Annotated in this window: 56 protein-coding genes, 2 tRNA genes and 6 pseudogenes; 14 read left to right on the top strand and 50 right to left on the bottom strand. The window is 46.2% G+C overall.

Annotated elements, in window-relative coordinates; translation table 11 throughout:
* Nucleotides 1-387: 387 nt before the first annotated feature.
* The 4 genes from htpG to L696_RS0119290 form a co-directional block, all read right to left on the bottom strand.
* Nucleotides 388-2,268 (bottom strand): molecular chaperone HtpG, encoded by a 1,881-nt coding sequence (htpG, locus tag L696_RS0119305; protein ID WP_025685094.1) that lies wholly within the window; start codon nucleotides 2,266-2,268, stop codon nucleotides 388-390.
* A gap of 176 nt (nucleotides 2,269-2,444) precedes the next feature.
* Nucleotides 2,445-3,068, bottom strand: coding sequence for an SMI1/KNR4 family protein (locus L696_RS0119300; RefSeq protein ID WP_025685093.1), 624 nt, complete (start codon nucleotides 3,066-3,068; stop codon nucleotides 2,445-2,447).
* A gap of 37 nt (nucleotides 3,069-3,105) precedes the next feature.
* Nucleotides 3,106-3,324, bottom strand: coding sequence for a hypothetical protein (locus tag L696_RS0119295; RefSeq protein WP_025685092.1), 219 nt, complete (start codon nucleotides 3,322-3,324; stop codon nucleotides 3,106-3,108).
* Between the two features lie 52 nt (nucleotides 3,325-3,376).
* A complete protein-coding gene (locus L696_RS0119290) occupies nucleotides 3,377-3,850 on the bottom strand; it encodes a DUF7716 domain-containing protein (RefSeq protein ID WP_025685091.1) in 474 nt (157 codons plus the stop codon).
* A gap of 134 nt (nucleotides 3,851-3,984) precedes the next feature.
* Here L696_RS0119290 and L696_RS0119285 point away from each other — a divergent pair, with 134 nt between their 5' ends.
* A complete protein-coding gene (locus L696_RS0119285) occupies nucleotides 3,985-5,115 on the top strand; it encodes a phosphodiester glycosidase family protein (protein ID WP_025685090.1) in 1,131 nt (376 codons plus the stop codon).
* Nucleotides 5,116-5,491: 376 nt separating this feature from the next.
* Here the strand turns inward: L696_RS0119285 and L696_RS31535 are convergent, their stop codons facing one another.
* Nucleotides 5,492-5,596: a hypothetical protein gene (locus L696_RS31535; RefSeq protein ID WP_014280781.1), complete on the bottom strand. Its 105-nt coding sequence runs from the start codon at nucleotides 5,594-5,596 to the stop codon at nucleotides 5,492-5,494.
* Between the two features lie 101 nt (nucleotides 5,597-5,697).
* Complete coding sequence (locus L696_RS32085; RefSeq protein WP_245233402.1) at nucleotides 5,698-5,925, bottom strand: hypothetical protein; 228 nt, start codon at nucleotides 5,923-5,925, stop codon at nucleotides 5,698-5,700.
* A gap of 394 nt (nucleotides 5,926-6,319) precedes the next feature.
* Between L696_RS32085 and L696_RS0119265 the strand changes: the two genes are divergently transcribed.
* Entirely contained in the window at nucleotides 6,320-6,658 is a 339-nt protein-coding gene (locus L696_RS0119265) for a helix-turn-helix domain-containing protein (protein WP_025685088.1), read from the top strand.
* Between the two features lie 347 nt (nucleotides 6,659-7,005).
* On the opposite strand, the gene L696_RS0119260 is transcribed toward L696_RS0119265, so the two are convergent.
* The 5 genes and pseudogenes from L696_RS0119260 to L696_RS0119240 form a co-directional block, all read right to left on the bottom strand.
* The gene (locus L696_RS0119260) at nucleotides 7,006-8,145 is read right to left on the bottom strand and encodes a 5-methyltetrahydropteroyltriglutamate--homocysteine S-methyltransferase (protein WP_025685087.1); all 1,140 of its coding nucleotides are present in this window, start codon (nucleotides 8,143-8,145) and stop codon (nucleotides 7,006-7,008) included.
* A gap of 123 nt (nucleotides 8,146-8,268) precedes the next feature.
* A complete protein-coding gene (locus tag L696_RS0119255; protein ID WP_025685086.1) occupies nucleotides 8,269-9,171 on the bottom strand; it encodes a LysR family transcriptional regulator in 903 nt (300 codons plus the stop codon).
* A 106-nt stretch (nucleotides 9,172-9,277) separates the two neighbouring features.
* Nucleotides 9,278-9,506: pseudogene (locus L696_RS29745) on the bottom strand (GntT/GntP/DsdX family permease); the annotation flags it as partial.
* 31 nt (nucleotides 9,507-9,537) lie between these two features.
* Nucleotides 9,538-9,873 carry a carboxymuconolactone decarboxylase family protein gene (locus tag L696_RS0119245; RefSeq protein WP_025685085.1) on the bottom strand — a complete coding sequence of 112 codons (336 nt, stop codon included), beginning with the start codon at nucleotides 9,871-9,873 and terminating at the stop codon, nucleotides 9,538-9,540.
* A gap of 66 nt (nucleotides 9,874-9,939) precedes the next feature.
* Nucleotides 9,940-10,326, bottom strand: a complete 387-nt coding sequence (locus tag L696_RS0119240; RefSeq protein WP_025685084.1) for a tautomerase family protein — start codon at nucleotides 10,324-10,326, stop codon at nucleotides 9,940-9,942.
* 111 nt (nucleotides 10,327-10,437) lie between these two features.
* On the opposite strand from L696_RS0119240, the gene L696_RS0119235 reads away from it, so the two are divergent.
* Nucleotides 10,438-11,313, top strand: a complete 876-nt coding sequence (locus L696_RS0119235; protein ID WP_025685083.1) for a LysR family transcriptional regulator — start codon at nucleotides 10,438-10,440, stop codon at nucleotides 11,311-11,313.
* A gap of 162 nt (nucleotides 11,314-11,475) precedes the next feature.
* Here the strand turns inward: L696_RS0119235 and L696_RS0119230 are convergent, their stop codons facing one another.
* The 4 genes from L696_RS0119230 to L696_RS0119215 all read right to left on the bottom strand — a co-directional run bounded on the left by L696_RS0119230 (nucleotide 11,476) and on the right by L696_RS0119215 (nucleotide 16,155).
* The gene (locus L696_RS0119230) at nucleotides 11,476-13,404 is read right to left on the bottom strand and encodes a PTS fructose transporter subunit IIABC (protein WP_025685082.1); all 1,929 of its coding nucleotides are present in this window, start codon (nucleotides 13,402-13,404) and stop codon (nucleotides 11,476-11,478) included.
* Between the two features lie 68 nt (nucleotides 13,405-13,472).
* Nucleotides 13,473-14,384: a 1-phosphofructokinase gene (gene pfkB / locus L696_RS0119225; RefSeq protein ID WP_025685081.1), complete on the bottom strand. Its 912-nt coding sequence runs from the start codon at nucleotides 14,382-14,384 to the stop codon at nucleotides 13,473-13,475.
* Nucleotides 14,385-14,386: 2 nt separating this feature from the next.
* Nucleotides 14,387-15,133: a DeoR/GlpR family DNA-binding transcription regulator gene (locus L696_RS0119220; RefSeq protein ID WP_025685080.1), complete on the bottom strand. Its 747-nt coding sequence runs from the start codon at nucleotides 15,131-15,133 to the stop codon at nucleotides 14,387-14,389.
* A gap of 350 nt (nucleotides 15,134-15,483) precedes the next feature.
* Entirely contained in the window at nucleotides 15,484-16,155 is a 672-nt protein-coding gene (locus L696_RS0119215; RefSeq protein ID WP_025685079.1) for an O-methyltransferase, read from the bottom strand.
* 127 nt (nucleotides 16,156-16,282) lie between these two features.
* Here L696_RS0119215 and L696_RS0119210 point away from each other — a divergent pair, with 127 nt between their 5' ends.
* Entirely contained in the window at nucleotides 16,283-17,170 is an 888-nt protein-coding gene (locus L696_RS0119210; protein ID WP_025685078.1) for a LysR family transcriptional regulator, read from the top strand.
* A gap of 90 nt (nucleotides 17,171-17,260) precedes the next feature.
* On the opposite strand, the pseudogene L696_RS0119205 reads toward L696_RS0119210, so the two are convergent.
* A pseudogene (locus L696_RS0119205) lies at nucleotides 17,261-17,562 on the bottom strand (ankyrin repeat domain-containing protein); the annotation flags it as partial.
* Nucleotides 17,563-17,628: 66 nt separating this feature from the next.
* Here L696_RS0119205 and L696_RS0119200 point away from each other — a divergent pair.
* Nucleotides 17,629-18,070 (top strand): annotated as a pseudogene (locus L696_RS0119200) (Crp/Fnr family transcriptional regulator); the annotation flags it as partial.
* Between the two features lie 29 nt (nucleotides 18,071-18,099).
* A pseudogene (locus L696_RS0119195) lies at nucleotides 18,100-18,913 on the top strand (DNA alkylation repair protein).
* A gap of 72 nt (nucleotides 18,914-18,985) precedes the next feature.
* On the opposite strand, the gene L696_RS0119190 reads toward L696_RS0119195, so the two are convergent.
* Nucleotides 18,986-19,864, bottom strand: coding sequence for a radical SAM/SPASM domain-containing protein (locus tag L696_RS0119190; RefSeq protein ID WP_049827451.1), 879 nt, complete (start codon nucleotides 19,862-19,864; stop codon nucleotides 18,986-18,988).
* Between the two features lie 306 nt (nucleotides 19,865-20,170).
* Between L696_RS0119190 and L696_RS0119185 the strand changes: the two genes are divergently transcribed.
* The 3 genes from L696_RS0119185 to L696_RS0119175 are packed head-to-tail and all read left to right on the top strand — an operon-like array spanning nucleotide 20,171 to nucleotide 22,595.
* Nucleotides 20,171-20,926, top strand: coding sequence for a helix-turn-helix domain-containing protein (locus tag L696_RS0119185; RefSeq protein ID WP_025685074.1), 756 nt, complete (start codon nucleotides 20,171-20,173; stop codon nucleotides 20,924-20,926).
* A gap of 17 nt (nucleotides 20,927-20,943) precedes the next feature.
* Nucleotides 20,944-21,594 carry a GNAT family N-acetyltransferase gene (locus L696_RS0119180; protein ID WP_049827450.1) on the top strand — a complete coding sequence of 217 codons (651 nt, stop codon included), beginning with the start codon at nucleotides 20,944-20,946 and terminating at the stop codon, nucleotides 21,592-21,594.
* Entirely contained in the window at nucleotides 21,591-22,595 is a 1,005-nt protein-coding gene (locus tag L696_RS0119175; protein ID WP_025685073.1) for an alpha/beta hydrolase family protein, read from the top strand. Before L696_RS0119180 ends, L696_RS0119175 begins: the two co-directional genes overlap by 4 nt.
* 506 nt (nucleotides 22,596-23,101) lie before the next feature.
* Here L696_RS0119175 and L696_RS30625 read toward each other — a convergent pair.
* Complete coding sequence (locus tag L696_RS30625; RefSeq protein WP_155985440.1) at nucleotides 23,102-23,263, bottom strand: hypothetical protein; 162 nt, start codon at nucleotides 23,261-23,263, stop codon at nucleotides 23,102-23,104.
* Nucleotides 23,264-23,833: 570 nt separating this feature from the next.
* Nucleotides 23,834-24,718 (bottom strand): SDR family NAD(P)-dependent oxidoreductase, encoded by an 885-nt coding sequence (locus L696_RS0119155; RefSeq protein ID WP_025685072.1) that lies wholly within the window; start codon nucleotides 24,716-24,718, stop codon nucleotides 23,834-23,836.
* A gap of 195 nt (nucleotides 24,719-24,913) precedes the next feature.
* Here L696_RS0119155 and L696_RS0119150 point away from each other — a divergent pair, with 195 nt between their 5' ends.
* Entirely contained in the window at nucleotides 24,914-25,375 is a 462-nt protein-coding gene (locus L696_RS0119150) for a MarR family winged helix-turn-helix transcriptional regulator (protein WP_025685071.1), read from the top strand.
* Nucleotides 25,376-25,443: 68 nt separating this feature from the next.
* A pseudogene (locus tag L696_RS30620) lies at nucleotides 25,444-25,602 on the top strand (Rpn family recombination-promoting nuclease/putative transposase); the annotation flags it as partial.
* Nucleotides 25,603-25,822: 220 nt separating this feature from the next.
* On the opposite strand, the gene L696_RS0119140 reads toward L696_RS30620, so the two are convergent.
* From L696_RS0119140 to nrdR, 3 genes are all read right to left on the bottom strand, one after another.
* A tRNA-Lys gene (locus L696_RS0119140) sits at nucleotides 25,823-25,895 on the bottom strand.
* A gap of 9 nt (nucleotides 25,896-25,904) precedes the next feature.
* A tRNA-Ala gene (locus L696_RS0119135) sits at nucleotides 25,905-25,980 on the bottom strand.
* Between the two features lie 128 nt (nucleotides 25,981-26,108).
* Complete coding sequence (gene nrdR, locus L696_RS0119130) at nucleotides 26,109-26,576, bottom strand: transcriptional regulator NrdR (RefSeq protein WP_025685070.1); 468 nt, start codon at nucleotides 26,574-26,576, stop codon at nucleotides 26,109-26,111.
* 105 nt (nucleotides 26,577-26,681) lie between these two features.
* Here nrdR and L696_RS0119125 point away from each other — a divergent pair, with 105 nt between their 5' ends.
* A complete protein-coding gene (locus tag L696_RS0119125) occupies nucleotides 26,682-26,906 on the top strand; it encodes an alpha/beta-type small acid-soluble spore protein (RefSeq protein WP_025685069.1) in 225 nt (74 codons plus the stop codon).
* 135 nt (nucleotides 26,907-27,041) lie between these two features.
* On the opposite strand, the gene L696_RS0119120 is transcribed toward L696_RS0119125, so the two are convergent.
* From L696_RS0119120 to citZ, 15 genes are all read right to left on the bottom strand, one after another.
* Nucleotides 27,042-27,605, bottom strand: a complete 564-nt coding sequence (locus L696_RS0119120) for a lytic transglycosylase domain-containing protein (RefSeq protein ID WP_025685068.1) — start codon at nucleotides 27,603-27,605, stop codon at nucleotides 27,042-27,044.
* Nucleotides 27,602-28,198: a dephospho-CoA kinase gene (coaE, locus tag L696_RS0119115; protein ID WP_025685067.1), complete on the bottom strand. Its 597-nt coding sequence runs from the start codon at nucleotides 28,196-28,198 to the stop codon at nucleotides 27,602-27,604. Before coaE ends, L696_RS0119120 begins: the two co-directional genes overlap by 4 nt.
* A gap of 11 nt (nucleotides 28,199-28,209) precedes the next feature.
* Nucleotides 28,210-28,902: a sporulation membrane protein YtaF gene (gene ytaF / locus L696_RS0119110; protein WP_025685066.1), complete on the bottom strand. Its 693-nt coding sequence runs from the start codon at nucleotides 28,900-28,902 to the stop codon at nucleotides 28,210-28,212.
* A gap of 112 nt (nucleotides 28,903-29,014) precedes the next feature.
* Nucleotides 29,015-29,845: a DNA-formamidopyrimidine glycosylase gene (mutM, locus tag L696_RS0119105; protein WP_025685065.1), complete on the bottom strand. Its 831-nt coding sequence runs from the start codon at nucleotides 29,843-29,845 to the stop codon at nucleotides 29,015-29,017.
* A 70-nt stretch (nucleotides 29,846-29,915) separates the two neighbouring features.
* Nucleotides 29,916-32,570 carry a DNA polymerase I gene (gene polA, locus L696_RS0119100; RefSeq protein WP_025685064.1) on the bottom strand — a complete coding sequence of 885 codons (2,655 nt, stop codon included), beginning with the start codon at nucleotides 32,568-32,570 and terminating at the stop codon, nucleotides 29,916-29,918.
* Nucleotides 32,571-32,746: 176 nt separating this feature from the next.
* A complete protein-coding gene (gene phoU / locus L696_RS0119095) occupies nucleotides 32,747-33,406 on the bottom strand; it encodes a phosphate signaling complex protein PhoU (protein WP_025685063.1) in 660 nt (219 codons plus the stop codon).
* Nucleotides 33,407-33,445: 39 nt separating this feature from the next.
* Nucleotides 33,446-34,204, bottom strand: a complete 759-nt coding sequence (gene pstB, locus L696_RS0119090; protein ID WP_025685062.1) for a phosphate ABC transporter ATP-binding protein PstB — start codon at nucleotides 34,202-34,204, stop codon at nucleotides 33,446-33,448.
* A 127-nt stretch (nucleotides 34,205-34,331) separates the two neighbouring features.
* Entirely contained in the window at nucleotides 34,332-35,456 is a 1,125-nt protein-coding gene (locus L696_RS0119085) for a methyl-accepting chemotaxis protein (RefSeq protein ID WP_025685061.1), read from the bottom strand.
* A gap of 147 nt (nucleotides 35,457-35,603) precedes the next feature.
* Entirely contained in the window at nucleotides 35,604-36,335 is a 732-nt protein-coding gene (locus L696_RS0119080; protein ID WP_010349065.1) for a response regulator transcription factor, read from the bottom strand.
* Between the two features lie 128 nt (nucleotides 36,336-36,463).
* The gene (gene pnpS / locus L696_RS0119075) at nucleotides 36,464-38,266 is read right to left on the bottom strand and encodes a two-component system histidine kinase PnpS (RefSeq protein ID WP_025685060.1); all 1,803 of its coding nucleotides are present in this window, start codon (nucleotides 38,264-38,266) and stop codon (nucleotides 36,464-36,466) included.
* Between the two features lie 144 nt (nucleotides 38,267-38,410).
* The gene (locus L696_RS0119070; protein WP_025685059.1) at nucleotides 38,411-39,280 is read right to left on the bottom strand and encodes an SDR family oxidoreductase; all 870 of its coding nucleotides are present in this window, start codon (nucleotides 39,278-39,280) and stop codon (nucleotides 38,411-38,413) included.
* A gap of 216 nt (nucleotides 39,281-39,496) precedes the next feature.
* Complete coding sequence (locus L696_RS0119065; protein WP_025685058.1) at nucleotides 39,497-39,913, bottom strand: hypothetical protein; 417 nt, start codon at nucleotides 39,911-39,913, stop codon at nucleotides 39,497-39,499.
* 374 nt (nucleotides 39,914-40,287) lie between these two features.
* Nucleotides 40,288-41,229: a malate dehydrogenase gene (gene mdh, locus L696_RS0119060; RefSeq protein ID WP_025685057.1), complete on the bottom strand. Its 942-nt coding sequence runs from the start codon at nucleotides 41,227-41,229 to the stop codon at nucleotides 40,288-40,290.
* Nucleotides 41,230-41,244: 15 nt separating this feature from the next.
* Entirely contained in the window at nucleotides 41,245-42,540 is a 1,296-nt protein-coding gene (gene icd / locus L696_RS0119055; RefSeq protein WP_025685056.1) for an NADP-dependent isocitrate dehydrogenase, read from the bottom strand.
* A gap of 151 nt (nucleotides 42,541-42,691) precedes the next feature.
* Nucleotides 42,692-43,804 carry a citrate synthase gene (citZ, locus tag L696_RS0119050; protein ID WP_025685055.1) on the bottom strand — a complete coding sequence of 371 codons (1,113 nt, stop codon included), beginning with the start codon at nucleotides 43,802-43,804 and terminating at the stop codon, nucleotides 42,692-42,694.
* Nucleotides 43,805-44,149: 345 nt separating this feature from the next.
* Between citZ and ytvI the strand changes: the two genes are divergently transcribed.
* Nucleotides 44,150-45,268: a sporulation integral membrane protein YtvI gene (gene ytvI / locus L696_RS0119045; protein ID WP_025685054.1), complete on the top strand. Its 1,119-nt coding sequence runs from the start codon at nucleotides 44,150-44,152 to the stop codon at nucleotides 45,266-45,268.
* Nucleotides 45,269-45,300: 32 nt separating this feature from the next.
* Here the strand turns inward: ytvI and L696_RS0119040 are convergent, their stop codons facing one another.
* From L696_RS0119040 to L696_RS0119010, 7 genes are all read right to left on the bottom strand, one after another.
* Complete coding sequence (locus tag L696_RS0119040; RefSeq protein WP_025685053.1) at nucleotides 45,301-45,699, bottom strand: FxsA family protein; 399 nt, start codon at nucleotides 45,697-45,699, stop codon at nucleotides 45,301-45,303.
* Complete coding sequence (locus L696_RS0119035; RefSeq protein ID WP_025685052.1) at nucleotides 45,696-46,214, bottom strand: acyl-CoA thioesterase; 519 nt, start codon at nucleotides 46,212-46,214, stop codon at nucleotides 45,696-45,698. The genes L696_RS0119040 and L696_RS0119035 overlap by 4 nt, the downstream gene beginning before the upstream one ends.
* Nucleotides 46,215-46,352: 138 nt before the next feature.
* Nucleotides 46,353-47,579, bottom strand: a complete 1,227-nt coding sequence (gene pelA / locus L696_RS0119030) for a pectate lyase (protein ID WP_025685051.1) — start codon at nucleotides 47,577-47,579, stop codon at nucleotides 46,353-46,355.
* A 206-nt stretch (nucleotides 47,580-47,785) separates the two neighbouring features.
* The gene (gene pstB, locus L696_RS0119025) at nucleotides 47,786-48,619 is read right to left on the bottom strand and encodes a phosphate ABC transporter ATP-binding protein PstB (protein WP_025685050.1); all 834 of its coding nucleotides are present in this window, start codon (nucleotides 48,617-48,619) and stop codon (nucleotides 47,786-47,788) included.
* Between the two features lie 16 nt (nucleotides 48,620-48,635).
* Nucleotides 48,636-49,532 carry a phosphate ABC transporter permease PstA gene (gene pstA / locus L696_RS0119020; RefSeq protein WP_025685049.1) on the bottom strand — a complete coding sequence of 299 codons (897 nt, stop codon included), beginning with the start codon at nucleotides 49,530-49,532 and terminating at the stop codon, nucleotides 48,636-48,638.
* Nucleotides 49,532-50,464, bottom strand: coding sequence for a phosphate ABC transporter permease subunit PstC (pstC, locus tag L696_RS0119015; protein ID WP_025685048.1), 933 nt, complete (start codon nucleotides 50,462-50,464; stop codon nucleotides 49,532-49,534). The genes pstA and pstC overlap by 1 nt, the downstream gene beginning before the upstream one ends.
* A 111-nt stretch (nucleotides 50,465-50,575) precedes the next feature.
* On the bottom strand, nucleotides 50,576-51,499 hold the full coding sequence (locus tag L696_RS0119010; RefSeq protein ID WP_025685047.1) for a phosphate ABC transporter substrate-binding protein: 924 nt from the start codon (nucleotides 51,497-51,499) through the stop codon (nucleotides 50,576-50,578).
* Between the two features lie 206 nt (nucleotides 51,500-51,705).
* Between L696_RS0119010 and L696_RS0119005 the strand changes: the two genes are divergently transcribed.
* On the top strand, nucleotides 51,706-52,605 hold the full coding sequence (locus tag L696_RS0119005; protein ID WP_025685046.1) for a LysR family transcriptional regulator: 900 nt from the start codon (nucleotides 51,706-51,708) through the stop codon (nucleotides 52,603-52,605).
* A 101-nt stretch (nucleotides 52,606-52,706) separates the two neighbouring features.
* Here the strand turns inward: L696_RS0119005 and pyk are convergent, their stop codons facing one another.
* From pyk to L696_RS32080, 6 genes and pseudogenes are all read right to left on the bottom strand, one after another.
* Nucleotides 52,707-54,137 carry a pyruvate kinase gene (gene pyk / locus L696_RS0119000; protein ID WP_025685045.1) on the bottom strand — a complete coding sequence of 477 codons (1,431 nt, stop codon included), beginning with the start codon at nucleotides 54,135-54,137 and terminating at the stop codon, nucleotides 52,707-52,709.
* Between the two features lie 123 nt (nucleotides 54,138-54,260).
* Nucleotides 54,261-55,244, bottom strand: coding sequence for an acetyl-CoA carboxylase carboxyltransferase subunit alpha (locus tag L696_RS0118995; RefSeq protein ID WP_025685044.1), 984 nt, complete (start codon nucleotides 55,242-55,244; stop codon nucleotides 54,261-54,263).
* Nucleotides 55,245-56,138, bottom strand: a complete 894-nt coding sequence (gene accD / locus L696_RS0118990; RefSeq protein WP_025685043.1) for an acetyl-CoA carboxylase, carboxyltransferase subunit beta — start codon at nucleotides 56,136-56,138, stop codon at nucleotides 55,245-55,247.
* A 182-nt stretch (nucleotides 56,139-56,320) separates the two neighbouring features.
* Nucleotides 56,321-56,509 carry a hypothetical protein gene (locus tag L696_RS0118985; RefSeq protein WP_013309585.1) on the bottom strand — a complete coding sequence of 63 codons (189 nt, stop codon included), beginning with the start codon at nucleotides 56,507-56,509 and terminating at the stop codon, nucleotides 56,321-56,323.
* A gap of 153 nt (nucleotides 56,510-56,662) precedes the next feature.
* Nucleotides 56,663-57,160, bottom strand: a complete 498-nt coding sequence (locus L696_RS0118980; RefSeq protein ID WP_025685042.1) for a phosphatidylglycerophosphatase A family protein — start codon at nucleotides 57,158-57,160, stop codon at nucleotides 56,663-56,665.
* A gap of 128 nt (nucleotides 57,161-57,288) precedes the next feature.
* Nucleotides 57,289-57,671, bottom strand: a pseudogene (locus tag L696_RS32080) (DNA polymerase III subunit alpha); the annotation flags it as partial.

Here is a 57,671-nt window from a genome sequence, read left to right as displayed (position 1 = left end):
CAAAATGATTATAAAGACATCCCACCAAATAATCAAGAAAAACGATAATTTGCAGTGTAAAAATTCACACCGCTATGTCACAAAAATTTTACAAATCCCAAATTCAGGCATGAAAACGCCATAAAATGAAGAGAACAATAGCACCTCCGAAGGCGTTCCAAGGAAGTCAGTGTACGTTTACCGGAGGTATTTTTGCATTCCAGGTAAACAGCCTTAAAGAGTTAATATTATCTTATATCTAATAAAAAGGCCACCCGCCAATTCCTATGAAGAAGATTCAGGGGGTGGCAAAATGATTGGCTGGTACTGTAGGATTGTTTATCATAAATAAAGCCGCCCCCGATGCGGGAACGGCTCTCTATAAAACTAAAACAAAACTAAACCTTATTAAACCATGATTTTGCAAATATCGTTGGTGAATTCAACCGGGTCTTGCAGTGGCAAACCTTCGATCAACAGTGCCTGATTATACAGCAATGCCGTGTAAAGATTGACCTTCTCCTTGTCCTCGGCAAAAGCCTCTTTCAGAGAGTTGAACACCGCATGGTTGATGTTGATTTCCAGCACTTTATTCGCTTTGACATCGGCGTTGTTCGGCATAGCATTTAAGATTTTTTCCATTTCAATCGTCACTTCGCCGTCTGTGGACAGACACACCGGATGTGTCTTCAAGCGCTTGGAGGCTTTAACACTGGATACCTTGCCATCCAGTAAGCCCTTCATGTACTCGAACAGCTCTTTGTTGTCGTTTTGTTCCGCTTCTGTTTCCTTCTCGTCCTCGTCAGCCTCAATGCCCAGATCGCCACTGGATACGGATTTGAATTCTTTCTCCTTGTAGCTCATGAGCATTTTAATAGCGAACTCATCAATATCATCGGTGAAGTACAGAATTTCGTAGCCCTTGTCGGCCACCATTTCAGTCTGCGGCAGCTTCTCGATACGCTCGTTGGACTCCCCGGAAGCATAGTAAATATACTTCTGATCCTCAGGCATACGCGATACATATTCGTCCAGAGTAACCTGCTTTTTCTCCGTAGAAGAGTAGAACATGAGCAGATCCTGAAGCGTCTCTTTATGAGTTCCATAATCGTTGTAGACGCCAAATTTCAATTGTCTGCCAAATGATTTGTAGAATTGATCATACTTTTCCCGGTCATTTTTGAGCAGAGTCAGCAGTTGGCCTTTGATTTTGCTTTCGATATTTTTGGCAATCAGCTTCAATTGGCGGTCATGCTGCAACATCTCTCTGGAAATGTTCAGCGACAAGCTTTCGGAGTCCACCATACCTTTGACAAAGCTAAAATAATCCGGCAGCAGGTCAGGCGATTTTTCCATAATCAGCACGCCGTTGGCGTACAGCTCCAGCCCCTTTTCATACTCCTTGGAATAGAAATCAAACGGGATATTTTCTGGAATGAACAAAATAGCCTGGTACACCACCGCGCCGTCCGCGCTGACGTGGATATGCTGGAGTGGCTTGTCGTAGCCATAGCGCTTTTCCGCATAAAAATTTTGATAATCCTCGTCGGTCAACTCGCTTTTGTTCTTTCTCCAGATTGGAACCATGCTGTTAATACGCTGTTCATCTTCGTAATCTTCGAACTCGTTGTCACTGCCCTCTTTCAGACGTTTGCCTGTAACATCCATCTTGATCGGATAACGGATAAAGTCGGAGTATTTCTTGATCAGCGCTTTTAAACGATACTCGTCCAAATATTCGTCGTAGGACTCATCCTCGGTGTTTTCTTTGATTTTCAAAACAATCACAGAGCCGACCTCGTCTTTTTCAGCCGGTTCAATGGTATATCCGTCTGCACCTGTGGATTCCCACTTATAAGCGGTATCGCTGCCCAGTGCCTTTGTAGTCACCGTAACAACATCCGCCACCATGAATGCCGAATAGAAGCCGACCCCGAACTGTCCAATGATGTCATGTCCATCCTTGGATTCATTCTCACTTTTGAACGCCAGCGAGCCGCTTTTAGCAATGATACCCAGATTGTTTTCCAGTTCTTCCTTGGTCATACCAATCCCGGTATCGCGAAGAGTGAGCGTTCTGTTCTCCTTGTCGGCCGTTACTTTGATATAGTAATTTTCTTTGTCAAAGACCAGTTGATCATCCGTCAACGCTTTGTAATAAATTTTATCAATTGCATCACTTGCGTTGGAGATCAGCTCTCTTAGAAAAATTTCCTTTTGCGTGTAAATCGAGTTAATCATCATTTCGAGCAGACGCTTGGATTCAGCCTGAAACTGTTTTTTCTCCATTCTGATATCTCCTTTCGAATATGAACCTTATGTAAGGCTGCACATGGAGGACCGTCCAAACAGGAAAGCCTGTTAGCACTCCCCTCATTCGAGTGCCAGCCTACCTTTTTTTATAACATTCCTCATTTTTTATGTCAATACGATAGATGCATGATATAGTCCCAATCCCGAAATTATTAGTGCCTGATCTGCTTAAACATTACGTTAAACATCTCGACAGAAGAGGGAAACAGCCCTTGTACATGGGGAATCAGGTTATCCCTGATGCGTAACTCGTCCTCGTCCAGATGCTGCAAATCCTCATGAAAGAACCATACGATAGGATAGTCCCCATCCTTATGTCTGCTTCCTGCATTCAAACAAACGGGGCCCTGATCGTCCTCAGCAATTGCAAAAGGAATATAACCTGCCGATAGCAAGGGCGACCATTCGCGGAGCAAATCATGAAATCCCTTCAAGCCTTGGCCGACAGGCAGTCGTGGAAACTCAATAAAGGTGCAATCGCTCCAGTAGACTCCAGGAATGAATTCGTTATCGAATTGTAAAGACACATAATGATAGGACATGATGAAACTTCTCAGCAAGGGAGGAAGCTTGAAATGGTAGGTTTCCTCAAGATTCCGAACTTCCTGCTCTGTGATCTGCGAAGGAAGAGGCTTCCACTTGATCCAGCCTTCCTCATTGGCATTGCCGTCACGCATCTCGAAGGGTACATTTTCTACCAAATCCATAAAAAAAGCCTCATCCATATGTGCAAATAACTCCTTCATGGATGTGCGAATATCCGCCTTCTTGTCCATGTCTCCGCACCTCTTTCCTTTCTATATCAGAACTGCATCATATGCCATACACATTTTTTTTCAAGTTCAGCTTAACAGATTTTGCTTTTATCCTCATTTGCAAAATATTCGTATTACCAACGCAGTGGCTTGTGGTTACGCCAGATGATCCAACGCCCTGTCTCGCGTATTGTATTGGAGCATCTGGCGTAACTGCGGCATACCTTTTTCCTTCACGTCGCCACTCTGCGGCCGTTTCTTGATTCAGCCAGCTCATTCTGTTTCCCCCATCCAGCGTATGTATTTCCCGTTTGCTCCACAGGCCTCGTTCATCCCGTCAGGCGGCCTCGCACTTTCGTCAGCACAGACCACAGGTCTGTCACCGCCTTAACCTCTTCATAGTCCAGATAGGCATCGTGCTTGTCATAATATTTCACCGCTATAATTACCATCTGAAGCGTCACAGGCTGTCCTGTATCCTTGAGAACATCCACAATACCTTCGAAGGTCGCTAGCTCCAGCCACGTTTGAACCTGACGATCCGTCATCCACACGGGGATATGCTCGTCCTGCTCGTTGGTTACGGCTGTATCGGCCTCTGCACATTCATCCAGCCAATGCTCGTCAAAATAATAAATCGGCGTATGAACAGGGTCCTGATCCCATTGATCCACATTCACATATAACCAGTTATTATCCAGTTGCCCCACGCTGCGCACCAGCTCCTGTAATCCTTCAAACACACGATAAGACGGACGCTCTCTGCGGAGGTAATCTGCAAGTCTCCGCTCGTATCTGCTCACTTCAAGCCCACCCCGTTTCGATATCAGCCGAAGTCTTAAAATTCACATATACATACATTTACAACTTATAAAACCCGATATAAGTACAAGCACCTCGTAAAGTGTCAAGACTACATAAGGAGATTGATCTATTCATGAAAAGAATCACCGCACTTGTTATCCTGTCCCTGCTATTACTTGTAACCCCGATCTACGCTGCTGCACCAGCGCCCATGCTGGTCTATGTGGATCAAAGTAACCATTCGTTCATCCCGCTCCGCCTCCTGAACAGCTATGAAGGGATCACTATCAATAAGACGGCTACGGACAAAAAGATTGAGATTGCCCAAGGCGATACCCGTATCACCTTATTTGCAGGAAAGTCTACGGCTAAAGTGAATGACCAGACCGTTCGTATGCACAGCATTCCTTTTACCGACAACGGTTCCACCTACGTTCCCTTGCAGTTCATCAGCCAGCACCTAAACCTGCAAGTCTCATGGCAAAAGGAAACCTCATCCGTACATATCAAGCAGGGCACAACGTCCGTCAGGCTTCCGGTATTCACGGGCAAGCTACCTGGCAGCACCATACCGATCCAGACGGCTCACAAAAGCTTCAAGGTCGGATCACGCACCTTTTCCGCTAAGGTGGTCACCATCTCCATGCTTCATCCCAAGGTGAGTCTGGACGTGGCGCTGGCAGGCAATAGCATCGGCAAGGTGGAGAACCTAAGCGGTCTCGCCAAACGCAATCAAGCGGTTGTAGCCATCAACGGTACCTACTTTGACGCCTATACCAAAAGCTCCTACAAAACGCCTTACGGCTATCTGGTCAGCCACGGGAAATTGTTAAAAAAAAGCTCTGGCGACCAACGAACCGTCTTCACGTACGATGCCAACCATTTGGCCGAGCTGGTTTCAGGTCCTGCCTTTGAGCAGCGTTTAAGTCAAGGCAACGTCGAAGGCGCCCTTCAAGCCGGGCCTCGTTTAGTGACGAATGGAAAGGTTTCCCTGAATATAAAAGCCGAAGGCTTCAAGGACCCTAAAATATTAACAGGCGGCGGGACCAGAAGCGCCCTCGGGATTACACGGGATCATAAGCTAATCCTCCTGACCACAAGCGGAGCCACCATGTCACAGCTCGCTCAAATCATGAAGCAGGCAGGCGCTTATCAGGCCATGAATTTGGACGGCGGTGCTTCCAGTGGGCTGTACTACAACGGCTCCTATCTCACCACACCCGGTCGCCAGATCAGCAATGCGATTATTATAAAATATCAATAAGCGGGTTAAGGGCTGTCTTCACGGATATGTAAGCCGTGGAGATGGCCTTTTCCATTCTCCCCAGCGCTGCCTTCATTCCGTCTGCTCCCAGATTAAAAAAAGCTACATTCCCCTGATTCAGCTCGCCTTACTCGTCCTCTTCAACGGACACCAATCCGGCTCATCATCCAAGCGATGCTTAAAGTGCTTCCGTATCAAACAAGCAAAGGGTTTATTTCATATTGCTGAGGCAAATTTTCCCTGTATATAAAGTATAGCAATGCTTGCAGGGACAGACAACATGCTTGGGCTAACATCCATTCTGCATTAAAAAGCCTTCCCTCACTATGTAGTGAAAGAAGGCTGCTTAGTAGATTTAAGCGATGCTAACCTGCTGTTAGATCAGAAAAGATTTAGTAATAATCACCAGCAAAATGAACAATACCAGAATCGCGCCTGTGGATGTCCATGCTCCACCGCCACCGTAACCAACTTCACCCATGTCTGAATCCCTCCTTGCTTTAAAGCATACTCTTATCGTATGAAGAAAAACGGTTTACGACAGGGCGCATTGGCAACGTTTATTTGGCATGGTAGGACTTCTTAGAAAATAGACTGATACGTTTCAGATGGATCGGAAATCACTCGGGTTGATAACTGGTACAAAATGTCGTCGGTTCTACGTAGCAGCCTCTTCATATCCTTGTTCTTCATCTTTTGAAGGAGCGGGGTTTCTAACTGGGATGAAAGAAATTGAGTGGTGCCTATAAATACGACAACATCCAAGCCTGGATTGGTTTCGGTATGTAACAAGCGCAGCAGGTCAGTCATGGATAGGAAACCTGGAGGGCAAAGGCTATTGTTTTCCTTCATATATAGAGCTTTCAGCATAGAAGTCAAGCCCAGTCACATAGGATAATGCAGCATTGGAGTTGGTTATGCTTTTGCAGATTTTGGCTAGTTTCATGTGGTATTGGGATTGAATGTGGAAATCGGTTATTGAATGATGTAAGTGTTGTTCGTGTCTGGATGGCTGATCGCAGCTTTGGTTAAGGGTAGAAGGATCTTTTTTCATATCTATTCCTCCAGAGAATTTCAATATTAGCCTTATTATACTCAAAAATAATACTTATAGATATAATAAAAACTAAATATACGATTCTTAATCTCATGTTTACCCAAGAAAATCTTGTCTACACTTTTTAGTGTGAAGGGGTGTAGACAAATGCTGGACAAAGAAGTGTTAAAGCTAGTTGGAGCTAGAATAAGAGTTTTGCGCAAAGAAAAGGGCCTCTCACAAGAAGCTCTTGGGGAAAAAGGCGGATTTCATTTTACATACATCGGACAGATCGAACGTGGAGAAAAGAATGTTTCTTTGATAAATGTGGCTAAGATTGCAAAAGCACTAGACGTCAACTTAATTCAGTTGTTTTCTTATGTAAGTGAAGACCCTAAAATTGTGGAATCTGATGAAGATATTATAGAGATTATTACAATGCTCAAAAAGTCGAGTCCAGAAAAGGTGCGCTTGGCGAGGAATGTGATAAGGGAGATTACAAATTAAGAACATTTTTTGCTTTCAAAATTATGAAAACCAAACAAACCCACCTGTTTCTTAATACAGATGGGTTCTTCGACTATGATTGTCTCCACACTCCAATATGATGAGAGACAAAATATTACTGCATCTTATATTCAATGAAACTTTAATGAGTAGTCATTATCTGTTTTGACAAATTATCAAAATAAATAAAATTAATTTACAAATTGCAGTTGTTATTAATTAAAGTTCATGATTGCAACTAATAGGGCAGCGTCAAGAAGTTACTTATGGAGATTTGTAATATGCTGATTAGTTCTAAGGAATTAAATGAAGTTTATAAAACTTATCTACCAAACTCCCCTAAAACCTTACTTCCAAATCTCGTCCGCAATCTCTTTAATGAAGGCAAGCTTCTTCCACTGTTGCTCTTCCGTCAAAATATTGCCCTCTTCCGTAGAAGCAAAGCCGCATTGTGGGCTAAGGCAGATGTGGTTAATATCCACAAATTGAGTGGCTTCCTTAATGCGGTTAATGACCGTCTGCTTGTCTTCCAGCTCACCCGTTTTGGAGGAAACGAGGCCCAATACGACCTGCTGTTGGTCTTTCAGATGCTTGAGCGGTGTGAAATCGCCTGCACGGTCGGTATCAAATTCGAGGTAGTAGCCGTCGATGTTGTCGATGCCGAACAGGGTTTCGGCAACTGGCTCGTAGCCGCCCGAGGATGCCCAGGTGGAGTGGTAGTTACCACGGCATACGTGGGTCGTAACCACTAGGTCGGCTGGAAGATCATTTACGGTTTCCTGATTCACGCGAGCGAACAGCTTTTTGGTTTCTTCCACATCGCCGCCCTCTTGTTGGCGGGCCTCCCAATAGTTTTTATCGCAGAGCATGCCCCATGTGCAATCATCCAGTTGTAAGCTGCGGCAGCCCTCATTATAGAATGCTTGAATCACGGATTTGTAAGCTTTGGCGATATCCGTCACCAGCTCATCCAGATTGCTGTAATAGGTATCGGTTGTTTCTTTGTTTTCTCCACGCAACAGCTCGGCCAGGAACTGTGCTGGTGCTGGAATGGTTTGGCGTGCAATCGCATCCTCACCTGCTACTTGCTTCAAGTATTTGAAGTCTTCAATGAAAGGATGACGGGAGTGACCGATTTTACCAGTTAAGCGTGCGGTTTCCGCTCTTGTTTCCACACCTTGGAATTGGTAACCGTTCGAAAGCTCTACCTTTTCCACGCCATCCAGGCCCCACATAAAATCAAGATGCCACCAAGAGCGTCTGAATTCACCATCCGTCACGGCTTGAAGTCCTACGGATTTTTGCTTTTCCACCAGCTTGATAATTTCGTTATCTTCAATCTTTCTCAGTTCATCTGCAGAAATTTCGTTGTTTTGAAATTGAATTCTGGCGTCTTTAATCGCTTGCGGGCGCAGAAAGCTGCCGACCATATCATGTCTAAAAGGGGCCACTTTACGTTGGGATGCATTGTCAAGAATGCTGCTCATTAGGGTTATCTCCTTTTTCGCTTCTGTAGTGAAGTTCTTGTAACAAAGATAACACACATTTTTAGTTATAATGTAACTCCAATAAACTATAGCTAGTTATAGCCTAAAGCTATACCCAACCTTTTATTCGCCTATCGCCTCATGCAGCGCATCTACATAGACGGAAGCCAACTTGGAGAGCGAAGCATTTTTATGACAAATCCACCCCACATTAATAGATTCCTCACATTCCAAAGGTACGGAAATAATCTCGTTACCGTTCAGATCCTCACTGATCACCCCGGTAGAAATGGTATACCCGTTCAAGCCAATCAGCAGATTGAAAAGGGTCGCCCGGTCATTGACACGAATGCTTTTGGGATGCGACAACGTACTGAGAATTTCCTCAGAAAAGTGAAAGGAATTGTACTCCCCTTGCTCAAAGGACAGATATGGATAAGGATGAAGCTGGTCGATGGTCACAATGGACTGCCGGGATAGCGGGTTATTCGTGCTGATAAAAATATGCGGATTGGCGGTAAACAGGCTGTTAAATTGCAGATTTTCATCTTTTAGCAGCTTATTAATGACTTTAGCGTTAAATTCATTTAGATACAGAATTCCGATTTCGCTTCGCAAGCTTTTGACATCCTGTATGATTTCATGGGTTTTCGTCTCCCGCAAAGCCAGTTCATACTCATCCTGTCCATATTGATTCACCAGATTCACAAATGCATTTACAGCAAAAGCATAATGCTGCGTGGATACGGAAAAATGCTGCGGTGAAGGCTTGGCATCCAGATAGCGACTTTCCAGCAGTTCCGCCTGTTCGACGACCTGACGCGCATAACCGAGAAACTCCACACCCTCCTTGGACAAAGAAATACCTTTATTGGTACGATCAAAAATCGTGATATGAATTTCTTCCTCCAGATCCCGAATCGCGTTCGACAGACTGGGCTGGGAAATAAACAACCGCTTTGCCGCCTCATTCATGGAGCCGCGATTGGCAACCTCGATGACATATTTTAATTGTTGTAAGGTCAACGCGTGATATCCTCTCGATTTATGTTTTCTCTATTATATAACACTTGGATACGACATGATTCATGTTATGAGGACGTCCGAGAGAAAATAAAAAACCACTTGGTGTTATCCCCGGCATGGTGACCGCAATCGGGGCAACAATACCAGCAGCAGTCGTCATGGCTACCGTGGCAGAACCGACGGCTGCACGGATCAGACCTGCAATGACAAAGGCAAGTACAAGCGCCGATCAGCAGGATGATAGAAGCGACTGGACCAAGACAATCGTTCGTAAATTTCAATAGCTGCTTGCTGTCGAAGTTACGTGCATAACCAAAAGAGTAGAGCGAGAACAACAAGGTATGAAATTCGTGGATGACCGAACGCCTAACCCTCTTTTTCTCCCCGAAATACGTCTTTGGCGATTTGAATAGCTGAGGCGGCTCGGGGCCATCCTACATAAAAGGCAAGCTGTGTGATCACCTCGACCAGTTCTTCTTCCGATAATCCGTTATCCTTGGCCAAATTCAGATGATAGGGAAGCTGACCCCCATGCTCACCCGCTACCAATGCGGAAATGGTTATGAGACTCCGTTCTCTGAGAGATAGCTCGCTTCTTCTCCATACATCTCCAAAAAGAACATTCTCCGTATAGTTCACAAAAGCGGGCGCAAAATCCCCAACCTTTTCCCGTACACTCGATGTGATTAATTTATGCTTCATTTATTCGACACTTCCCTTCGTTCCTGATGTGCAGTTATGCAGATCTTATGCAGATGCAGTTTCCAGCTATAAAATCATCTGGGCAAGTCCTTTGCCAAAGGACCAATCCTCTAATTCCGTTTCCACCAGTGTTACAAATACATCCTCCGGCCTGATCTTGCATTCGGTGGATAAGAATTCGGCTAACCTTTGGTAGAAGCTCTTTTTTTGTTCCGTACTTCTGCCTGATCCGAGCGTAATTTGGATATAGAGCAGCTTGTCTGTTCTCGGTACCTGTAAATAATCCGGACTGTAATAAAACTCGCTCTGCTTATGAGCATGAAAAACCTGAAAACAATCCTTTGCCGGCACCTGAAAATGTTCGATCAAAGCGTCCATGATACAGCGGCTAATCCCAGGTAGCTCCTTCTCTGTGTATTGATCCTCCATGTAACCTACTCGTACAAATGGCATATTCATCTCTCCTGTCCGTCTGGATAAGATGATTTTACCCCATCCTCTTTCATCTGTATAATTGAAAATAATCATAAATATATTCATTTTTACCGATGGAGATGAGTGTTCATGGATCTGAAAGAGCTAACCACGTTTCGTACCATTATTGAAGAAGGAACCTTCTCAAAGGCTGCCGCCAAATTAAACTACGCACAGTCTACAGTAACCAGCCAAGTTCAGAGACTGGAGAAGGAGCTGGGATTTCAGCTTTTTAAAAGAGGATGGGATGCGGAATTAACCGCTGCGGGTAAATGTTATGCAGAAGAGGTAGATGGACTTATTCAGCATTGGAATTATGTATTGGATCAGGCCAAGTCTCTGAAAAAAGAGGAAATCGGCACGCTGCATATCGGGGTAATTGAAACGGTAGCGGCTACCGTGCTGCCCGAGGTTCTGCGTCAGTTTCGGGAGCATAAGCCGAATATGACGTGCCATTTTACAGTAGGAAACACGGATGCACTCTCGAATGCTCTGGTGGAGAACACGCTTGATTTTGCAATTTGCGGGGAACCATACTCGATTCCTTCCCTGCACTTTGAACCTGTGTATCACGAACAGATTGCTTTTATCGTATCCCGTAATCATTCCTTTGCGGCCAAAAGCGAGCTTCATCTCGAAGATCTGTATGAATACCCGCTGATCGTTGGAGGGAAGAACTGCCTGTACCATATTCGGCTGGAAAAAGAGCTTTCGCGCTTTCCGTCGATGCCGTTTTTTTATATTGTCAGTCAAATCTCATCCATACCATCATTTGTAAAAGCAATTCCTTCGGTCGGAGTAATTCTATCGTCGTTACCTGTGTCGGATGAACTCATCACGATTCCACTACAGTTAACAGACCCGGCTATTCCCGTTGGACTATTACACAGCAGCCAGCACCAGCAATACATGTCTTCGGCGCGAAAGCTGCTGATGCAACTGGTTAAGGAGCTTTATATGCGATAGCTCCAATGCAAAAACTACTAATAAGCTATATGCGCAAGGCGACACCTTTGCTTAAAGAAAAAGCCGCCAAACACTCAGAAATCTGGTGTTTAGCGGCTTTACTATTATGAAAACCAGAGAGAGTGTGTCTCTCTTCTTATTTCTTTATTTTTGTGATGCCAGTTATTTCGCTTCAAGCGGTTTTTTCCACAGTCCCAGAATGAGCGCGGAAATCAAGGAGCCAATCGCCACTGCAAGCAAGAAGAGCAAAGCATGATTGGCAAGGGCTGCTACAAAAATTCCGCCATGTGGAGCTGGAAGATTGATTTTCCAGAATTGCGTCAGACCACCAGCAATCGCTGAACCTACAATACAAGAGGTTAAGACGCGCAGAGGGTCAGCAGCTGCAAATGGGATTGCTCCTTCCGTAATGAAGGACAAGCCGAGTACATAGTTCGTCAAACCAGACTTGCGCTCTTGCTCAGTAAATTTATTTTTGAAGAACGTTGAAGCCAATGCGATCGCCAGCGGAGGTACCATACCGCCCGCCATAACAGCAGCCATCATAGCCCCGTTTGTGTTACCGCTGGAAGTAAAGACACCGATCGAAAATGCATAAGCTGCTTTGTTGAAAGGTCCACCCATGTCAATCGACATCATTCCGCCCAGGATCAGACCCAGAATCACTGCATTACCCGTACCCAAATTGTTCAGAACATTGACAAGCCACGTATTAATACCACCGAAAATCGGATCGAACAGATAGAACATAATTGCGCCTGTAATTAGTAGTCCAAATACCGGGTATAACAAGATTGGCTTTAAGCCATCCAGCGTTTTCGGCAGACCTGCAAAAGCTTTACGCAGGAAGATGACCACATAACCAGCCATGAAACCTGCTGCCAGACCGCCAAGGAAACCTGCATTAGAGTTTACAGCCATCAGACCACCAACCATACCTGGCATCAATGCCGGACGATCCCCAATACTCATCGCGATAAATCCGGCCAGTATCGGAATCAGGAAGTGGAACGCACCTGTTCCGCCGCCAATCGTTTGCAGCAGCTTAACGATTGGATTCTCTGCTCCCGCCATCTGTTCGAACAGGAAGGAGATGGCCAGCAAAATCCCGCCGCCTACAACGAACGGTAGCATATGAGAAATACCGTTCATTAGATCCTTGTAAATTTTGCTGCCGACGCTGGCTTTTTCTGCTTTCGTCTCCTCCGCGTTCCCATTACCTTCGCTTCGGTAAATTGGAGCATCGCCGTTTAGCGCTTTGCGGATCAGTTCTTCAGATTTACGAATACCGTCACTTACCGGTCTTTGCAATACAGGCTTACCATCAAATCTGGCCATTTCAACCTTTTTGTCAGCAGCAACGATTACACCTTTGGCACGACGAATTTCATCCGCTGTCAGTACGTTTTGTGCACCTTCCGAGCCATTCGTTTCTACTCGGATATTTACACCCATTTCTGTCGCTTTCTTAATGAGAGCGTCTTCAGCCATATACGTGTGCGCAATGCCTGTAGGGCAGGCAGTCACCGCAACCACAAACTCGTCTGAATTCGGGTTACCAACGATAACATCCGGCGTTTTCTGTGCTTCGGCAGCCTCTTTCTTTGCTTCTTTTGCTTTCTTGGCTGCTTCTTCTTCCGCCTGCTTGGTATCAAACAGCTCGGATACTTCATCCGGTGTTTGCGCATTCATCAGCTTTTCGATGAAATCGGTATCAATTAACAACCGGGAAAGTGCCGCCAGTGTGCGAAGATGCGTATTCGCTGCTCCCTCTGGAGCTGCAATCATGAAAAATACGTTCGCTGGCTCACCATCCAACGATTCGAAATCTACACCTTTACTGCTTTTCGCGAAAACGACAGTCGCTTCATTCACAGCTTTGGTCTTGGCATGTGGCATCGCAATGCCGCCGCCGATACCTGTGCTGGATTCTGCTTCGCGTTTGTAAATCATTTCTTTGAACAATGCCCGGTCATTAATGCGTCCGCTGGCTTCGAGACTGGCGATGAGTTCCTCAATCGCCCCGTCTTTTGTCGTAGCCTGCAAATCCATGATCATCGTTTCTTTAATCATCAGGTCTGTTATTCTCATTTTTCACACTCTCCTAAGTTCGGTCAGCGTGTGGACACACGCATAATAAGCTCTTGCTGTAGCAGGGATTACCATTTTGAAATCGCAACTTGCGGCCGTAATTGTTCAATTTTCTCTCTGGTAGCCAGATCATCGGAGAACGCGGTTGCGCTTCCGGATGCCACTCCTGCACGGAATGCTTCGATCGGATCGCCAAGAAGAGCCAGCGTACCCACGAATCCAGCAATCATCGAATCACCTGCGCCTACAGAATTTTTAACCGTTCCTGCTGGTACATTTGCGTGATACACTTCATCTGCCGTAATGAACAAAGCCCCTTCTCCTGCCATGGAAATCAGTACATTTTTTGCACCTGCTTCCAGCAGCTTACGGCCGTAAGTGACGATCTCCTCCTTTGAATTAATGGTTACGCCAAACAACTCAGCCAACTCATGGTGATTCGGCTTGACGAGCAGTGGCTTATGAACCAGTGCCTTCATCAGCGGGTCACCTGTGGTGTCGATGACGAATTCAGCCCCAGTCTGCTGGCATACGCTAATCAGCCGATCGTAGAAGTCTCCTCCAAGTGACGGCGGGATACTTCCCGACAAGACGACAATGTCATTTTTCTGGAGACCTGACAACTTCTGCACCAACGCATCCGCCTCATGCTCACGAATCGCAGGTCCCAAACCGTTAATTTCCGTCTCATCGCCATGCTTGAGCTTAATGTTGATCCGAGTGTCATCTTCGATGATTACAAAATCAGTTTTAATGGATTCTTCCCGCAATGTATCGTTGATAAACCTGCCTGTGAATCCACCGAGAAAGCCAATCGCTGTGCTGTCTGCTCCTAATTGGTACAGTATCCGGGATACATTAATCCCCTTGCCACCCGGCAATTTCAAATCTCGTTTCATCCGGTTCAAATCCCCAAGCTTCAAATCGTCAACTTCCACGATGTAATCAATAGAAGGGTTCAGCGTTACTGTATATATCATTGTTATCCCTCGATTATTTTAGTTTTCTGAGCAATGGATCGGCGTGAGCGTTCAGGCACCGATTCGCTAATAAGAATAGCTTCCTTTAGTTCGAACAGTTTGGCGAAGGTAATTTCTCCAATTTTACTGGAATCTGCCAACACATACGTTTTGCCGGACAGCTGGTGGGCCCGCCGCTTAATCAGCGCCTCTTCAGGATCAGGAGTGGTATACCCCATTTCCACGTCTACCCCGTTCGTTCCCAAAAAGCACTTGTCGAATCGAAAATTGTCCAAATTCTGCAGGGCAATACTCCCGATTACGGCTTTGGTATGAATTTTCATCATCCCTCCCAGTAGATAGCTTCTGATTCGCTTGCTTACCAGGGCTTCTACGTGGGATAGGCCATTTGTCACGACCGTCACGTCTTTAGCTTCAATGTAAGGAATCATCGCCATCGTTGTTGTTCCCGCATCCAGATAAATACATTCGCCATCCAAAATTTCTTTGGCGGCTATACGGGCGACTACATTTTTTTGTTGAACGTTTTTGAATGTTTTTTCTTCCATGCCAGGTTCCTGACTTTTCTGATTCAGCAAGGTCGCCCCGCCATGAATCCGCTTTAGCAACTGACGGGCTTCAAGATCGATTAAATCACGCCGAACCGTTGACTCAGAAGCGCCCAACAGATCAGCTAATTCCTGCAATTTTACAACACCACGTTCTTGTAAGCGCTGTATTATTAAATTATATCTTTCTTCCGTCAGCATCTTCATTCCCCCAACTGTTCATATCGTACCACAAACCTCAGAAAAAACAATCATTTTTCTTCAAAAGGATTCAAAAAACTTCATCCCAACTTCATTTTTTTACAAAATGGTGAATTCCTGCTCCAATCATCATGATTGCGTTTACATTGAAAGGAAAAGCCATCCATTTTTATGTAAATTCATTCTTCTTACATAGAAATTCAGCAGTAAACGTTCAAAAACGTTCTGATGCTTCCATCAGCACCATTTTACCATTAAGCGCACAAATCATCCCAACCTTCTCTACTCAGAAAAAAGCTAAACACCGGGACCGCTCCCCTCTGTGTTTAGCTAATCAAGACGCTTAATGCTCAGTCCTTCACGATTCCAATGACGAAACCGTCATATCCCTTGCTCCCCACGGTTTGGATAGCTGTAGCTGTAATTCTTGATTCTTCAGCCAGCATATCATAAAACTTTCTTACTCCCTGCACACGAGGGTCTGTGCTGTAAGCCTGAATTACTTCTCCTTCACGGATAACATTATCCCCGATAATAACGGTGCCAGGATGCGAGAAGCGAAGTGCCCAATCCAGATAAAATGGATTATTGGGTTTATCCGCATCGATAAAAATAAGATCAAAGGGGGCAACACCCTCCTCCTTCATCTGTACTAACTGCTCTAAAGCGTCTCCCTCCCGAAGTTCCACCACTCCATCCAACTGAGCCAATGATATATTCGACCGGGCAATTTTAGCATGGTCCGGATTGGCTTCCAGCGTAACTATTTCTCCATCCTTCGGCAACGCCCTTCCCAACCAGATTGTACTGTAGCCTCCCAACGTACCGATCTCCAGCACACGTCGTGCTCCTTGCATTTGAGCAAAGATATTTAATAGCTTTCCCTGATTGGGGGATACATCATGCGGAGGTAGTCCCGCCTTTTGGTTAGCAGCCAATACTTGTTCCAAGACAGCATCATGCGGAATGAGACACTCCGAGATATACTGGTCTACTTGATCCCACGTGTTCGTTTGATTCATTCGCTCCACTCTCCTTTGGATTTAACTTACAATTCGATTGTAAATGAATTATTATTATAAAAATAATATATGTTTTTGCTCTATTCATAATCTACATATATGAATCTGTCGGAAAGGGAGTATGGTCTTGAACCTGCATGCATTACGCTTATTTCACGTGGTCGCCTCTACAGGGAGTGTGACACGTGCCTCTGAACTTTTAAATATTAGCCAACCTGCGATTACCGCCCAGATTAAAAAATTTGAAAAAGAAATATCTCTCACACTGCTCATGCCGCTAGGAAGAGGGATTGCCTTAACGGATGCTGGTGAAAAGCTTGCTGTACTCGCCAAACGGCTCTTTGCCGTCGAACAGCAAATCGAACAATTTTCACAAGATTATCGTGATGGAGCCCATGGTCATATCCGGCTAGCGGCTACTTATTTACCGGCTCATTTTCTCATTCCGGCCTGGATCGCTAAATTCAAACAACAATATGAACATGTTGAAATGACGATTAACACAACCAATTCCAATGATGCTTTGCAGCAACTATTGAATATAGAAGTGGATTTGGCCATCTATGGGGGACTGCCGGAGCAATATCCCGATACGATTCAGACGGAAGAACTATTTCGTGATGAGCTATGGTTTGTCGTCGCACCGGATCACCGATACGCTAATCAGCAGGTCACTTTATTAGAGATGATGCATGAACCCTTTGTTATGCGTGAAAAGGGAAGCTCGACACGGGAGCGATTGTTTTCCTTATGTCGAACCTACAATGCTCCAGCTCCCCAGATCACCCTGAACTTCACGGGATTGCATGAGGCCATTACCGCAGTTATTGCCGGATACGGTGCGAACTTTGTGTCTTCGTTGGTCGTGCGCGAATATGTAGAACGCGGCGAGCTGTGTCGGGTATACGTCGAAGACATCCAGCTTCTCAATTCAATCGCCATCTGTACCCGCAAGAACGAACCCCTATCTACCGCTACTCTAAATCTCATACAGCTCATACGTAACCATTCCTGATGAGCATTTAGGCACCTGTGTACACTAGCGCTGTATTTAAAAATAACAAGAGCCATGACTGCGTGCACACCGCATTCATGGCTCACCACGTTATGATAAATATTCACCCTCAATAATCTTCTCCAGATAATCTTCCGGCTGTGCAAGAAACTCGGCAAAACTGCATACATCCGCATATGCCTGATGCTCCTCATCATAATAACCCACACACTTCTTCTTCGGATTCCACACCAGCATAATATCTGAGTAATTATCTATTTCCAAAGACAGACGCAGCAGCTTTTGCCGCCCCACCTCCATTTCAATGGTACTACCAATGAGAAAAATTCAACAAATCCAATATCATAATCATTTTCAGGTACATTCACACGAAGCTGGCCACCCGCCAGGAAGGTAGCATTCAATACCTATCCCAATTTAATTTGCTTCATAGTCTCTCTTTAGAAGATTTGGTTGAAATGGATCAGATGACCTCCATTACGACTCTGCCAAAAAACACATTTATTCAAACCCCGGATACCTTCTCCATGGGGCTTTATTTTGTGAAAAAGGGGAAGGTACGTCTGTACAAGCTGAATGCCGACGGGAAACAATTTACTTTGGATATCCTCAGCGAGGGAAATGTATTTGGCGAAATGGACATCATTTCACTAGGGAACGCGGGATATGTATATAGAAACTATAGAAGAATGCGATATCTGCCTGATGGACACAGACCGATTCGAGTATTTTCTATTCCGACATCCCCGATTCATGATGAACATGATCAAGGTGTTGAGCGACCGAATCTCGGGTATGAGCAGTTTGGCCCAACATCTGGCTTTGGGAAATTTACAGGATAAAATTTTATATGTTCTTCTAAAATTGTCCGATCAATTTGCCCTCCAAAGTCATGATGAAATAAAAACCAAATCCCAATTAAAGATACGATATTACAACGAAAAGGGGCTCGCAAAGGAATAGATATTCCTGATGATGTGGTTCAACTGCTACAGCAGGGACAGCTTGAGTCGGTGAATTTGACCGAATGGCTGGCTGTCGATCATAGGGTACTGCTGCAAAATGCTCTTGATGAATTTGGCTTACAACAGGAATCCGATGTCTTTCTATCTGAATTGAATCATGTGCAGGAAAAGAAAATCATGAAAATGATCCCTGCAATCGCGCGAGCATGGCTAAACCTGTTCGAGCAGCAAGCACAGGAAGAACGTTCTCGAATTTTCGATGCGATGGCATCCCATCCTTCAGACAGTATTCGCTGCTGGGCTGCCTATATCATCGGAGTTGACCCCCGGTTAAGTGTAGATCAGAAATTGGCGGGTATTCGCACTTTTGCAGCGGATTCGCACTTTGGAGTGCGTGAAATTGCCTGGATGGCCGTGAGAGAACCTATTTCCAAGCAATTGGTTGATGCGCTTGATCTGTTAAACGAATGGGTACGAGATCAGGATGCTAATATCCGTCGTTTTGCCATCGAATCGACTCGACCACAAGGCGTTTGGGCCAAGCATATTCCCAAATTAAAAGAACGCCCGGAGCTGGCTCTTCCCACTTTTGGAAGCTGTCCAATCCGACCCTGCCAAATATGTTCAGGACTCTGTGGGCAATTGGCTGAATGATGCCAGTAAAACCAGTCCCGAATGGGTGCTTCAAGTGTGTGCTACGTGGCTGGAGACTTCTGATACAAAGGAAACCAAACGAATTGTCACCCGGGCCCAAAAAAGCTTGAACAAAAAGAAATAATTGGAGACCCCAAACTCAATATGGGGATAGCGATTTGTCAGAGATTCGAAGTTTTCACCTGCCAAATCTCAGTTATGTTCCAAATCGTTTACGGTAACCGCATTTGCGGCACAGCTCTTCCACCGCTTCTCGCTTGGAGAACCCGAAGTACAAGCGATTTGCGCGTTCCCCTTCAACAATGTCGGAAAAAGATTGCTCGTGCACGTTACCTAAATTAATAACGCCTTCCCCATCAAGACAGCAAGGGACCACCGTTCCATCCACCAATACCGCCGCCTGGCTGCGAAGCGCATGGCAAAAGCCTTTTCCATCATCTTCAGGGGCACTGAGGCTCGGCCATTCAAATTCGTGATCCTGATTCAAATAAACGTTTGGTGCGATTTTGACCCCACTGCCCGGTATCACTTTTTCCTCAATCCGGTAGACCAGCCCAAACTCTTGCTCCAGTCGCTCAAGTGTCTCCCGGTTGCGCTGACGCTGCACATTAGTCAAATTATCTTGAGTCAGGTTCCAGAGACGGAACGAAATAATGACATTATGCTTTACAGCTTCCCTTACAAACGTAAAAATATTGCCCAAATACCCTTCCCGGTCTACCGAGCCTTCATGCCCATCGAAGCTGTGAAGCGAAAAATTCATCTGCCGTAGCGCGGGTTGACCCAACAGCTTATGTCCGGTTTTGGGTAGCAGAGTGCCGTTGGTGGTAATATTCACCTTCAACCCTTTTTCATGAGCACTTTCCAGCAAAAGATCAATTTTCGGATGAAGCAGTGGCTCTCCTTTTACATGCAAATAAATGAAATCCGTATGCGGCTTGACCTGGTCAAGAACGTCGCGAAAAATTTCCGGATCAATAAATTTTTTAACACGCTGCGTCTGAGGGCAAAAGCTGCAAGCGAGATTACAGATACTTGTAATTTCAATATATACCTTTTTAAAAGTCTTCAACATGATTTCCCCATTCTAACCTTCATCCTGAGCATCTTGTTTATGCTCACTAATCTTATGATTATAACGGGTTATCACCGACAGGTAAACTCTCCAGTCTACCCCTTGGTGTGGGCATCAAATGCTCGACACATACTTATTTATGTTCGTTTTCCATGCAAAACAAACTTCTGATGCGGATAGTTAAATTCATCTGTCAGATCATCCACATACGCCTATCCAAGATTTGATTTGATATTTTCTATTGACCCTAGGTCTGACCTAAGGTTTATAGTGGAGTTATTCAACTACCAGTAAGGAGTCCTGTCATTGAAAGAACACATTACGATTAGCCAGCTTGCTCAGCTCATGAATGTATCTGTACATCAACTGCGATATTTTGAAGAAAAGGGGGTCCTGTATCCATCATATACAGAAGAAAATCAATATCGAATGTACGGGCTTCATGAGATTTATCAGCTTTCGCATATTTTATTACTACGTAAATTAAATGTCCCTGTCGGTCGGATTCAAGAATGTATGACTTCCTATGCTGCCGATGAGTATAACCGGCTTTTAGAGCATTCGTTGCAGAAGGTACAGGCTGAAATAGCTAACTTAAAGATGCATGAACAGTTTATTCACAAAGTGTTAGAAGAACATGATAATCGGACCCAGCAGGACGATGAGTATCAGGTCAAACGATTAGGTCCCCGTCATTTAAAGCTGTGGTTTGCATTGGAGAATGGTCAAGAGCTCACTGCCGGAAACCTATTTGAACACCGCCCTGCCCCACCTCGATTATTTGAAAATGATCTGCATTACTTGTCTGATGCTGGACAGGTGAAGCTATGTTATGAAACGACGGATGTGGCTGACTATATTCTGGAAGAAGGCAACTATCTTTATAAGCATCTTTCCGTCATTGAAGAACCTGAGATTGATTATGAAATCAAACAAATGGAACGATACGTAGCTCATCACCAATATAACTGCCAAAGCAAGATTGTTCTAGTAGAAAAATCTTATCTTTCGATGTTCGACAACAACAAGCTGCAATACGAAATTCAGGTTAAAGTAGAATAAACCTTGGAGGGCGTTAAATGAGTGCAAAATCCTTTGACATTGTTGCATACCAGAAACAAGACCATGAAGCTGTTTGCAGTCTTTTAGTCGAAGCGTTTAAAGCAAAATTCCAATCTCTTGTTACACTGGAGGATCAAGCTATACAGCAGTTGCTAATGAAGGTTTGGGTTCAAAATCCTTATTCTATATCTATGAAACAATTTGTAGCTAAAGAGAACGAAGATGTTGTCGGTGTTCTTTCCCTTAAATGGAAGGCCCCCTCCTCTTCACTTCCTGAAACAAATCCCATTTCTTTGGCTCCGCTCATAAATCAGTTTGGTTGCTTCAATGTATTTAAATTTTTGACAGGTATGCATGCGCTGGAGTATACCCCCGCTGCAAATGAGTGTTACATTGATCATTTGGCGATTCGTTCAAGTCATCGTAACCAGGGAATAGGACGCCGTCTTCTAGCTTTCGCACAGCAATTTACGGTTGAATCTGGTTTTCATGTATTGACGCTTCATGTAGCGCATAAGAACCAAGGGGCCATCCGTTTGTATCACAAACTGGCGTTTGAAGTAGAACAATCCAAGTATAATGGGTTACGACATTTTTGGTTCAAGGAGCCTGTATGGCATCTGATGAGTTGGAAAGAGAACCTGCATTCGAGGAGAGAACACCATTGAAAAAAACATTCAAGCTTACTTTTGGTATTGCAGCAGCTCTGACTGTTGCCTTGATACTAATTGTTCTATATCAAAATTCCTACAAGATGACAGAAGAAAAAATACAAATTGCGACACCTAAAGGGCTGTTAACAGGTACATTAGCTTTGCCTAAGAACTACTCGGGAAAGGTTGGATTGGTTGTTTTTGTCCATGGGGATGGTCCTATTAATGACACATATGATGATGGATACAAACCACTGTGGGAAAAGTTCGCTTCCAAGGGTTATGCCTCCCTGTCACTGAATAAGCCCGGTATTAACAGCGCTCCTGGCAATTGGCTGGACCAAAGCATGGAGGACCGCGCACAGGAAATCCGATATGCAATAGACTGGGCAAGAAGCTTACCTATGATTGATAAGCAAAAAATCGGCCTATGGGGAGCCAGTCAAGCAGGATGGGTCATTCCGAAGATCGTTAAAGAGGAGCTTGATATTGCATTCAGCATCCTTGTATCGCCTGCCGTGAACTGGATTTCCCAAGGACAATTTAATACCAGAAAAGAAATGGAAGAAGAAGGAGCTACTCCGCAAGAAATTCAAAAGACATTGAACTACGATCGAGAGATTCTACAGTTACTGAAAAAACATGCTTCTTATGAAGAATATCTAAGCATAGCCGATCCTGACGATATGATTTCCAAAGAAAGATGGGGCTTTATAGTCAAAAATTTCCTGTCTGATTCCACCGAAGAATTAAGTCACTTCCATTCTCCTGTACTGTTGGTTCTAGCTGGAAAAGATATTAATGTTGATGTAAAGGATACCGAGCGAGTCTATCGCCAGAAAATACCCGCAGAGCTGCTGTCCGTGATTCATTTACCTGAAGCCGACCATTCCATGATGGATGAAAAAATCGCACGTTCAAAATCTCTAACTTTTTTAACAGCCCTATTCGCCCCAAGAAAATTGGTGAATGACGAGTATCTCAAAATCCTTGCCGATTATGTCAGTCAGCGTTAAACAATGATGTTCTTTTTTGCCATACTCTTTTGAATATGCTAATGAAAACCCCATCGACAGATAAAAGGGCTGACCGGAACCCACAAAAATTCTTTCTGCACCTTTGTCCTTGACTCTTTTTATGGCTTCATAAACATTGTTTTGCCAGGATGACTACATCCAATTCCGGTATATAATCAGGGGCATTTCTCAATGATATATAACATCCTTCAGCGATATTATTATCTGGATAATCGCCCTTGTAATACCCAAATGCTCGTCCATGAGCAAACCCTTTTTTCAAAATCCCCCATTTCATTCGCATCCGAAATTCTAAACCCTTTTGGTAGTTCCACCTTTACATCATGGGGCACATTCATATAGGACGTCGTTTCTTTCCCATTCTGCAAGATATAACTTCATTTTTTTCAAAAGCTCCTTAAGTTGTTCTCCATCCTCATTTACGATTAAATCTAAAGTGGTTACGCCCTCATTGTGTAAAGCTAATTTCATTTCAGCATAATCTATTAATTCATTTGAAATTTATTTGAAAAATCTCGATCTGTAAGCTGGAAATAAGCTTCATCTATGTTACCTTCTCCTTCCGGGTAAACAACAGCAACAATTTCTTTATGCTCATCCTCCCAAATCCCAACAGTCTCAGGCCACATTTCAAATGTATTGTGCATGATTTGTCCCCAATATCTACAAAAATTCCATCGATCTATAAACGGAGGAACTGACTCAAGGCGTACTTGAAGTAATCATAGAAAAAACTAAGTAATTCCATTTTTGCCATATATGGTTAATTCCATACAACGTTCTAGCTCAGCTTAGCTGAGGAACGGGTAGAAATGCGTTACCTGACCGTTTCGGTTAACCTCTCATATCTGCCTCTGCAATTCCAGCGATTTATGATCCGAGTGTTCTGTGCCACCCTCAATTTCAAAATTGCGCTGGAAGAGTAAAAAGAGCCGGGTTTGATGGCATTGATATTGATGCTGGCTCCTATGAAAGAATTGATTATATTTTCCCTCCTGCATATTTGGGAGATGCCTGTATGGATTATATTTGTGAACCGGCACGCAAACGCGTTCAGGTTTCTATGCAGCAAGCGCAATATGATTCCGTGTGAGTGAACTTTTGTAATCCTATTTTTTCAGGCTCTTCGTTAGTTAGTTTTACGGATTCAATTGACGTGAACCCCACCTTAGTTTTTTACAAAACAGTCCTCCGTTTAGCCGCTGTAACCTGTAAAATCAGGTCATATGGTTAAGAAGACCTCTATGTTGTAGTAATTCTTTCGTACAATTCCACAGTTTATTTTGCATAGCGATATCTCCACCGGGGTGTACAGGTACAATCGAATGTCCGGTTCCGACATTAAAATACCCTCCTGTAACCGCCTGGTACTGCGGATCCACAATTAAACGAGTCATAATATCAGCTCCTCTACGTGGATCACCAATATGAAAAAAATTCAAAAAACGCTCAAGCATTGATGCAAACCAGAGCTCACGTCCGAGACCTGTAACATTAAACCCCGGATTCAGAGCGTTAACCCTGATCCCCGTTCCAGTCCATTGACGTGCCAGTTCGCCAGTAAACATAATGTTAAACAGCTTGGTTTTCCCATATAATGCAGACGAGCCTCTGGAAGCAAAAGGAGATATATTGGTCAAATCCTCAGGGAGCTTAAGTTCTCCATGATTGCGTGAAGCCTCAGAAGCAACATTTACAATTCTGGCGCTTCCTGCATTTTTCAAGGAATGCTGTAAGGCGTGCGTCAATAACCACGGTGCTAAATAGTTCACAGCTATCATTTCCGCAATTCCCTCGGAGGTTACCCGCTGTTCGAATGCATGCAGTCCTGCATTATTCAAAAGCACATCTATTTTGGGGTATGCAGTTGAAATCTCGTTTCCCATACGTCTGACATCTTTCATTAAGGATAGGTCCCCGAAAAAAAAGTCTACCTTTGTTGAGGGCATCATATCTTTTATAATTTTTTTAGTACCTTCAGCGCGATCCCTGCTCCTGGCTGTCATGACAAGATGAGCACCGCGCTTAGCCAATTCAATCGCAACCAGTTGCCCCAGACCACTTGTTGCGCCAGTTATTACAACAATCGGATTAGCCGTCATAGTGTTTCTCCTTTGTGCTGAATAGTCAATGTAATTGGCATTCATTCCTTTACTCCGTTAGACCCGTCTCAAGTTTTGACATGTAGCTGACGCAGCCATATACTTGATATAAATCAACTATATTATTTTGATTGATATATGTCAATTAATTGACTTGATCTATTTACTTTATCAATTAAGGTTAGGTGAAATAGGATGAATAATGATCGACACAAAAATACGCCGAGAGGACAACTGGAATTGGAACTCGGCGAGCAAATCAATGCCCTCATAAGCGCCTCACATGCGCTAAATGTCAAAACTGCAGCACGTTTCGATCCTTCAATACAACCTGCGGGTTTCCATATTATCCGTTGGTTGTACTCATATGGCCCAACAAGCGCCACTATGCTGGCGGAATCGACAGCTATGGATCGCAGTTCGGTGAGCCGTCTCGTCAAACAACTTGAGCTTTTGGGTTATGTGAAAAGGGATGCCTCCCCTGATGATCGTCGAGGAATACTTCTATCCCTCACTGAGCTTGGACAACAAAAGACGATTGATGCTCTAAAAGAGAAAGAATTTGTATTTTACGAACACATTTCAAGATGGGACGATGAACAACTTGAAAATTTTATCGGAATGCTCAGGGACTTTAACGGATTTGATCACAAGTAACAGGTCCATTGATCATGAGTGTTAAGGAATGTGATGTTTAACTTCAAGAAGGAAGCCTATCTTCTTATAAGGCAAATTGGGAGGTGCTTAAGGTGAATGAACCCACATTGAAAAAGGCGATGGATACACTGGAGTTTCTAAGCCAGGATCGGGAAGCGCGGCGTTTGTACGAGGAACAACAAAAATTTCTGCATGACGAGGCTTTTGCTCTTGAATGGGCTACGGAAAATTCCTCAAGCCAGTTCAAATGTAATGTAAAGGTTGAATGACCGCTTTTCTAAAAAGCTGAAGTAAAACTAAAACAAACGCCATGTCCTCATTCAAGAGAACATGGCGTTTGTTTTTATCAAGAAAATAGAGTCAACTGTGACCAAACGTGTGACCACGAAGGAAAACAAAGCTAAATTCAAAACAAAAAAACGGCATTTCTGCCGTTTTTCTAAAGGATGGACTCTCAGGGACTCGAACCCTGGACCAATTGATTAAGAGTCAACTGCTCTACCAACTGAGCTAAGAGTCCATATTATTATGGTGGAGCCTAGGGGGATCGAACCCCTGACCTCATCGCTGCCAGCGATGCGCTCTCCCAGCTGAGCTAAGGCCCCGTTTTATGTAATCTCAATCATCTGTTTGAAGCGACTCCTATATCATATAAAAATTTTCCCCCTGTGTCAATACTTTTATAAAAAAATATAATTACCTTCCCACCATGAACCAAGATACAGTCAGCGATCTAGTCGCTGGCTGTATCTTTGGATAACAGTGTTTTCAGTTCCTTCATAAACATATTGATGTCTTTGAACTGCCGATAGACGGACGCAAAGCGCACGTAGGCCACTTCATCAACAGGATAGAGCTGTTCCATGACCAGCTCGCCGATCTGCTGGCTATCCACCTCTGTAGCGGCTGTGTTGCGAATGACGTTTTCCACCTGAGATACGATCATATCCAGTTGCTCGACAGATACGGGGCGCTTCTCGCAAGCCCGAATGAGACCGCGCAGCATTTTATCACGGCTGAACTCTTCACGGCTACCATCCTTTTTAATGACCATGAGCGGGGTCTCCTCCACCATTTCAAAGGTGGTAAAACGCCTAGCACATTGCTCGCATTCGCGACGGCGACGGATGGACTTGTTGTCATTCGCAGGCCGCGAGTCCAGTACCTTTGTTCCATTGTAGGCACAGTACGGGCATTTCATAAATTCATCACTTCCTTTTTCCAATAAATTCTCTATACTTTTTCGTAATAATTTTGTCAAAACGGTTCATAATATGTTTACCAAGTCGCGAGGAGGTGAACAACAATGGCACAAGGAAACAATGGCAACTCCAACAACCTGGTAGTCAGCAGATCCTCCGGCGCTCTGGAGCAAATGAAATTTGAAATCGCTCAAGAGCTGGGTATCAGCATTCCTCAAGATGGATACCAAGGAAATATGACTTCCTATGAGAACGGTTCGATCGGGGGCTACATCACAAAACGCCTCGTAACGATCGCCGAACAACAATTGGCAGGTCAATACCAATAATCGCGGTAATAATGCAAAAATAACAAAAAAAGTGTTTGGATGGGCTGCTAAAAACAGCCTGTCCTGCGCTTTTTTCATTTTAATGCCATCAGGCTCATTGTGTCATGACATATTTACACGCAGCCTCGCCATCCATTAAAACTGATTATAAATTTTCGTGTATTGCCTGTAGTAGTAAATAACCCGCTGTACATAATGTCTCGTCTCGCCAAAAGGGATTTGCTTGATGGATTCTTCTTTCCCATCCCATACGCCCTTGTCCAGCCACTCCTGTACTTTACCGGGGCCTGCGTTGTAAGCCGCAACGATAGCTACCGGATTGTCCTTAAATTTCACCGACAGATTATGCACATACCAGGTTCCCAGCTCAATGTTGGTGCCCGGCTCGTGCTTGACGCTATCCAGCGGAACCTTTTGGATCTGGGCGCTGTCCATAATCCAATTCGCGGTATCGGGCATGATCTGCATGAGTCCCAGTGCACCCTTGTGCGACTGCTTGCTGGTCTTAAAGTTCGTCTCAACACGGATAATGGACGCCACTAAAAACGGGTCCACTTCATATGTCTGCGAATATTGCCGGATCTCATCCTTATACTGAATCGGATAGAACCACGACATCCAGTTTGAATTAAAAAACAGAATCAAGACAAACCCGACAAACAAAGTCAGCAGGACTCTTTTTTTGCGCAAAATATTCATGCAAGTCCCTTTCGCTGCCAGAATTGATCAATTTGCTGTTTTGTTTCAGCCTGTGTTCCGCTATTGTCGATGACGATATCGGCCAGGCTTCTTTTGTGTTCAATATCCATCTGCGAAGACAACCGAAGTCCGGCTTGTTCCTCGGTCAATCCGTCTCTGAGCATCAGACGCTGGAGCTGCACATCGCGTGGTACGTATACCACCATAATTTCATCGTACAAGCTCTCTAATCCGGACTCATACAGTAGCGGGATATCTGCCAGAACGAGCTTGTCCGGATGTTCGCGCTCGTAAGATTCCATACGCGTGCGCATTTCCTCACGAATCGCGGGATGTGTAATATCGTTAAGCGCCTGCCGCTGGACAGGGTCTCCAAATACAATCTCGCCCAGCTTTTTGCGGTGCAGAGTTCCGTCACTGTTCATCACAGCTTGTCCAAAATGCTGTATGACCGCCGCCAGCACCGGATGCCCCGGAAGCATCACTTCCCGGGCAATGGCATCTGCGTCGATCAGCAGCGCACCCTTGGCGACCAGCAGAGCCGACACGGTGCTTTTACCGGTAGCAATACCTCCGGTTAATCCGATATTCATGCTCTTTCACCTCATAACAGCTTCAATATGCCCATCATAATCAGTAATAATGCCGGTAACACACCCAGCGCCTTCATAAATCGAAATGCCGACAGACAGAAGCCTGCTCTCATACCCGCAATCAAAAATGTTCCGCAGAATAACGCAATAGCCAGCGCGGTAGCAAGTGGCTGGAAGCCCAGCATAGCTGCTCCCAATCCTGCACCGAACGCATCAACCGATAAAGCGATACCTAACCAAACCGCCTCCATAGCGGAGATACTGCCCGAACGGTCCATATCCGCAGCAGACGGACTTCGGAGAATCCGAATAACAAGACCCCATTTGCGGAATTCCAACGAAAATACGGTCCGTTCCTCTTGTACTTCTTCAGATTTCTCTCCTGCCAGAACATTACTGTTCTCAGGATCGGGTTCATCAATCAGATCCTCCTTGCGATGCAAGGATTGATACAAAGAGTAGCAGCCAATTCCAATCAGGATAACAGCGCCAAAAACGGTCGTATATACAGGAGACAGAACCTGGGACAACAATGCGCCTAGCTGCATGGATATGCCGATGACCAACCCTGAACATACTGAAATGATGACAATGGATAGCAGTGGAATTTTCATTTTGCGCAGCCCATACGTAACCCCGACTCCAAAACTGTCCAGACTTAGTGCAAATGCCAACAGCAGCAGGGCTCCCCAATGATTAGCCACTCCAATTCCCTCCCATTGCGAAGGCAGGGCCTTAAAGCAGCCGGAACCCTTCGCAGTATTGGTACTTGGAATCAATATATGAGAGGTATGGGCTTTGGGTGACTGTACCTGCTTAGCGCAGAGGCTGGCAGACCGGACAATGATGTGTACCACGTCCGGCTACAACGGATTTTTCGATCAATGTACCACAGTTAACACAAGGCTTCGTATTACGCCCATAGATTTGCAATTGATGCTGGAAGTCGCCCGCTTCACCCTGTCCGTTGACGAAGGATTTGATGGACGAGCCTCCGACCAAAATCGACGCGCTCAGTGTGGAGATAATAGCTTCGTGCAGCACACGGAACTGGTTTTCATCCAAACTTTTAGCCGACTGTGCCGGATGTATCCCCGCCTTAAACAACGACTCATCCACATAAATATTCCCGATGCCCACGACATATGACTGGTTTAACAGCGCCGCCTTGATCGAAGTCGAACGGGTCCCCACAGCTGCGCGAAGTGCCTCCGGTGTAAAGGACTCGTCCATAGGCTCCAAACCAAGCTTGTTCAGCGGCTTCTCCAACAAATCCTGTCCTTCCGTAAATAAATGCATCGTGCCGAATTGGCGAACATCCTGATAGCGTAATTCCGTTCCATCCGTAAAATGAAAGATAACGTGAGTATGCTTTTCCACAGGATCATTTTGCGAATACAGGCCATATCGCCCTTCCATTCTCAGGTGGGAAACGAGTACCAGCCCATCCAGCAGAATCCGCAAAAACTTCCCGCGTCTCTCCACTCCTGTAATCCGATGATCAGCCAGTTCCATAGCAAAAGCGTGTATATCATCGGGCCGTTGAATGATACGCGGCAAATTCACGGTCACATGATCTATATGTTTATCAACGATAAGCTCGTTTAACGTTCGTTTAATCGTTTCTACTTCCGGTAATTCCGGCATGATGTCTTCACCTCATCCTATATTATAACGGAAGCAGCGTTAAAATGGACTATCTGCTCATTGAAATAACTTATTTCGCTTCATACCAATTGCTTCCATAGCTAACTTCCGCTTTAAGTGGTACAGACAGCTTCAACGCCGCTTCCATCGTAGCCGGGACAAGCTCTTTCATCGTTTCCATTTCCTCCGGCGGAACCTCGAAAACAAGCTCATCATGTACTTGAAGCAGCATACGGCTGCGAAGATTACGGTCGCGAAGCGCCGCGTCCATCTGTACCATCGCCAGCTTGATAATATCGGCTGCGGTACCCTGAATCGGCGTATTCATTGCGGTACGCTCCGCAAACGAACGCAGGTTGAAGTTGCTGGCATTAATCTCCGGCAAATAACGTCTGCGTTCCAGCAGCGTTTTTACGTACCCATCCCGCTTCGCATCCTTCACAATATCATCCATGTAACGGCGGACGCCCTGGAACACGTCAAAATACTGGTCGATAAAGCGAGCCGCTTCCTTGCGCGTAATATTCAGGTTTTGCGACAAACCGTAATCACTGATTCCGTAGACAATCCCGAAGTTAACCGCCTTGGCAGAACGCCGCATGTTAGAATCTACGTCTTCCGCAGGGATGCCGAACACATCGGACGCGGTCTTCGTATGAATGTCCATATCGTTTACAAAGGCATCCTTCAAGCGCTCATCATCCGAAATATCAGCCAGCACTCGCAGCTCGATCTGTGAGTAGTCCGCCGCCAGAATAGACCAACCCGGCTCGGAAGGCACAAATACCTTGCGAATTTTGCGTCCCTCTTCCAGACGAATCGGAATATTTTGCAAATTTGGAAACTGGCTGCTCAAGCGTCCTGTAGCCGCAACCGTTTGGCGGAAATACGTATGCAGCTTACCCGTTTTATCCGAAATTTCTTTAAGCAACCCTTCCACATACGTGGATTGGAGCTTGGCGATTTGACGATATTGCAAAATGTTTTGCACGATATCATGATACGGTGCCAGCTTTTCCAGCACCTCGGCATCAGTGGAATATCCGGTTTTCGTCTTTTTGATTACGGGAAGGCCCAGCTTGTCGAACAAAATTTCACCTAGCTGCTTGGGCGAATTCAGATTGAACTCTACACCTGCAATGATGTAAATTTCGCGCACCAGCGTTTCAATCTGGGCTTCAAATTCTTTACCCAAAGCACGCAGTTCTTCCACATTCACCAAAATTCCCTGCTTCTCCATATCCGCCAAAATCCGGGACAACGGCATCTCCAGCTCATGGAACAGCTTGTGCATTTCCGTTTTTTCCAGCTCGGCCTGCTGTACAGGCACCAGCGCTTCAATCACCGCCGCCTTGCGCGCCACATGATCGGACAGCACATCCATGTCAGGTACTTTATATTTAGCGCCTTTGCCGAATACTTCATCGTCCGGACGAATCGAGGACAAGCCATGCTTGGCTGCCAATCCGCTCAGCGACTGGTTTGCATCCGTTGGGTCCAGCAAATATCCGGCCAACTGTACATCGAACTCCGCCCCGGCAAATTCAATCCCGTGCCAATGCAAGGCTAAATCCGTACGGTGCAAATCATGCCCCCGCTTTTTGCGCCCAGCATCGGCGAGCCATTCACGGACAGGCTTGGCTGCATCAGTTTGTAGTACGTCCAAGGTCATAAAAAACTGTCGCCCCGCTCCGCCAAAGACCAGACCCACAATTTCAGCATGATGCGGGTTGTCGCCATGGGTCTCTACATGTAGAAGATCGACGATATCCAGTACATTTACCAGCTCGCTAATCCGCTGTTCGTTCAATACGGTCACGTCAGCCGCAGCTTCCTCTACATCTATTCCTGCATTGCCAACCTCGCCCGAAAAGGATAAGCGCTCCAGCAAGGACTTGAACTCCAGCTTCGCCAGAGCAGGTCCCGCCGTTTCAGCTTGCAGCCCACCGAAGACGACATCCTCCAGCTGCTTGTCCAACGTTACATCCCGATAGATGGTCGCCAAATCCTTGCTCATCCGTGCATCATCTGCATGCGTTTCGACGCGCTCTTTCATTTTGCCTTTCAGCTCATCTGTATGCGCCAACACCTCTTCCACCGATCCATACTGGTGCAGTAGCTTGAGCGCTGTCTTTTCCCCCACACCCGGAATCCCGGGAATGTTGTCTGACGTATCGCCCATCAGGCCCTTGAGGTCGATAATTTGCAACGGCTTCAAGCCGTAACGCTCCTGAATCTGTTCAGGTCCGTATGTCTCCACCTCGGTAACCCCTTTGCGGGTCAAGCCGACAATGACGTTGTCCGAAGCCAACTGAAGCATATCCTTATCTCCGGTAACCACCAGCACGTTAAAACCAGCTTCGTCCGCGGTTTTAGATAGGGTTCCAATGATATCGTCCGCCTCATAGCCATCCAGCTCAAACTGGGCAATGCCAAAGGCGGTCAGCAGCTCTTTCAGCAGCGGGAATTGTTGGGACAGCTCCGGTGGTGTTTTCTCCCGTCCACCCTTGTAATCCTCATATCCTTTATGGCGAAACGTTATTTTTCCGGCATCAAAGGCAACCAGTATATGCGTCGGCTTGTGCTCCTCCAAAAGCCGCAGCAACATCGTTGTAAATCCGTACACCGCGTTCGTCTGCTGTCCGCTCGAATTCGTTAACGGCGGCATAGCGAAAAACGCCCGATAAATGATACTGTTGCCATCTATAAGCATGAGTTTATCCATTTAGCACCTCGCAAGTTCATCAATGCATTCGAAAGGTTCTTTCGTTTTACGCATTCCTTTTCCTATCTTAACATAAAGGCTCCTTTTTCAGAAAAAAACGGCTGTTTCCTAACCAGATTCGCCTTTTGCACAAAGACAAGTCTGGGTCAGAAACAACCGCTATATACCTAAAAAGCCTACTGGTTCAAATCCGGCCGCTCCCCTGTCACGAGATATACGGTGCTTTCACCGATATTCGTCGCATGGTCACCAATCCGCTCAATATATCGTCCAACGAGCAGTTGCAGCATCGCTTGTGAAGCCTCTGCCGGTTTATCTACCATAAACGCATACAAATCGCTGATCATTTGGCTGTATATGGAATCCACACGATCATCTTCTTTAGCCATTTTATAAGCCAGATCTGTATTTTCATCCAAATAGGATGTAATGGCGTCGTCAATCATCTCTTTAACAATCGAAGCCATATGTGGAATATCCACCAGCGGCTTGATGATCTGCTGCCCTTCCAGACGCAGAGTGACCTTGGCGATATCTAGAGCCAAATCCCCCATCCGTTCCAGATCACTGGAAATTTTAAACGCAACAATGATCCGGCGTAAATCCTTGGCTACCGGCTGCTGGGTAATAATGAGCTTGGAGCCCATATCGAGAATGTTCTCTTCCAGCGCATTGAGGGATGCATCATTTTTGACCACCTGCTGGGCCAATTCCGTATTTTTGGTCTGCAAACATTCGATGGCCTGATCGAGTGCCTTCGATACATGTGCACCCATTTCGCGTAGTACGGCTCTCAGCTCATCTAATCCTTCATCAAAACCTTTTCTGCGTATCATTTCGAAGTCACCCCTCCTGGCATTACTAATTTGTTGGCTTTAGCCGAATCGGCCGGAAATATAATCTTCCGTACGGGAATCTTGCGGCGTGGAAAACATCGTCTCTGTATCCGCCGCCTCTACCACGACACCGTTCAAGAAAAACGCAGTCCGACCGGACACACGAGCCGCTTGATGCATGTTATGCGTCACCATGACGATCGTATACCTGTCGCGCAGCTCTTGAACCAGTTCTTCAATCTTCATCGTAGAGATCGGGTCCAGGGCTGACGTTGCCTCATCCATGAGCAAAATATCCGGCTGTACAGCAAGCGCCCGGGCAATACACAGACGCTGCTGCTGTCCACCGGACAAGCTTAGGGCTGAACGCTTGAGAAAGTCCTTAACCTCTTCCCAGAGTGCCGCCTGCCGCAAGCTTTGCTCAACAAGTTCGTCCAGCTTGTCCTTTTGCCGGATTCCATGCAGACGCGGGCCGTACGCCACGTTATCATAAATAGATTTAGGAAACGGATTAGGCTGTTGAAAAACCATTCCCACCTGCTTGCGCAGGGCTTCTACTTCCATTGTATCGCCATATATATCCTGACCTGCGATACTCACCGTTCCTTCAATACGCGTTCCCGGTATCATATCGTTCATCCGATTCAGCGTACGCAGCAAGGTAGATTTGCCGCAGCCGGATGGTCCGATGAAGGCTGTCACCGTTTTTTCAGGAATATCCAGGTTTATATGTTTCAGCGCTTGAAAATTTTCATAATACAAGTTCAGCTTCTCAATCCGAATAACGGAATCATTCATTAATTTATGATCTCCTTTGTGTTGCAGTTATGGTCCTCAAGCATTGCACCTGATTTGCACAATATGAAGATTATATAAGCTGTGTGTAAATTGAGTGTGGTGGATTTGTTAACGGTATGTAAAATGATCAGGGATTCAGCATAAGCTCCAGCTCCTGTGCAATCCCGGCTGCATTCAAAGCCGCTTCCTCTGCGGAACGGGACATTTCGTCGTTTTTGGTCTCAATTTCAGCAACGGCCTGCAACAGTTGGGTAAACGTTTGGGTTCCAGCGGATATATACCGGGAGCCGCTATTAATCTGCTGCATGCTCGTATTCGTCAGATCGGCAGTGTCACGCAGCATTTGTTCAATATCTGTAAGCAAGCTTGTAATCTGTGCGGAAAAGGCTTTCGTCTGAAGTGACATATTCCGCACCTCCTGAGACACGATCTGGAAGCCACGCCCGTGTTCGCCGGCATGTGCTGCTTCAATTGAAGCGTTGATCGCCAGCAGTCCACTTTGATCCGCGAGTGCGCGAATGGAGGAAGCCATGTCAGCAATGTCACTTAGCGATTGGGTCAACGCTGTAATCTGCTCATGCTGGCGCTTCATTTGCTCTGTGACTGCACGATAGGAGAGCAGAACATCTTCCAGTTCTATTTTGCCACGGCGTGATAATTCACTCATCGAGCGGGTTAGACGCACACTGTCACTGGCCTCTTTAGCGGCATCCAGTACAGTTGTCTGAATCCGATGGACGCCATCATAGCTATGCCGTACCACGTTGCCTCGATGATCATCCGCTTCTTTCTGCATCCGCTGAACGACGGACAAAATATCACGAATGGTCAGGACGCCAAGCAACCGCGTACCTTCCCTAATTAGCAGGCAATCGTAAAATTGTTGATCTTCGCGCAGCATCGCCTGCTCTACAATGTCCGATGCCGGGCTTTCCAGATCCACAATTAATGTATCGGGGTCGGCAAATATCGCCGCAGGCTTGTCATAAAACAGAGCCGCAGCAAACCTGCCCGTAAAATGTCGGTTATACGCATCTCTCATAATAATGCCCAACGGAAGGCCGTTTTTATCAATGACAATGACACAAGGAATGTCTTCTTGCGTTTTCATAAGTGCTAACAGCTCTTTACAAGACATATCCGTACCAATGATCGGAACCTCCCGGCACGGCACGTAGGTAGTAATCAGCTTGTTGGATTCACGTTCAATCACGGCGGTGGAACTCGGCTGGGTCTTTGGTTCCGTTATCATCGTTCTGAAGTCCCCTTTTTTTTAACTACATGGAGTGACGGGAACATCATATCGGTCATTTGTTGATTGTAACGTCTATTTATGTTAACGAAATGTAAAATCACGAAATGTACACAAAAATCGAACACAAAGAAAAACGCTTCTCATTTATAGTAAATGAGAAGCGCTTCTTTTTTTATTAACAACCAGCTTATATCCGACTCCGCGAATCGAATCAATATGAACCGAATCGGGGTCCAGCTCCAGCTTCTTGCGCAATGAGCTAACATGCACATCCACCGTCCGTTGACCGCCGATGTAGTCAAAGCCCCAGACCGCGTTCATCAGATCGTCGCGAGTCAATACCACGCCCGGCTTACGGGACAAGTAGAGAAGCACCTCAAATTCCTTCGGTCTTAAGCTGATGGATTGTCCTCCGAGAATCACTTCATATTTTTCAGGATAAATCTCCAGCTCGCCTAATTGAATTTTGGAGCCGTCTTTCTGATCAGACAGCACGCCTTCATCCCCCCCGGAAGTACGACGCAGTACCGCCGTTACGCGGGCCAGCAGCTCGGAAACACCGAAAGGCTTCGTAATATAATCATCTGCTCCTGATTTCAATCCTTGGACAACCTCGGCTTCGCCGTTTTTGGCCGTTAAAATAATGATGGGTGTTGTCAGTCCCTGATGGCGTAGTCTGCTCAAAATATCCAGTCCGTTCATACCGGGCAGCATCAAATCCAGCAGGATCAAATCGTAGGACTCTCTGGAGGCTTTTTCAAACCCTGCACTGCCATGATCCTCCGTATCTACTTCAAACCCCTCTTGTATCAAATTGTAGGATAGCAATCTGGCAAGCGTTGGTTCATCCTCAATAACCAGCAAGCGTTGTCCCATAAATAAATTCATCTCCTGTTTACCTTTTAAAGGCGCATTGGTCAAAATTCCAAAATCTTTTCCAAACTCATGCGACACCCGTATATTTTATCACGGCATTGTTAACAGAATGTAAAAACTGATCTAGTTCATTCTTCCTGTTGCAACAACGGCAATTCGATTGTAAATGTGGTGCCCAAACCAAGCTCGCTTTCTACGGAAAGCACCCCATGATGCAGGTCCACCAAATGCTTGACGATAGACAATCCCAGGCCGGTTCCACCCGAGTTGCGCGAACGTCCTTTGTCCACCCGGTAAAAGCGCTCGAAGATGCGTGGCAGGTCCTTCTTCGGAATCCCGATGCCTGTATCGCTAACCGTAAATACGACCTTCTCCGTGTCATTCTCCCGCTGTACCGCTACAACCTTGATTTTCACCTTGCCACCGTCGAGTGTGTAGTTAATGCCATTAGACAGAAGGTTCAGAAAAATCTGCTGGAGCTTATCTTCATCCGCCTCCATAAACAGTTCATCCGGGACATCCATGTGTAGTGTAATTCTCTTTTTGGCAGCTACATTATTCAATTTTTCCAGCAATGATTCTATAAACGAGGACACATGGACCGGAGAGCAATCCAGCGGAGAACGCTTGGATTCAATTTTGGACAGCTCCAGAATGTCGCCGATCAGCCGGTTCAGCCGTTCGCTTTCATCATAAATAATTTGCAAAAAGGAACGGGATGTTTCCTCATCCTTTACCCCGCCACCGAGCAATGTTTCAGCAAAGCCCTTGACTGCGGCAATCGGCGTTTTTAGCTCATGGGAAACATTCGCCACAAATTCGCTCCGCATATTCTCCAGCCGCCGAATAGCTGTAATATCCTGCAATAGGAACAGCATACCGCGATATCCGCCCTCATCCTCATACATCGGCACGCCATCGAGCAGAACCAGCCGTTCCTCGGGATTATACAGATGAACCTCACCGTGCAATCTTTCGCGGCTTTGTATACTACCCTCAATCAGCTTCGTCAGCTCGTAGTGCTTTTTCAGCTCATGATACGGCTTGTCCGTCACCCGTTTGCTAGTGACACCGAGCATCCGCTCAGACTCACGGTTCACAAGCGCAATGCGCTCCCCGGCATCAATCATGAGAATCCCTCCGGTCATATTGCTCATGACGCTCTGAAGCAAATCCTCATTATCACGTATCGTTTTCATTTGGTTTTGCAGGCTGTCCGCCATGCGGTTAATTGCATCACCCAGTTGTCCTACCTCATCCCGGCGCTGTATGCCAACTCTTGCGTCATAATCCAGCCCGGAAATACGATTCGCTACGCCTGTAATATGCTCAATAGGCGAGGTTAGGCCACGTGCGATACGGTAACTGACCAGTCCAGCCGCAAAGAATAACAAGACCAGACCAATGCCAATTGCCGTCCAGCCACGCTGCACACCTTCCTCCACCGCCTTCAGATTCATGGACAAACGAATATATCCGTCGAACCCCTTGTCGGATACGACAGGCTCTGCCACGTACAGCATATTCCGCTGCAAAGTTTCACTGTAGCGTATGGTTCGTCCGATTCCTTCCGACGCGGCTTCTTGGATTTCTTCACGTGATGCATGGTTCTCCATCTTGCGCGGATCACTTAGTGAATCACCAACCACCGTTCCATCCTTGCGAATGAAGGTCACCCGTGATTCGGTCAGATGGGCAATTTCCTTGGCCTTTTCCGAATAATAGGAGACGTAGTCGGTACTGGAAGGAGCATCTGCGTTGACAAAAGGAAATGTAGCCCGAAGCAGGTCGATCTCACGCCCCATATTTTCCTCAAGCACCTTCATGTTCGAGTTTTTAAAAATTTGTCCCATGGTGATTCCGGCAGCCAGGACAGATACGCCGATCAAAATCAGCATAATCAAGGTAAGCCTGAAACGAAACGACTTCATAAATATGCCCATCCTTTAGTTGAGTAGAAATTTTTATGATCATAACAGCTATGTAAGTTAAATCCCATTCTACAGGCTACCTGCTTTTTGTTCCACTGTTAAAAAGGAAAAAAGGTCAGGGCACACGTTGCCCCAACCTCTCTCTTATCCGTTGACGACTTCACCGCCGTTAATATGAATGACCTGCCCACTTACATAAGATGAATCATCCGAAGCAAGGTACACATAGGCTGGCGCCAATTCTTCCGGCTGACCGGGACGTTTCATCGGCTGCGCGCCTCCGAACTCACTGACGGTCTTGGCATCAAAGGTCGAAGGGATTAGCGGTGTCCAGACCGGACCCGGTGCTACAGCATTTACCCGAATGCCTTGATCGACCAAATTGAGAGAAAGGGAACGGGTGAATGAAGTAATCGCCCCTTTGGTGGATGAATAATCAATGAGTGTCTTGTTCCCGGCATAGGCCGTAATCGAGGTGGTATTCACGATGGCGCTGCCTTTCTTCAAATGCGGCAATGCCGCTTGCGTCAAGAAGAACATGCCGAAAATGTTCGTGCGGAATGTACGCTCCAGCTGCTCTTTCGTGATATCCTCCAGCTTCTGCTGTGGATGCTGCTCTGCGGCATTGTTCACGACAATGTCCAGCTTACCCAGCTCGTTAACCGTCTGTTGAACTGCTTTTTTGGCAAATTGGTCATCTCCGATATCGCCGGGAATCAACACGCATTTGCGTCCCTCCTGCTCTACCTGACGTTTTGTTTCTTCCGCATCCTTATGCTCATTCAAGTAGATGATAGCTACGTCCGCACCTTCTTTGGCATACGTGACAGCTACAGCCCGTCCAATTCCACTGTCCCCACCAGTAATAAGTGCAACTTTACCTGTTAGCTTGCCAGCGGCTTTGTAAGTTGGTTTTTCAAACTGGGGTGCAGGCGACATTTTGGACTCAATCCCCGGTTGCTGGTCCTGATGCTGTGGGGGCAAGGTTTGCTGAGGTTGATTACTTTTAGGCATTGTACATTCTCCCTTCAAAATCAGATATTTTTTTAGGATGCAACATTTGCATCCACTCTACTCCTGATTTACCACACAAAGTTATTCGTTAAACGAAAACAGAAAAATGTAGTTATTTGAGCGCACAAAAAAACGGCCTATGCTTATTCAGCACAGACCGTTTTTTCAATTTAGCATTTGTCATCATTCGATTATAGGCTCTCACCAAATGCATAATTAAATAATATGGTTGTATACCATTAAAAACGTAATTAAAATCAGGAAGACGGCAAGCAGCGTACTGAACATACGCATTTTTCCAGCGTATTGCGTAATAGGCTGTTGGCTACGAATCGCTTCCAGCGACAACCGTAACGGCTTACCCATGGCTCCCGCGATACCAGAAATGGCGAGAAACAACAGCAAAACGACAACGATCCATGCTACCGAATAAGAACCCCAGGCAAAAATCATATAGATACCGCTAACAAGCACAAGGATCAGTGCAAATTGAGCCAAACGGTTCAATAGCTGAACAGCCGATATCGTTCCCTCCTGCACGGCGGGAGCCAGCTTGTCGATTTTACCAACTACAAACGGGAGCAATAAATAAAAACCCATCGCAAGTGATCCTATCATGTGAATAAAAAACATTATTTACAACCTCCATTTCTTTGTTGACCTGCAAATTCATTTTTTTCCATAGAACGATCATATTCCAACGAGTAGACTACCATCATTTCAGTGTTTTGGGACATGCTTTTCTATGTACACTTTGAATGCATACGAAATCTATTATACCGGGGAAGTAGAACAAAGCAAGGGGGGAGCGGGGAAAGTTTCAGCTTGGGTGGGTGCTGGAGAGGCTCCGCGAACGGAACGTTGCTACCATCGCTGTTGTCTCCGGATTTTATTGAATTGAATATAATATTCTACTTAAAAAGTAAAAAGAGGTGTCCGTCGGCCATGACTATGGCTTTGGGACACCTCTTCAAGTAAAAGTATACCGTTTTAATAGGTAAGCGAGCTTATACGGTTACTACTTTAATTACATTGCGGACTGATTCGGCGGATTGATCAAGCGCTGTTTTTTCTTCGGCTGTCAATTCCAGCTCGAACACCTTTTCGATGCCATTGCCGCCAAGAAGTGTCGGTACGCCGAGGAACAAGTCCTGATAACCGTACTCTCCCTCCAGATAGGCAATGACCGGGATAATACGTTTTTTGTCTTTTACAATCGCTTCTGTCATTTGCGTAAGCGAGGCTGCTGGGGCATAGTATGCGCTACCGTTTCCCAGCAGGTTAACGATCTCCCCGCCACCGACACGCGTCCGCTGTACGATCGCTTCGATACGTTCCTTCGAAATCAGGGTTTCGATAGGGATACCACCAACGCTGGAATAGCGTACCAGCGGCACCATATCATCACCGTGACCACCCAACACGAAGCCACGCACGTCTTCGACGGATACGTTCAATTCCTGTGCAATAAAGGTACAATACCGAGCCGTATCCAGCACACCAGATTGGCCGATGACCCGATTTTTCGGGAAACCAAGCGTCTGGTATGCGGTATGGGTCATGGCATCGACCGGATTACTCAGAATAATGACGATAGAATCTGGCGCGTACTTCTTCACGTTTTCACATACGGATTTTACAATCCCTGCGTTCGTCTTTACCAAATCGTCACGGCTCATGCCCGGCTTGCGCGCAATCCCCGCTGTAATAATAACGATATCCGAGTTGGCTGCATCCTCATAGTTGGAAGTGCCTGTGACCTGGCTGTCAAATCCCTGGACCGGACTGGCCTCCAAAATATCAAGCGCCTTGCCCTTGGTCGGATTCTCAAGTTGCGGAATGTCGATCAGAACGATATCCCCTAGCTCCTTTTGAGCCAGCAGCAATGCGGTAGTGGCACCGGTAAAACCGGCGCCAACAATGGATATTTTTTTACGTTGAATGGTCACGTGGCATTCCCCTCTTTACAGGTTGCTAATTATGGTATCTGCGAACTCGGAGCATTTCACTTGTGTAGCGCCTTCCATCAGACGGGCAAAGTCATACGTTACGATTTTCTTATTAATGGACGTTTCCAGTCCTTTGTAAATGAGGTTGGCCGCTTCGTGCCAGCCCAGATGCTCAAGCAGCATCACGCCGGACAAAATAACAGAACCAGGGTTCACGACGTCTTTGTCAGCATATTTTGGCGCTGTGCCGTGTGTAGCTTCAAAGATGGCATGCCCAGTAACATAGTTAATGTTTGCACCTGGTGCGATACCAATTCCACCGACTTGAGCAGCCAATGCATCGGACAAATAGTCCCCGTTCAGGTTCAGCGTAGCAATAACATCAAATTCGGAAGGACGAGTCAGCACTTGTTGCAGTGCAATGTCAGCGATCGCATCCTTGATGATGATTTTGCCTGCATCTTCAGCTGCTTTTTGAGCTGTATTTGCCGCATCTTCACCATCTTTTTCCTTGATTGCATCATATTGAGCCCAAGTGAATACTTTATCTGCAAATTCTTCCTCAGCCACTTCATAACCCCAGTTTTTGAAGGCACCTTCGGTAAATTTCATAATGTTGCCTTTGTGCACGAGCGTCACGCTCTTGCGTCCGTGGTCAACAGCATACTGAATGGCTGCACGCACCAGACGTTTTGAACCCTCGGAGGAAACCGGCTTGATCCCGATACCTGACGTTTCAGGGAAACGGATTTTGTTGACACCCAGCTCTTGCTGGAGGAACTGAATAACTTTTTTCACGTCCTCGGAGCCTTCGGCATACTCAATACCAGCATAAATATCCTCGGTATTCTCACGGAAAATAACCATGTCCACCAATTCAGGACGCTTCACCGGAGACGGAACACCGTTAAAGTAGCGAACAGGACGCAGACATACGTACAGATCCAGCTCTTGACGCAATGCTACGTTCAAAGAGCGAATGCCGCCGCCAATCGGTGTGGTAAGCGGGCCTTTAATAGCTACAAAATACTCACGAATGGCTTCCAGGGTATCGTTAGGCAGCCACTCGCCGTATGTATTGAAGGCCTTTTCGCCAGCAAATACTTCATACCAGGCAATTTTTTTGGTGCCGTTATATGCTTTATCTACAGCTGCATCCAGTACGCGCTTGGATGCTTTCCAGATGTCGCGTCCTGTGCCGTCACCTTCGATGAACGGAATAACTGGATGGTTCGGAACCTGTAGTTGACCGTTATCAATCGTAATCTTTTCGCCTTCAGTTGGGAGCTCAAACTTTTCAAATTTCACCATAAGTTCCTTTTCCTCCTCAGATATGAATGGGTACAGGGCGAAAGACGTGATCGTTATCACAGACAAAAATGTTCATCTCTCGCCGTCCCTTTTATTGTACCTTATTTTTTAAATTCAGGGTATACAACCTCAACATTCCTATAACAATTGACTATCGCAATTCCGGAGACACATACTTTTGGTCAATCGGACCTGTGTATTCAGCACGCGGACGGATCAGACGGTTATTTTCGTACTGTTCCAAAATGTGCGCAGTCCACCCGGATACACGGCTCACGGCAAAAATCGGTGTGAACAGGTCTCTTTTAATACCCAGTTGGGTATAAACAGAGGCAGAGTAAAAATCAACATTCGGCTTCAAGCCTTTTTGCCCTGTCACAATTTCCTCAATTCGAACCGAAATATCGAACAACGTGGTATTGCCGTTCATTTCGCCCAGCTCGCGGGACATTTTGTGCAGATGCTTGGCACGTGGATCACCATTTTTATAGACGCGGTGTCCAAAGCCCATAATTTTTTCGCGGTTATCCAGCTTGGTCTGGATATAGGAATCCACCTGATCCAAACCGCCAATTTCCTCCAGAGTTTTGGCAACAGCTTCATTGGCTCCACCATGCAGTGGTCCCTTCAAAGCTCCAATTGCCGATGTAATCCCGGAATAAATATCGGACAGTGTCGCTACCGTCACACGCGCAGCAAAGGTCGAAGCATTCAACTCATGATCGGCATGCAGCACAAGAGCCTGATCGAATGCTTTGATAGCCGTCTCTTCCGGGTCCTTGCCAGTAAGCTGATACAGAAAGTTTTCGGCAATGGAAACACCTTTTTTAGGCGCAATCGGCTCCAACCCTTCGCGCACACGCGCTATGGCTGCCACAATCGTGGGCAATTGCGCCTGAAGCTTGATGGTCTTAATCACATTGGCCTCTCTGGACATATCATCCGCCTGTGGATCATACAGGGCGAGGGACGATACGGCCGATCTCAGAGCAGCCATCGTGCTCAAATCTTTCGGGTACAGCTTTAATTGAGTAATAATTTCATCAGGAATGACAGCATATTCGCTTAATTGGTCGCGAAGCTCCTGCAATTGGGCTTGATCAGGCAATTTTCCGAACCACAACAAATAAGCTACCTCTTCAAAAGCGGCGTTAACAGCCAAATCATCAATGTTATAACCCCGGTACGTGAGAACGCCATCTACGATAGAGCTTATGGAGGAAGTGGTCGCTACGATCCCTTCCAGACCTTTAGTCGCTGTCATCGTTACATCTCTCCTTTGTAAAAACATTGTGAACGGACTTGCAATGTAAACATTTTCAAAAGTAAGTTTTGTCTTTTAAATAAATAAGTAATGTTAACGCCATATGTCAATATTTAAACCTTCTTTCACTATACTGGATTTTGTCGTTTATGTGAACATTCAGGGCTATTCCGACACATTCAAATGTTTTATCGGGTTCATAAATAAATTTTTGAAACCCCTTACAAAATTTATTATTCCATTTGCACTTTTTTACACAGGTCTTGTCTCACCCCCTTCTCGCATATGTATAGTAAAGCACTTATTTCATGGAATACAACTGTAAAAGAAAGGAGCCGTGAGAGCTTGAGCCGGTTGATCCTGAATCGCATATTTCGCGCTCTGTGGGTCGCAGTCGTGATTGTAGCTCTGTTGCTGGGCATATACATGCTGTTCCCCCTCATCTATCCCTTCCTGCTCGCCTGGGTTGTGGCCTATGTCATGAATCCGCTGGTCCGCTTTCTGCGCAGCAGGGCCCACATGCCACGTTGGATGGCTGTCACGGTCTCATTATTTGTATATTTAGGCGGAATCGCCGTTGTCCTCTCTGCGGCCATAACGCGAATGGTTCGAGAGGTTATTAGACTCACTATGACCTTTGACGGGCATATTGAACATTTTAAAAGCCTGTTTATCGACTGGACTCAAAGCGATCTGATTCAAAATGTAATTAATGAAATCAACCATTTTATCCGGAATAACCCCGATTACTACCGTACGATTAACAGCAATATTGATAAGACAACCCAGACGGTCAGTTCGGCTGTCACCACACTGGTTGCCCAATTTTTTAATGGTATCCTGAATTTGCTTACCTCTCTGCCTAACATGGGCGCGGTGCTGATGGTTATTGTATTAGCGGCATTTTTTATCAGTAAGGACTGGGACCAACATAGTCGAATGCTCTCGAATAAGGTTCCTGATACGATTCGCAAGCCCATGTCGGGGATATGGCACGATCTGCGCAAGGCAATGTTTGGTTATTTGCGCGCACAGTTTATTATCATTTCCATTACGGCAGTGACCGTCATTATCGGACTATTCATTTTGCGTGTAGAATCCGCCTTCACCATCGGTTTGATGATCGGGCTGGTTGATTTGCTTCCTTATTTAGGGGTTGGCATTGTGATGATTCCGTGGATTTTATATGCATATATGTCGGGTAATTTGGCATTAGGGGTAGGATTGTCGATCCTCTATATTATCCTATTGGTTGGACGGCAAATTGTAGAGCCTAAGGTGCTGGCCAGCAGCGTGGGGCTGAACCCGCTTCCCACCCTCATTGGGATGTTCATCGGGCTCAAGCTGTTTGGTGTGTTGGGATTAATTATCGGACCTGTGTCTCTCATTGTAGTGGACGCGCTCAATCGCGCCAATGTCATTCAAGACTTGCGCAACTATATTCTCGCCGGAAGAGTACGTTAAGATCATGTGAGTAGGAAAAACGGTAGCTTACGTCAAAACCGCCGAAACGTAATGCTGCCATTTTTCATTTTTTTCTCCAACCACTTCAACAGAAAGCGTCGGTACAAAGCACGTGTCAAAGGGAAAACCAGCGTAAAACCGATAATATCCGTTAAAAATCCAGGGATAAGCAGCAAGCTCCCGCCGAAAAAAACACATAATCCATCCAGCATTTTGCGTCCGGGCATTTGTCCCCGATTCATTTCATTTTTCGCATCAGCGATGACCTTGCGACCTTCAAATTGCATCATGGCGGCTCCGATCAGGGTCGTCAGAATGATAAGCAGAATCGTTTTACCCGCTCCAACCCAGTGACTTACCCATATAAACCCGTACAGCTCTGCCAAAGGAATAAGCAGCAACAACAGCCACAGACGTTTGCGCATCATCATGCTTTCTCTCCCTCCCCGCCCGTCATCGCAGACCGTAGCGCGGTGTACAGCTCAGGTAGCACCTGATCCAGCCGGACAGGCTTCCATTCGGTACTCACCCATACGTGGCGTGTCACCCCGGTTACGAGCAGCTCTCCTGGCAGTGTGTCTGCCTGTGTCCACACCTTTCCAACCTGGCTTTGATGCTCCTCGGCCGTTACACGCCGGACCTCGTAAGTGTAGTTCAGACGCAGTCTGGAGAAGTCCGTAATCGCGGTATAAATGGTAATCAAATCATCATATCGGGCAGGACTCACATATTTCGCATTGATTTCGATAACGGGCAACAGAACACCTCGTTCCTCCATGCTCCGATAGTTAAAGCTTGCCTGCCGGATCATTTCCGTACGCCCGATCTCAAACCAGTTCAGATAATTGGCATGATACACGACCCCCATTTGGTCGCTTTCCTGATAACGCACACGCAGCGGTGCTCCATACCAGCGTAATTCCGTTTGTTTCTCCTCTTGTGTCATACAAGCTCTCCTATCTGTGTACTTCTTTATCTCTATTTTTGCCCTCTCTCCATTAAACCATATTTACCGCCCCGGAACAAAAAGAGGGCCGAACCGTGATGGTTCCGCCCTCTCAAGTATTTTATAATGATGATTTTATCATTTTGGCAATGGCTTGGACAGTTTGTAATATCCGCTTTCCGAAGCCATCTTCAGCAAGCTCTTAGCCTCGCTTCCCGCCCACGCATAACCGAGTCGTCTTTCCTCGCTAATTTTCATGATGTCCGTATACTTTTTACCATCCCGATCTGAAAAGAAATACTTATTGTCTTCCACATTGTAAAAACGATACCACATTACGCTCGATGCGTCCTTTTGGAAAAACTCCGGACCTTGACGATTGTATTTGATACCGTCGATCCGGTTAGCATCAAACCATTTCAAGGCGCTCTGAGCTGCTTTTTTCACCTCAGCCGTTTGCGGTTGGGACATCAAGAAAGCCGTGATGCCTACCGATTCCGTAGTTGTTTTGGAAGCAAGCTCAAATGCCCGGGCTCCAACAGATGCATAAGTAACCGGATCATGCTGTGCCCCCCAGATCGTCGGTGTACCATTATTTACAATTTGAGACTTAACTGTGTACTGGATGCCTTTGTTTAGCGCTTGTTGAAGTCTGGAGCGATATGTATTGTCCAGAATATCGCTATCAAACGGCTGCTTCTTGTTCACAATGTCATCGGCCAACACCATAACTTTTACCATTGCATCATCGTTGTAAGTTACAGCATCAGAATAATTACCACGTTTAGGATATACTTGCGGCCAACCACCGGAGGAATATTGAGAGGTTAAAACGAAATCAACTGCTTTTTGTACACTGTTTTTGATGTCTTTGTTTTTTGTTTTTTTGTATACATCCGCCAGAAAGCGAATTTCAGTTGTCGTGGCATCGTTATCAAATGTTCCCAGTTCCACGCCATCCTTGTTGACCCAGGTGGAGCGTGCAGCTTTACCATCCCACTTGGATTTATAATTCTTTTCCATAGCTTTGAAGAATCCGCCATGCGGCAATTGCCAGGATACGATATTCAAGGCCAGCTTGGTATCCTTGGATACGTCGCCTGTAGAAAATTTACTGAAATCACGGTACTTATCCAGCAGGCTGCTCGCACTCACACTCACACTAGCACTAGCACTAGCAAATGGAACCATAGAATTTTCGTGAATGGCTGTATCACTGTACACTGCTTGGGTAACATTCACCTCCGTATCAGCTGCATCCTGCTCTGCTGCCGCCCACGAAGGGTTAGCAAGTCCCGTTGTTACCGTAATCGCCATTCCTGAAAGGGCGATCCATTTGACAGATGCCTTAACATTAAACCTCATTCCAAACCTCTCCTTTAATATGATTGTAGGTACCTCAGAAACTATTAAACACATATATTATATGAAAATATACCCAAATAATCAATATATTTTATTATATACAAATGAAAGAGTTTACTTAATTAATAAAAAATCCTCTTTCTAATACTAGATTAGCAAGAGGATTTATCCTATCTCATATAAAGTAAGCCGACGAACAGTCTCGCTTACCCAAACCGCCCCATAATGTACTGCTGGGTCAGCTCATTTTCAGGATTAGTGAAAATATCATTCGTTTTGCCATGCTCGACCAGACTCCCGATATAAAAATATGCCGTATAATCGGAAATCCGTGCGGCCTGCTGCATATTGTGCGTCACAATGACGATGCGCAGCTCTTTTTTCAACTCGGTAATCAGCTCCTCCACCTTGCCTGTAGATACAGGGTCCAGCGCGGAGGCCGGCTCGTCAAGCAACAAAATTTTCGGTTGGACGGATAGCGCGCGCGCAATACAAAGCCGCTGCTGCTGTCCACCAGACAACGCAAGAGCGGAATCATGAAGACGGTCCTTGACCTCATCCCATAGTGCCGCTTTACGCAGACTGCTTTCGACGATTTCATCAAGCTGTTTCTTTTTACGAACACCCCGGTATTTGGGACCGAAAGCGATGTTATTATAAATGGATTTGTAAAAAGGGTTAGGCCGCTGCCACACCATGCCAATTTGCTGACGCAGCTTGATCACATCTGTGCCCGGTGCAGTCAAATCCTGTCCATCCATCCAGATGTGCCCTGTCGTAGAGGAAGACGCAATCTCGTCGTTCATCCGGTTGAGAGAGCGCAAAAAGGTCGATTTACCGCAACCGGAAGGCCCGATCAGGGCGGTCACTGTCTGCTCGGGAAAGGCCAGATTTACTTTTTTCACGGCCTCAAAGCTGCCGTAATAAATGCTCAAATCCTCGGTACTGAATGGTTGCGGAGGTTGCCCCGCCAGTTGTTCCGAGCGCGCAGATTGTACGGGTGCTGCAGGTGTTGCCGTTCGCGTAATCACTTGTTCCATATTTCCCATCCCCTTTCTAATCCATCCGTTTGGCAGCCGTCAAGCGGCGATAGACGACTCTTCCGAACCATCTTGCGCTCAGGTTGAAGGCAAGTACGAGCAGCACCAGTACCGCGGAAGCGCCTGCGGCAATATCCTTGGAATCAGGAGCGATGCCTTCACTGTTAACCTTCCAGATATGCACAGCCAGTGTTTCGGCAGGACGCATCGGATTAATGGGCGATCTGGCATGCAGTGGGTTCCAATCGGTGAAATCAAGCGGCGGCGTACTCATCCCGGCTGTAAACAGCAACGCGGCTGCTTCCCCGAAAATGCGGCCTGCGGCCAAAATCGTACCCGTAATCAAGCTTGGCAGCGCAGCAGGTAGCAAAATGGAGGTAATGATTTTCCACTTGGACAATCCAAGCGCAAGTCCGGCTTCCTTCTGCTCCTTGGGTACTGCCCGGAAAGCCTGTTCTGTCGTCCGAACCATCAGTGGCAGATTGAATACAGCTAAAGCCAAGGCCCCTGATAGTAGGGAGAAGCCAAAATTAAACGTATTTACGATAAGTAGGAGTCCGAACAAACCGATGACAATGGACGGAAATGAGGACAATACCTCGACGACAAGTCGTATAAAGTCCGTGATTTTCCCCGGCTTCGCATATTGCGCCATGTAAATACCCGCACCCCAGCCAATCGGAATGGTGATAATCAAGGTTAAAATAAGTAAAAATACAGAGTTAAATAATTGCGGGCCAATGCCTCCGCCTGCGCGTAACGTCTGGGGAGCACTGGTCAAAAAGTCAAAAGAAATGTGACTGACTCCGCGTGCCAAAATGAATCCCAGCAATCCCACCAGAAGTGCGACAATGAACAGCGCGAAGAAACAGATTACAAATGTAGCGATTTTGTCGGTCGTTTTAGCCTTCATCAAATCCGGTTTCTCCTTTCAAGCAGCCTTACCAGCAGCACGAAGATGAATGTCATGAGCAGGAGAACAAGCGCCATGCTCCAGAGAGCATTGTTATGAACGGAGCCCATAGCTGTATTGCCCATGCTAAGTGTGATTACGCTGGTCAAGGTCGAAGCGGATTCCAGCAAGGATTGCGGTATATGCGGAGCATTCCCGATCACCATCTGTACAGCCAGCGCTTCTCCGAAGGCACGAGCCATACCGAGAATAATTCCTGTTAACAGAGCAGGCAGCAGCGTCGGTATAATGACGCGTGCAATCGTCTGCCAGCGAGTAGCGCCCAGAGCGTAAGAAGACTCACGCAGACCACCCGGCAAGGAGGACAATGCATCCGCCATAATACTCGTAATCGTCGGCAAAATCATCACAGACAAGACGAGACAGCCCGCGAGAATCCCGATGCCTTGTCCCCCGAACACGTTCCGCAGCAACGGAACAATTACGGTCAAGCCGACAAAGCCGTATACTACAGACGGAATACCGGATAACAATTCAATCGCGGGCTGAAGGATACGTTTGCCGGATTTCGGTACGATTTCCGTCATAAACAAAGCCGCACACAAGCTGAGCGGGCTGGCGATTAAAGCCGCCAGAATTGTTACGGCAAAAGAACCGGTAATGAACGGAAGCGCTCCGAAGGACTTGGGTTCACCATCCGGGCTCCATCGGGTACCGAAGAAAAAATCTCGCAGACTGACTCCATTCACCGCAAATGTAGCTACACCTTTGGAGGCGACAAAAAATACAATGGAGACAATGACTGCAACCAAAAAAACGACACAAACCGACGTATATATGCGGCCGGTCCATTCTTCCCAGTAATGTCTTTCTTTCATACCTCGGGATCGTTTATTCTGTTCCATGTATGCCTTCCCTTCAATTGGTTCCATACTGTGACTCCTTTAACGGAAGAATAGAGGCTGGACGCTAGTCCGCCTCTTCTCCGTGAATATAACTTTGCATTTAGCTGCATTTCATCCGAACAGGAGGTGTATATCTCCTTATTTCGTAATGTTACCGTCAGCATCGCGTTTAACTTGCATGCCTGATACCGGGATGTATCCCAGGTCTACGACATCGGATTTTTGGATTTCATCAGACAGAATGTAATCCAGGAATGCTTTTACATGCTCTTTTGGCTCACCTTTGGTGTACATATGCTCGTAAGCCCATACTGGATATTTACCTTGCTCTACATTTTCCACGTTAGCTTCAACACCATCGTATTTCAATGCTGTTACTGTGTTGTCGATGTAGGACAGGGCGAGGTAACCAATAGCACCCGGTGTTTCAGCAATCAGCTTTTTCACAGTACCGGAGGAATCTTCCTGAATGGAGCCCGGCAGATCTTCCGTTTTTTGTCCCAAAGCGTATTTTTCAAATGTGGCACGAGTACCGGAGCTGCTTGGGCGGTTTACGATAACGATTTTTTGATCTGCGCCGCCAACTTGTTTCCAGTTGGTGATTTTACCTGTGAAAATTTGTACCAATTGATCTTTCTTCAAATCTGTTACGCCAACTTTAGAATTCGCTACTGCTGACATAGCTACAACAGCTACTTGGTGATCGACCAGCTCATCTGCGCCGCTCTCCAGTTTTTCTTTTGCAAACACATCGGAGTTACCGATATCCGCTTGTCCGCCGGAAACTTGAGTCAAGCCAGTACCGCTACCGCCGCCCTGCACTTGAACTGCAATTCCTTTATATTTATCTACAGCCATAAATTTTTGTCCCGCTTGCTCTACCAATGGTTGAAGTGCAGTGGAGCCAACAGCCAGAATGTTACCTGTCAGTTCAGTAGCTGCTTTATTGTCTGTTCCTGTAGCAGCGTCTCCTTGTGGTGCAGCATTGTTAGCTGATCCACAAGCTGCAAGTGCAAATACCATGGTAAGAGTCATCAGAATGAACGGCCATTTTTTCAACATTTTTTATTGTCCTCCCCTTATTTAAGTGACGGTTTTTTATTTATGACCATCAACACTTTTACATTGTAGGCCTGGAATGTTAGACGAACGACTTGGTTTTGTAAAAGAAATATAAAATATTGATAGATAAATTGTTTTTTAGTATATAATTAATCTATAGCTGATTTTTATACATGAATGCCATTTAAGGAGAGCTGTTCAAGTCCATGAATATTTTAAAATTGCGTATTTTAATGATGATCGACAAATTCCACAAGGCGACGGATGTGGCCGAGGCATTGCAAATTAAACAGCCTACCGTCAGCTTTCATATGAAAAGTCTGGAAAAGGAACTAGGAGTCTCCCTATTCTCTCTCCAACAAGGAAGGATTATGCTAACCGAAGCTGGGAAAAAGCTGCTGCCTTATGCCAAGCAGATGGTTGCTCTGGAGCAAGAAGCAAGACAAACAGTGAATGAACTGGCAGAGCAGTCGCAGGGACAATTACATTTAGGCGCCGAGTCCATCTCCGGCACGTATGTACTCCCCTCTATAATTGCTAAATTTGCTCAACAATATCCCGAATGCCAAATTCGGCTAGAGATTCAATCCCCGGATAAAATCAGACAGCTGCTAAAACAGGGAGAGATTGATTTTGCTTTTCTGGATGATGGAGGGCATCCTCCCGAGCATACGGTGGTAGAGCCTGTCGCTTCGGATCGGATTGGAGTTATCAGGTCTGTGTCTATGCAGCATACCTCCAAGCCTACGGACGTTTTGGGGGCTGAAATCCTGGACAAGCATACATGGGTGAGATATAGCGGGACATCTGTTGTAGATCCGTATTCCTCGCTGGTCAAGCCCCATCTGGAAATGAATTCATGGGAGGCGGTAAAGCAGGTGGTAAGCGACGGAGAAGCACTTGCCTTCTTTCCTGCCTGTGGTGTTCTTCGTAACGAAGGTAGTGACGTTCCGTCGGTAGAGTGGCTTCCTTGGCCTCATGCTGAGGGGCAGAATGAGCGTTATCACATAAATTTACTGTATCCACGCGATACTAAACTTAGCATGATCCAACAGGCATTTCTGGATTTTACACGGATAGAAGGTCTGGAGGATCAGAGAAGCTAGAGAGCATAAAAAAAGAGCATCCAAGTCATAAATGACTTGAATGCTCTCTCTGCCGCACCTAGAAGATGAAGCCTGTCTGTTTTATTCCGAACAAGCTAAAGTTACGCTTGTGCAGGAACACAGCTAATTTTAATCAGGTTTGTAGAACCAGAAGCACCGAGCGGTATACCTGCGGTAATAACAACCAAATCGCCCTCTTTAACGAGACCGGATTTGCGACCGCCTTCCAGTGCGTTTTCGATCAATTTGTCCGTCGTGTCCACGACAGGTTTGCCTTGTACTGCATATACCCCCCAGATCAGAGCCAAGCGGCGAACTGTTCTTTCCTGCGTTGTCACAGCAATAATCGGAGCTTGTGGACGGTATTTGGAAATCATACGCGCCGTTGTTCCGCTTTGTGTGGACGTCAGGATGGCTTTGGCATGCAGGTCAAGCGCAGAAATAGAAACGGATTGGCTGATTGCTTCCGTAATACTAACTTCCTGAGCCGTTCTTTGTTTTTTGAACAAATCGCGGTAGTTCAGAGCGGATTCTGCTTTCTCTGCAATACGTGACATCGTCAATACAGATTCTACCGGATATTTACCCGCAGCTGTTTCGCCGGACAGCATAATGGCATCTGTTCCGTCAAAAATGGCATTCGCTACGTCACTCGCTTCCGCACGAGTCGGACGCGGGTTACGTTGCATGGAATCCAGCATTTGTGTTGCGGTAATAACAGGCTTGCCCGCTACATTACACTTGGTAATCATCAATTTTTGCGCCAATGGCACTTCTTCAGCAGGAATTTCAACACCGAGGTCACCACGGGCAACCATCAGACCATCCGAAACTTCCAAAATTTCGTCCAAATTGTCGACACCTTGCTGATTTTCGATTTTGGAAATGATTTGAATGTGACTTGCATTATGCTTCGCCAGCAATTCACGAATTTCCAGTACATCACTCGCTTTACGAACAAAAGAAGCTGCGATGAAGTCAACGTCCTGCTCAATACCGAAAGTGATGTCGTTAGCATCCTTTTCTGTAATGCCTGGCAAGGAAATGTTCACTCCGGGAACATTAACGCCTTTCTTGCTCTTGATCGTTCCGCCATTGACAATGCGACATTTGATTTCACTGCCTGATACTCCAATAACGGTGAGTCCGATCAGACCATCGTCGATCAGAATGGTGGAGCCGGGCTCCACGTCCGAGGGAAGATCCTGGTACGTAACGGAAATACGATCTTTCGTACCGAGAATTTCTTCCGTTGTCAGCATAATACACTCGTCCTGAACAAGCTCAATAGGTTCAACTTCGAGCTTTCCTGTCCGGATTTCCGGCCCCTTCGTATCGAGCAAAATAGCAACGTTTTTGTTAAGCTCCTTACAAGCTTGGCGGATATTTTTGATCCGGTTGCCATGCTCCTCGAAATCACCGTGAGAGAAATTCAGGCGGGCTACGTTCATACCAGCCAAAATCAGTTTCTTCACATTTTCCAGTGACTCACTGGAAGGACCGATGGTACATACAATCTTAGTTTTGCGCATTTGGGTTTTTCCTCCGTTTTCAAAGGTGCTACTTTATATCTTTTTCCAACAATTAAATCTACTACACTTTTTCCTATTTGTATAGGAAGTTCGTCATATTTATCGTTACCCGTTCCTAGGATATTACAACATAGGATCTGGTTCCGCAGTTTTCAAAAAGGTATATTGGCCTATTTTTCGGAACTTTTGATACCGATCTTCCCTCAATTCGTCGCAGTTCATATTCAAAAGGTCGGCCAAATGGCGTTCCAGCGACTCCTTGATAGCAGCAGCGGTTACTTCATAGTTACGATGCGCGCCCCCCTTCGGCTCCGGCACGATATCCTCGATGACCTCCATGCGCAGGAGGTCATTCGCCGTAATCTTCATGGCCTCGGCAGCCTGATCCGCCTTGGAAGCATCCTTCCACAGAATCGAGGCCGCTCCGTTTGGAGAAATGGCCGAGTAGATGGCATGCTCCAGCATCAGCACACGGTTGCCGACGGCAAACGCAAGTGCACCGCCGCTTCCACCCTCGCCGATGACCACACAAATAACAGGCACCGAAAGCTTGGCCATCTCCCGCAAATTGCGGGCAATCGCTTCCGATTGACCTCTCTCCTCTGCTGTATTACCCGGATAAGCGCCCTTCGTATCAATAAATGTAATAATAGGACGTTTGAATTTGTCAGCCTGCTGCATAAGACGCAAGCCTTTACGGAATCCCTCCGGGTGCGCACTCCCGAAAAACCGCGCGATGTTATCCTTCGTATCCTTGCCACGTTGCTGTCCAATGACGGTTACCGGAATACCATTCAGCTTGGCAATTCCACCCACGACCGCCAGATCGTCACCATACAGGCGGTCGCCGTGCAATTCGATAAAGTCCGTAAACACCTGCTCGATCAGATCAAGCGATGTCGGTCGCTGATGATGACGGGCCACGTGCATTTTTTGCGATGCTGTAATGTTTGTGTATATTTCTTCCTCCGTCTGGAGATAACGTTCCTCCAGACGGTTAATTTCATCTGTAAAATCAATTTGCTTATCCTGTCCGAATTGCTTGAGTTCATCGATCTTCTGTCGCATCTCGATCAGGGGCTTTTCATAAGGCAATTCGCCAGCCATCTATTCCACCTCTTTCGCGCTGTGCAAATCGAGCAGTTGGCCAAGTGTATCGCGCAGTTCCTTGCGATGTACAACCATATCCAATTGTCCGTGCTGCAAATTAAATTCGGAGGTTTGAAAATCGTCCGGTAGCTTCTGTCTGATCGTCTGTTCGATCACGATACGTCCGGCAAAACCGAATACTGCCCCAGGCTCCGCAATGTTAATATCCCCAAGCGTAGCAAAGCTGGCGGATACTCCACCTGTAGTCGGATCGGTGATAACGGAAATATAGAGCAATCCCTGCTCGTCCATGCGAGCGAGAGCCGCACTTGTTTTGGCCATCTGCATCAGGCTCAAAATACTTTCCTGCATACGCGCCCCACCAGATGTGGAGAAAATAATAAGCGGAAGACGCTTGTCTATCGCCTGCTCAATGGCGCGGGTAATTTTCTCCCCGACGACCGAACCCATGCTGCCAGTGAAAAAGTCAAAGCTCATCACCGCAACAATAGTCGGATGCCCATGAATAAGCCCATCGCCCGTAATGACAGCCTCTCGCAAACCGGATTTCAGCGTCTGCTGCTCCAGCTTGCTCGCATATCCTGGAAAATCTAGCGGATCAACTGAAATCATATCGGCATCATATTCTGTAAATGTATCTTCATCGAGCACCATACGGATACGATCCATCGCGTTAAGACGCATATGATATCCGCACACCGGGCACACTTTCAGATTTTTTTCCAACTCTTTACTGTATTGAATGCTCCCGCACTTGCCGCATTTGGTCATAAGACCTTCGGGAATTTCCCGTTTGGGACGATCCGGCATGTCCGCTTGATCGCCGCTCAGCGCCCGTTCCGAAGGGATGGTCGCGTATTTACGCTTCTTTTGGAATAAATCTTTAAACACAACTACACCTCTCCAGCCGTTTATTTGTCAGCCGTAACCGATACAAGGTCCTCTGCCGTCTGTGCGGCACCTCTAAGCATTATGTTTATACACACGTCAACGCCTGTTTTGCAAAACATTACCGCCAATCGTGCATCCTTCGTTCCATTCATGCTGCTGTATCACTTTCCGCCGTTCCGGACTCAAGGGCGCAAAATCGAATTAAGCACTTCCTGTATTTCTTCGACTTCACCCGAAGGCACAAGTATCTCAAACTGCTGCTTGGACGCGCTGATGGCCCGGGCCTGCACCATAAAACCTTCTTCCGACAGTTTGAGCTTAATCATGTCAGCCAGTCTGGCCGTCGGTGCTATATAGATCACCGTCCACATGCCTTGTTTCTACCCCCTAAGCCTCAAGTTTTGAGCCCATATAATAGACTCATGATAACATACCTTACTTTTTTCCCGCAACAAAAGCCCTCCTGCTCGGTCAAGATCGGTCAGAGGGCCCAGAAAATCATTGACTCTGTTTGAACAGGTAAATCAAGTGTCCAATGACGAAGGGTATTGCTTGGCATGCAGGCTGCGATGAGCAATGCGCGAAGAAGCGGCAGCAGCCAGTCCGGCGACCAGATCGTCCAGAAATACATGAATACCGCTGCCTTTATGGTTTAGCTGTTCAATGATTCCCGTCTTTTCTTTATCCAGATAGCCGAAGCTGGTCAAGCCAATCATACCATAGACGCTCGTAATCCCGAGGGCCAGTGTCTCGTCCACCCCGTACAGGGGCTCATCTGCCTCCATAATGGCTTGCAGCGGCTGGGGAAGAAGTTTTTTTTCGGCCAGTTCATCCAGCGCAATCCCCGTGAATAGCGTATATTGCACTTCTCGCTTCTGCAAAACTGCCTTTACGCTGTCTACACATTCTTCAATGGTCAACTGGGGGTAATATTTTAGCTGAAGCTGAAAAACAATGTCCGCTATGGACTCAATACTAATGCCTCTGCGAATTAACAAGGATTCTGTGTATTCATAGGACATGATTTCCCTCCCGCCTTCACTATACAGTTCTGTCTTCCACCTTGCGGAACCTCATGATGCTGGATAAGTGCTGGTGTTCCTGTTCCGCCAGTGTTCCAAGTGTATGCGGGAGGAGAGGGAAATGTTCATTATTTGACTTTCACTGTGCCTGCCCCCAGCATCGACTCCATCCGGTCAAAAAGCTGAGGCGAAGGCTTGATACTGTAGGCATCACTCAACGCCAGCAAACGCTGGCTGCTCTCATAAAAAAGTACGGTAGGCAATGCACCGGGATGCTCCTGTAGCAGCGCCTTGAGGCTGACTAGCAAGCTGGCGTCCTCCTCGGCCTGGCGGGTGATTTTGACAAACACCCGTTGACGGGCTGTCGGCTCCGGACTACGTGGAGCCGAGGCTTGTCCGCCGGGAGCAGCTTCCGTGGCGTGCGGCGTAGTGCCCGTGGCCGGGCGAGTCGTCGAAACGGGCGGGACCGCTGGCACCGCAGACGTACCGGCTGCCGACGGTTTCAACGGCA

The sequence above is a fragment of the Paenibacillus maysiensis genome (assembly GCF_000520815.1).
Lineage (GTDB): Bacteria > Bacillota > Bacilli > Paenibacillales > Paenibacillaceae > Paenibacillus > Paenibacillus maysiensis.
This window is presented reverse-complemented; position numbering and strand designations above follow the sequence as displayed.

Coding starts and splice junctions, on each gene's coding strand:
- L696_RS0119040 (WP_025685053.1), bottom strand. CDS start 45,699: ATGATGATGCGCAAACGTCTGTGGCTGTTGTTGCTGCTTATTCCTTTG.
- L696_RS0119190 (WP_049827451.1), bottom strand. CDS start 19,864: ATGTTGAAGACTTTTAAAAAGGTATATATTGAAATTACAAGTATCTGT.
- pfkB (WP_025685081.1), bottom strand. CDS start 14,384: ATGATATATACAGTAACGCTGAACCCTTCTATTGATTACATCGTGGAA.
- L696_RS0119265 (WP_025685088.1), top strand. CDS start 6,320: ATGCTGGACAAAGAAGTGTTAAAGCTAGTTGGAGCTAGAATAAGAGTT.
- L696_RS0119085 (WP_025685061.1), bottom strand. CDS start 35,456: ATGATAACGGAACCAAAGACCCAGCCGAGTTCCACCGCCGTGATTGAA.
- pyk (WP_025685045.1), bottom strand. CDS start 54,137: ATGCGCAAAACTAAGATTGTATGTACCATCGGTCCTTCCAGTGAGTCA.
- coaE (WP_025685067.1), bottom strand. CDS start 28,198: ATGAATATCGGATTAACCGGAGGTATTGCTACCGGTAAAAGCACCGTG.
- L696_RS0118985 (WP_013309585.1), bottom strand. CDS start 56,509: ATGTGGACGGTGATCTATATAGCACCGACGGCCAGACTGGCTGACATG.
- L696_RS0119240 (WP_025685084.1), bottom strand. CDS start 10,326: ATGCCATTTGTACGAGTAGGTTACATGGAGGATCAATACACAGAGAAG.
- L696_RS0118995 (WP_025685044.1), bottom strand. CDS start 55,244: ATGGCTGGCGAATTGCCTTATGAAAAGCCCCTGATCGAGATGCGACAG.
- L696_RS0119245 (WP_025685085.1), bottom strand. CDS start 9,873: ATGAAGCATAAATTAATCACATCGAGTGTACGGGAAAAGGTTGGGGAT.
- htpG (WP_025685094.1), bottom strand. CDS start 2,268: ATGGAGAAAAAACAGTTTCAGGCTGAATCCAAGCGTCTGCTCGAAATG.
- L696_RS0119010 (WP_025685047.1), bottom strand. CDS start 51,499: ATGTTGAAAAAATGGCCGTTCATTCTGATGACTCTTACCATGGTATTT.
- L696_RS0119005 (WP_025685046.1), top strand. CDS start 51,706: ATGAATATTTTAAAATTGCGTATTTTAATGATGATCGACAAATTCCAC.
- L696_RS0119260 (WP_025685087.1), bottom strand. CDS start 8,145: ATGAGCAGCATTCTTGACAATGCATCCCAACGTAAAGTGGCCCCTTTT.
- L696_RS31535 (WP_014280781.1), bottom strand. CDS start 5,596: ATGGGTGAAGTTGGTTACGGTGGCGGTGGAGCATGGACATCCACAGGC.
- L696_RS0119235 (WP_025685083.1), top strand. CDS start 10,438: ATGGATCTGAAAGAGCTAACCACGTTTCGTACCATTATTGAAGAAGGA.
- L696_RS0119080 (WP_010349065.1), bottom strand. CDS start 36,335: ATGGGACAACGCTTGCTGGTTATTGAGGATGAACCAACGCTTGCCAGA.
- L696_RS0119230 (WP_025685082.1), bottom strand. CDS start 13,404: ATGAGAATAACAGACCTGATGATTAAAGAAACGATGATCATGGATTTG.
- L696_RS30625 (WP_155985440.1), bottom strand. CDS start 23,263: ATGCACAATACATTTGAAATGTGGCCTGAGACTGTTGGGATTTGGGAG.
- L696_RS0119300 (WP_025685093.1), bottom strand. CDS start 3,068: ATGGACAAGAAGGCGGATATTCGCACATCCATGAAGGAGTTATTTGCA.
- L696_RS0119295 (WP_025685092.1), bottom strand. CDS start 3,324: ATGAGCTGGCTGAATCAAGAAACGGCCGCAGAGTGGCGACGTGAAGGA.
- mutM (WP_025685065.1), bottom strand. CDS start 29,845: ATGCCGGAATTACCGGAAGTAGAAACGATTAAACGAACGTTAAACGAG.
- icd (WP_025685056.1), bottom strand. CDS start 42,540: ATGGTGAAATTTGAAAAGTTTGAGCTCCCAACTGAAGGCGAAAAGATT.
- pelA (WP_025685051.1), bottom strand. CDS start 47,579: ATGAGGTTTAATGTTAAGGCATCTGTCAAATGGATCGCCCTTTCAGGA.
- L696_RS0119285 (WP_025685090.1), top strand. CDS start 3,985: ATGAAAAGAATCACCGCACTTGTTATCCTGTCCCTGCTATTACTTGTA.
- L696_RS0119065 (WP_025685058.1), bottom strand. CDS start 39,913: ATGTTTTTTATTCACATGATAGGATCACTTGCGATGGGTTTTTATTTA.
- pstB (WP_025685062.1), bottom strand. CDS start 34,204: ATGAATGATTCCGTTATTCGGATTGAGAAGCTGAACTTGTATTATGAA.
- L696_RS0119035 (WP_025685052.1), bottom strand. CDS start 46,214: ATGACACAAGAGGAGAAACAAACGGAATTACGCTGGTATGGAGCACCG.
- L696_RS32085 (WP_245233402.1), bottom strand. CDS start 5,925: ATGACTGACCTGCTGCGCTTGTTACATACCGAAACCAATCCAGGCTTG.
- nrdR (WP_025685070.1), bottom strand. CDS start 26,576: ATGAAATGCCCGTACTGTGCCTACAATGGAACAAAGGTACTGGACTCG.
- L696_RS0119120 (WP_025685068.1), bottom strand. CDS start 27,605: ATGAATATTTTGCGCAAAAAAAGAGTCCTGCTGACTTTGTTTGTCGGG.
- pstA (WP_025685049.1), bottom strand. CDS start 49,532: ATGAAGGCTAAAACGACCGACAAAATCGCTACATTTGTAATCTGTTTC.
- polA (WP_025685064.1), bottom strand. CDS start 32,570: ATGGATAAACTCATGCTTATAGATGGCAACAGTATCATTTATCGGGCG.
- L696_RS0119180 (WP_049827450.1), top strand. CDS start 20,944: ATGAGTGCAAAATCCTTTGACATTGTTGCATACCAGAAACAAGACCAT.
- L696_RS0118980 (WP_025685042.1), bottom strand. CDS start 57,160: ATGTCCTATGAATACACAGAATCCTTGTTAATTCGCAGAGGCATTAGT.
- L696_RS0119220 (WP_025685080.1), bottom strand. CDS start 15,133: ATGCTGACGGAAGAAAGATATAATTTAATAATACAGCGCTTACAAGAA.
- L696_RS0119155 (WP_025685072.1), bottom strand. CDS start 24,718: ATGACGGCTAATCCGATTGTTGTAATAACTGGCGCAACAAGTGGTCTG.
- L696_RS0119150 (WP_025685071.1), top strand. CDS start 24,914: ATGAATAATGATCGACACAAAAATACGCCGAGAGGACAACTGGAATTG.
- L696_RS0119070 (WP_025685059.1), bottom strand. CDS start 39,280: ATGCCTAAAAGTAATCAACCTCAGCAAACCTTGCCCCCACAGCATCAG.
- phoU (WP_025685063.1), bottom strand. CDS start 33,406: ATGATACGCAGAAAAGGTTTTGATGAAGGATTAGATGAGCTGAGAGCC.
- L696_RS0119215 (WP_025685079.1), bottom strand. CDS start 16,155: ATGAATCAAACGAACACGTGGGATCAAGTAGACCAGTATATCTCGGAG.
- citZ (WP_025685055.1), bottom strand. CDS start 43,804: ATGACAGCGACTAAAGGTCTGGAAGGGATCGTAGCGACCACTTCCTCC.
- pstC (WP_025685048.1), bottom strand. CDS start 50,464: ATGGAACCAATTGAAGGGAAGGCATACATGGAACAGAATAAACGATCC.
- pnpS (WP_025685060.1), bottom strand. CDS start 38,266: ATGAAGTCGTTTCGTTTCAGGCTTACCTTGATTATGCTGATTTTGATC.
- pstB (WP_025685050.1), bottom strand. CDS start 48,619: ATGGAACAAGTGATTACGCGAACGGCAACACCTGCAGCACCCGTACAA.
- L696_RS0119125 (WP_025685069.1), top strand. CDS start 26,682: ATGGCACAAGGAAACAATGGCAACTCCAACAACCTGGTAGTCAGCAGA.